At 62.2% G+C, this 56,309-nt stretch carries 51 protein-coding genes (1 of these 51 running past the window's edge); 27 read left to right on the plus strand and 24 right to left on the minus strand.

Annotated elements, in window-relative coordinates; translation table 11 throughout:
• Positions 1 to 113 precede the first annotated feature (113 nt).
• Positions 114 to 734, plus strand: coding sequence for a TetR/AcrR family transcriptional regulator (locus tag LQ215_RS13625; RefSeq protein ID WP_230150481.1), 621 nt, complete (start codon positions 114 to 116; stop codon positions 732 to 734).
• A gap of 144 nt (positions 735 to 878) precedes the next feature.
• On the opposite strand, the gene preA is transcribed toward LQ215_RS13625, so the two are convergent.
• The 3 genes from preA to hydA all read right to left on the minus strand — a co-directional run bounded on the left by preA (position 879) and on the right by hydA (position 5,143).
• A complete protein-coding gene (gene preA / locus LQ215_RS13630) occupies positions 879 to 2,153 on the minus strand; it encodes an NAD-dependent dihydropyrimidine dehydrogenase subunit PreA (protein ID WP_003202911.1) in 1,275 nt (424 codons plus the stop codon).
• A complete protein-coding gene (locus tag LQ215_RS13635) occupies positions 2,154 to 3,521 on the minus strand; it encodes an NAD(P)-dependent oxidoreductase (RefSeq protein WP_230150483.1) in 1,368 nt (455 codons plus the stop codon).
• A 182-nt stretch (positions 3,522 to 3,703) separates the two neighbouring features.
• On the minus strand, positions 3,704 to 5,143 hold the full coding sequence (hydA, locus tag LQ215_RS13640) for a dihydropyrimidinase (RefSeq protein WP_230150485.1): 1,440 nt from the start codon (positions 5,141 to 5,143) through the stop codon (positions 3,704 to 3,706).
• Between the two features lie 606 nt (positions 5,144 to 5,749).
• On the opposite strand from hydA, the gene LQ215_RS13645 reads away from it, so the two are divergent.
• The 4 genes from LQ215_RS13645 (at position 5,750) to LQ215_RS13660 (ending at position 10,701) form a co-directional block, all read left to right on the plus strand.
• Complete coding sequence (locus LQ215_RS13645; protein ID WP_230150487.1) at positions 5,750 to 7,228, plus strand: NCS1 family nucleobase:cation symporter-1; 1,479 nt, start codon at positions 5,750 to 5,752, stop codon at positions 7,226 to 7,228.
• A gap of 133 nt (positions 7,229 to 7,361) precedes the next feature.
• Positions 7,362 to 8,645, plus strand: a complete 1,284-nt coding sequence (locus LQ215_RS13650; protein WP_230150489.1) for a Zn-dependent hydrolase — start codon at positions 7,362 to 7,364, stop codon at positions 8,643 to 8,645.
• Between the two features lie 84 nt (positions 8,646 to 8,729).
• On the plus strand, positions 8,730 to 10,214 hold the full coding sequence (locus tag LQ215_RS13655; RefSeq protein WP_230150492.1) for a helix-turn-helix transcriptional regulator: 1,485 nt from the start codon (positions 8,730 to 8,732) through the stop codon (positions 10,212 to 10,214).
• Positions 10,215 to 10,452: 238 nt separating this feature from the next.
• Complete coding sequence (locus LQ215_RS13660) at positions 10,453 to 10,701, plus strand: DUF1652 domain-containing protein (protein ID WP_003202901.1); 249 nt, start codon at positions 10,453 to 10,455, stop codon at positions 10,699 to 10,701.
• Positions 10,702 to 10,903: 202 nt separating this feature from the next.
• Here the strand turns inward: LQ215_RS13660 and LQ215_RS13665 are convergent, their stop codons facing one another.
• Together LQ215_RS13665 and LQ215_RS13670 are read right to left on the minus strand one after the other, a co-directional pair.
• Positions 10,904 to 12,289 carry a sensor histidine kinase gene (locus LQ215_RS13665; protein WP_230150494.1) on the minus strand — a complete coding sequence of 462 codons (1,386 nt, stop codon included), beginning with the start codon at positions 12,287 to 12,289 and terminating at the stop codon, positions 10,904 to 10,906.
• Entirely contained in the window at positions 12,267 to 12,950 is a 684-nt protein-coding gene (locus LQ215_RS13670; protein WP_230150496.1) for a response regulator transcription factor, read from the minus strand. Before LQ215_RS13670 ends, LQ215_RS13665 begins: the two co-directional genes overlap by 23 nt.
• Before the next feature lie 279 nt (positions 12,951 to 13,229).
• On the opposite strand from LQ215_RS13670, the gene hcnA reads away from it, so the two are divergent.
• Genes hcnA through hcnC form a run of 3 tightly spaced genes read left to right on the plus strand, consistent with a single transcriptional unit; the run spans position 13,230 to position 16,211 of the window.
• Complete coding sequence (gene hcnA / locus LQ215_RS13675) at positions 13,230 to 13,553, plus strand: cyanide-forming glycine dehydrogenase subunit HcnA (protein ID WP_230150498.1); 324 nt, start codon at positions 13,230 to 13,232, stop codon at positions 13,551 to 13,553.
• Complete coding sequence (hcnB, locus tag LQ215_RS13680) at positions 13,550 to 14,959, plus strand: cyanide-forming glycine dehydrogenase subunit HcnB (protein ID WP_230150500.1); 1,410 nt, start codon at positions 13,550 to 13,552, stop codon at positions 14,957 to 14,959. Before hcnA ends, hcnB begins: the two co-directional genes overlap by 4 nt.
• Positions 14,952 to 16,211 (plus strand): cyanide-forming glycine dehydrogenase subunit HcnC, encoded by a 1,260-nt coding sequence (gene hcnC / locus LQ215_RS13685; RefSeq protein WP_230150502.1) that lies wholly within the window; start codon positions 14,952 to 14,954, stop codon positions 16,209 to 16,211. The genes hcnB and hcnC overlap by 8 nt, the downstream gene beginning before the upstream one ends.
• Positions 16,212 to 16,733: 522 nt before the next feature.
• On the opposite strand, the gene LQ215_RS13695 is transcribed toward hcnC, so the two are convergent.
• Together LQ215_RS13695 and LQ215_RS13700 are read right to left on the minus strand one after the other, a co-directional pair.
• The gene (locus LQ215_RS13695) at positions 16,734 to 17,345 is read right to left on the minus strand and encodes a glutathione S-transferase family protein (protein ID WP_230150504.1); all 612 of its coding nucleotides are present in this window, start codon (positions 17,343 to 17,345) and stop codon (positions 16,734 to 16,736) included.
• 29 nt (positions 17,346 to 17,374) lie between these two features.
• The gene (locus tag LQ215_RS13700) at positions 17,375 to 18,298 is read right to left on the minus strand and encodes a MurR/RpiR family transcriptional regulator (RefSeq protein ID WP_014337867.1); all 924 of its coding nucleotides are present in this window, start codon (positions 18,296 to 18,298) and stop codon (positions 17,375 to 17,377) included.
• 313 nt (positions 18,299 to 18,611) lie between these two features.
• On the opposite strand from LQ215_RS13700, the gene LQ215_RS13705 reads away from it, so the two are divergent.
• The 13 genes from LQ215_RS13705 (at position 18,612) to LQ215_RS13765 (ending at position 35,753) form a co-directional block, all read left to right on the plus strand.
• A complete protein-coding gene (locus LQ215_RS13705) occupies positions 18,612 to 20,549 on the plus strand; it encodes a bifunctional 5-dehydro-2-deoxygluconokinase/5-dehydro-2-deoxyphosphogluconate aldolase (protein ID WP_230150506.1) in 1,938 nt (645 codons plus the stop codon).
• Between the two features lie 188 nt (positions 20,550 to 20,737).
• Positions 20,738 to 21,631, plus strand: a complete 894-nt coding sequence (iolE, locus tag LQ215_RS13710; protein WP_230150508.1) for a myo-inosose-2 dehydratase — start codon at positions 20,738 to 20,740, stop codon at positions 21,629 to 21,631.
• Complete coding sequence (gene iolB, locus LQ215_RS13715; protein WP_013693594.1) at positions 21,628 to 22,437, plus strand: 5-deoxy-glucuronate isomerase; 810 nt, start codon at positions 21,628 to 21,630, stop codon at positions 22,435 to 22,437. The genes iolE and iolB overlap by 4 nt, the downstream gene beginning before the upstream one ends.
• 29 nt (positions 22,438 to 22,466) lie before the next feature.
• The gene (locus LQ215_RS13720; RefSeq protein WP_230150510.1) at positions 22,467 to 23,969 is read left to right on the plus strand and encodes a CoA-acylating methylmalonate-semialdehyde dehydrogenase; all 1,503 of its coding nucleotides are present in this window, start codon (positions 22,467 to 22,469) and stop codon (positions 23,967 to 23,969) included.
• 35 nt (positions 23,970 to 24,004) lie between these two features.
• Entirely contained in the window at positions 24,005 to 24,826 is an 822-nt protein-coding gene (locus tag LQ215_RS13725) for a TIM barrel protein (protein WP_230150512.1), read from the plus strand.
• Between the two features lie 151 nt (positions 24,827 to 24,977).
• On the plus strand, positions 24,978 to 26,909 hold the full coding sequence (iolD, locus tag LQ215_RS13730) for a 3D-(3,5/4)-trihydroxycyclohexane-1,2-dione acylhydrolase (decyclizing) (protein ID WP_230150513.1): 1,932 nt from the start codon (positions 24,978 to 24,980) through the stop codon (positions 26,907 to 26,909).
• A 29-nt stretch (positions 26,910 to 26,938) separates the two neighbouring features.
• Complete coding sequence (locus LQ215_RS13735) at positions 26,939 to 27,949, plus strand: Gfo/Idh/MocA family protein (protein ID WP_230150515.1); 1,011 nt, start codon at positions 26,939 to 26,941, stop codon at positions 27,947 to 27,949.
• A gap of 276 nt (positions 27,950 to 28,225) precedes the next feature.
• Positions 28,226 to 29,278: a Gfo/Idh/MocA family protein gene (locus LQ215_RS13740; protein ID WP_230150517.1), complete on the plus strand. Its 1,053-nt coding sequence runs from the start codon at positions 28,226 to 28,228 to the stop codon at positions 29,276 to 29,278.
• Positions 29,279 to 29,624: 346 nt separating this feature from the next.
• Positions 29,625 to 30,551 (plus strand): sugar ABC transporter substrate-binding protein, encoded by a 927-nt coding sequence (locus tag LQ215_RS13745; protein WP_230150519.1) that lies wholly within the window; start codon positions 29,625 to 29,627, stop codon positions 30,549 to 30,551.
• 77 nt (positions 30,552 to 30,628) lie between these two features.
• Entirely contained in the window at positions 30,629 to 32,182 is a 1,554-nt protein-coding gene (locus LQ215_RS13750; RefSeq protein ID WP_230150521.1) for a sugar ABC transporter ATP-binding protein, read from the plus strand.
• Between the two features lie 34 nt (positions 32,183 to 32,216).
• Positions 32,217 to 33,239 (plus strand): ABC transporter permease, encoded by a 1,023-nt coding sequence (locus LQ215_RS13755; RefSeq protein ID WP_057451073.1) that lies wholly within the window; start codon positions 32,217 to 32,219, stop codon positions 33,237 to 33,239.
• A gap of 326 nt (positions 33,240 to 33,565) precedes the next feature.
• Positions 33,566 to 33,970, plus strand: coding sequence for a TraR/DksA family transcriptional regulator (locus LQ215_RS13760; RefSeq protein ID WP_003202859.1), 405 nt, complete (start codon positions 33,566 to 33,568; stop codon positions 33,968 to 33,970).
• A gap of 559 nt (positions 33,971 to 34,529) precedes the next feature.
• Positions 34,530 to 35,753, plus strand: a complete 1,224-nt coding sequence (locus tag LQ215_RS13765; protein ID WP_436839574.1) for a methyl-accepting chemotaxis protein — start codon at positions 34,530 to 34,532, stop codon at positions 35,751 to 35,753.
• Positions 35,754 to 35,943: 190 nt separating this feature from the next.
• Here the strand turns inward: LQ215_RS13765 and LQ215_RS13770 are convergent, their stop codons facing one another.
• The 3 genes from LQ215_RS13770 to LQ215_RS13780 all read right to left on the minus strand — a co-directional run bounded on the left by LQ215_RS13770 (position 35,944) and on the right by LQ215_RS13780 (position 36,866).
• Positions 35,944 to 36,180, minus strand: coding sequence for a DUF2789 family protein (locus tag LQ215_RS13770; RefSeq protein ID WP_003202855.1), 237 nt, complete (start codon positions 36,178 to 36,180; stop codon positions 35,944 to 35,946).
• An 87-nt stretch (positions 36,181 to 36,267) separates the two neighbouring features.
• On the minus strand, positions 36,268 to 36,498 hold the full coding sequence (locus LQ215_RS13775) for a hypothetical protein (protein WP_003202853.1): 231 nt from the start codon (positions 36,496 to 36,498) through the stop codon (positions 36,268 to 36,270).
• Between the two features lie 131 nt (positions 36,499 to 36,629).
• Positions 36,630 to 36,866, minus strand: a complete 237-nt coding sequence (locus tag LQ215_RS13780) for a hypothetical protein (RefSeq protein ID WP_230150525.1) — start codon at positions 36,864 to 36,866, stop codon at positions 36,630 to 36,632.
• Between the two features lie 427 nt (positions 36,867 to 37,293).
• On the opposite strand from LQ215_RS13780, the gene LQ215_RS13785 reads away from it, so the two are divergent.
• From LQ215_RS13785 to LQ215_RS13795, 3 genes are all read left to right on the plus strand, one after another.
• Positions 37,294 to 37,743 carry a hypothetical protein gene (locus LQ215_RS13785; protein WP_003202850.1) on the plus strand — a complete coding sequence of 150 codons (450 nt, stop codon included), beginning with the start codon at positions 37,294 to 37,296 and terminating at the stop codon, positions 37,741 to 37,743.
• Between the two features lie 185 nt (positions 37,744 to 37,928).
• Positions 37,929 to 38,939, plus strand: coding sequence for an ABC transporter substrate-binding protein (locus LQ215_RS13790; RefSeq protein WP_058543314.1), 1,011 nt, complete (start codon positions 37,929 to 37,931; stop codon positions 38,937 to 38,939).
• A 136-nt stretch (positions 38,940 to 39,075) separates the two neighbouring features.
• Positions 39,076 to 39,513, plus strand: a complete 438-nt coding sequence (locus LQ215_RS13795; RefSeq protein ID WP_230150527.1) for a DUF3995 domain-containing protein — start codon at positions 39,076 to 39,078, stop codon at positions 39,511 to 39,513.
• Positions 39,514 to 39,621: 108 nt separating this feature from the next.
• Here LQ215_RS13795 and LQ215_RS13800 read toward each other — a convergent pair whose 3' ends face one another.
• The 9 genes from LQ215_RS13800 to LQ215_RS13840 all read right to left on the minus strand — a co-directional run bounded on the left by LQ215_RS13800 (position 39,622) and on the right by LQ215_RS13840 (position 48,162).
• Complete coding sequence (locus LQ215_RS13800; RefSeq protein WP_230150529.1) at positions 39,622 to 40,026, minus strand: hypothetical protein; 405 nt, start codon at positions 40,024 to 40,026, stop codon at positions 39,622 to 39,624.
• A gap of 18 nt (positions 40,027 to 40,044) precedes the next feature.
• Positions 40,045 to 40,452 (minus strand): hypothetical protein, encoded by a 408-nt coding sequence (locus LQ215_RS13805; RefSeq protein WP_230150531.1) that lies wholly within the window; start codon positions 40,450 to 40,452, stop codon positions 40,045 to 40,047.
• Between the two features lie 311 nt (positions 40,453 to 40,763).
• The gene (locus LQ215_RS13810) at positions 40,764 to 41,117 is read right to left on the minus strand and encodes a Na+/H+ antiporter subunit G (RefSeq protein WP_230150533.1); all 354 of its coding nucleotides are present in this window, start codon (positions 41,115 to 41,117) and stop codon (positions 40,764 to 40,766) included.
• Positions 41,114 to 41,392: a K+/H+ antiporter subunit F gene (locus LQ215_RS13815; RefSeq protein ID WP_230150535.1), complete on the minus strand. Its 279-nt coding sequence runs from the start codon at positions 41,390 to 41,392 to the stop codon at positions 41,114 to 41,116. Before LQ215_RS13815 ends, LQ215_RS13810 begins: the two co-directional genes overlap by 4 nt.
• Positions 41,389 to 41,877: a Na+/H+ antiporter subunit E gene (locus tag LQ215_RS13820; RefSeq protein WP_230150537.1), complete on the minus strand. Its 489-nt coding sequence runs from the start codon at positions 41,875 to 41,877 to the stop codon at positions 41,389 to 41,391. The genes LQ215_RS13815 and LQ215_RS13820 overlap by 4 nt, the downstream gene beginning before the upstream one ends.
• Positions 41,874 to 43,559 (minus strand): monovalent cation/H+ antiporter subunit D, encoded by a 1,686-nt coding sequence (locus LQ215_RS13825; RefSeq protein ID WP_230150538.1) that lies wholly within the window; start codon positions 43,557 to 43,559, stop codon positions 41,874 to 41,876. Before LQ215_RS13825 ends, LQ215_RS13820 begins: the two co-directional genes overlap by 4 nt.
• Complete coding sequence (locus tag LQ215_RS13830; RefSeq protein ID WP_003202835.1) at positions 43,556 to 43,900, minus strand: Na+/H+ antiporter subunit C; 345 nt, start codon at positions 43,898 to 43,900, stop codon at positions 43,556 to 43,558. Before LQ215_RS13830 ends, LQ215_RS13825 begins: the two co-directional genes overlap by 4 nt.
• Positions 43,900 to 46,824, minus strand: a complete 2,925-nt coding sequence (locus LQ215_RS13835; RefSeq protein ID WP_230150540.1) for a monovalent cation/H+ antiporter subunit A — start codon at positions 46,822 to 46,824, stop codon at positions 43,900 to 43,902. Before LQ215_RS13835 ends, LQ215_RS13830 begins: the two co-directional genes overlap by 1 nt.
• A 333-nt stretch (positions 46,825 to 47,157) precedes the next feature.
• Complete coding sequence (locus LQ215_RS13840; RefSeq protein WP_230150581.1) at positions 47,158 to 48,162, minus strand: DMT family transporter; 1,005 nt, start codon at positions 48,160 to 48,162, stop codon at positions 47,158 to 47,160.
• Between the two features lie 12 nt (positions 48,163 to 48,174).
• Here LQ215_RS13840 and LQ215_RS13845 point away from each other — a divergent pair, with 12 nt between their 5' ends.
• Together LQ215_RS13845 and LQ215_RS13850 are read left to right on the plus strand one after the other, a co-directional pair.
• Complete coding sequence (locus tag LQ215_RS13845; RefSeq protein WP_230150542.1) at positions 48,175 to 48,738, plus strand: helix-turn-helix domain-containing protein; 564 nt, start codon at positions 48,175 to 48,177, stop codon at positions 48,736 to 48,738.
• 17 nt (positions 48,739 to 48,755) lie between these two features.
• On the plus strand, positions 48,756 to 50,198 hold the full coding sequence (locus LQ215_RS13850; protein WP_230150544.1) for an FAD/NAD(P)-binding protein: 1,443 nt from the start codon (positions 48,756 to 48,758) through the stop codon (positions 50,196 to 50,198).
• Positions 50,199 to 50,381: 183 nt separating this feature from the next.
• Here the strand turns inward: LQ215_RS13850 and LQ215_RS13855 are convergent, their stop codons facing one another.
• From LQ215_RS13855 to LQ215_RS13865, 3 genes are all read right to left on the minus strand, one after another.
• Positions 50,382 to 51,497 carry a Gfo/Idh/MocA family protein gene (locus tag LQ215_RS13855; protein WP_230150546.1) on the minus strand — a complete coding sequence of 372 codons (1,116 nt, stop codon included), beginning with the start codon at positions 51,495 to 51,497 and terminating at the stop codon, positions 50,382 to 50,384.
• Between the two features lie 233 nt (positions 51,498 to 51,730).
• Entirely contained in the window at positions 51,731 to 52,498 is a 768-nt protein-coding gene (locus LQ215_RS13860) for an SDR family oxidoreductase (RefSeq protein WP_018612731.1), read from the minus strand.
• Between the two features lie 24 nt (positions 52,499 to 52,522).
• Positions 52,523 to 53,590, minus strand: a complete 1,068-nt coding sequence (locus tag LQ215_RS13865; RefSeq protein ID WP_230150548.1) for a phosphotransferase family protein — start codon at positions 53,588 to 53,590, stop codon at positions 52,523 to 52,525.
• 185 nt (positions 53,591 to 53,775) lie between these two features.
• Here LQ215_RS13865 and LQ215_RS13870 point away from each other — a divergent pair, with 185 nt between their 5' ends.
• Positions 53,776 to 54,171 (plus strand): DUF4280 domain-containing protein, encoded by a 396-nt coding sequence (locus LQ215_RS13870; protein WP_230150549.1) that lies wholly within the window; start codon positions 53,776 to 53,778, stop codon positions 54,169 to 54,171.
• Between the two features lie 136 nt (positions 54,172 to 54,307).
• Here LQ215_RS13870 and LQ215_RS13875 read toward each other — a convergent pair whose 3' ends face one another.
• Complete coding sequence (locus LQ215_RS13875; RefSeq protein ID WP_230150551.1) at positions 54,308 to 54,850, minus strand: toxin-antitoxin system YwqK family antitoxin; 543 nt, start codon at positions 54,848 to 54,850, stop codon at positions 54,308 to 54,310.
• Between the two features lie 13 nt (positions 54,851 to 54,863).
• On the minus strand, positions 54,864 to 56,309 hold the 3' portion of the coding sequence (gene tssI, locus LQ215_RS13880; RefSeq protein WP_230150557.1) for a type VI secretion system tip protein VgrG. Its footprint extends 564 nt past the window's final position; 1,446 of the gene's 2,010 nt are visible here — the last part of the coding sequence; its start codon lies beyond the right edge, outside the window; it ends in the stop codon at positions 54,864 to 54,866.

Consider the following 56,309-nt stretch of genomic DNA (forward strand, 5'->3'; position numbering starts at 1 on the left):
CAACGTAACTGACCTACCGCTATCGCGAGCAAGCTCGCTCCCACAGGGATACCCAGTGTTTTCAGAAGTGGGTGAATGCTAGTCTTGATCAACGCTGTTGCCAGGGAGCCCTCATGGGCAATCACAAGATCGAGATTCGTCGCAGTAACGTCGAGAAAATCCTGTTGGCCGCCGAGAAGGTCTTTGCCGAAAAAGGCTTCGGCAGCACCGCCATGGCCGACATCGCCGCCGAAGTGCAATTGCCCCGTTCCAACCTGCATTACTACTTCAGCACCAAGAGCGAACTGTACAGCGCCGTGCTGTTCGACCTGCTGGAGGTGTGGAAGCAGGACGCCTTGTGCTTCGAAATGTTCGACGACCCGCGGGTGGTGCTCAGCAGCTACATCCGCGCCAAGATGAACCACTCCCGCAGCCGGCCCTACGGCTCGAAGGTCTGGGCCAACGAAATCATCCACGGCGCCCCGACGCTGGGCCAGGCGCTGGACACCAGCCTCTATGACTGGGCCAAGATGAAGGAAGCGAAAATCCGCCAGTGGGTGGAGGACAAACGCATCTTGCCGGTGGAGCCTTCAAGCCTGCTCTACATGATCTGGGCCTCGACCCAGCACTACGCCGACTTCGACCATCAGATCAATATCCTCAATGATCACCAGCCGCTGTCGGACATGCAGTTCGAGCGGGCGGTGCAGACGGTGACCAGTGTGATTTTGCGGGGGATTGGGTTGGAGCCTTGAGGTTTTGTGGTGACGAGGATGGCCTCATCGCGAGCAAGCTCGCTCCCACGTTGGATTTGCGGTGAACACAAATTTTGTGTTCACAACCGGTCCCCTGTGGGAGCGAGCTTGCTCGCGATGGCGCCAGTCCAGGCACCCTAACCCTCAGACAGTGACATGATAGGGATTACGCGGATCATGGTTCCAATCCAGGAACGGCTTGCCGGTGTCCACCGTCACCATCTCGATGCAGTCCTGCACCGGGCAGGTGATCTGGCACAGGTTGCAGCCCACGCACTCTTCATCGATCACTTCATATTTATGCGTGCCGTCAGCCTGCTTGAGGCTAGCGATGGCCTGGTGTGAGGTGTCTTCGCAGGCGATGTGGCAGCGGCCGCACCCGATGCAGGCCTGCTGATCGATCTTGGCGATGACCTGGTAGTTGATGTCCAGGTACTTCCAGTCGGTGGTGTTGCCCACCGCGCGACCGGAAAATGCCTGGAGGTTGGCGTGGCCCTGGCTGTCCATCCAGCGCGACAGGCCGTCCTTCATCTCTTCGACGATGCGAAAACCATGCAGCATCGCCGCCGTGCAGACCTGCACCGCGCCGCTGCCCAGGGCGATGAATTCGGCGGCATCGCGCCAACTGCCGATGCCACCGATGCCGCAGATCGGCAGGCCTTGGGTCTGCGGGTCGCGGGCGATTTCGGCGACCATGTTCAATGCGATGGGCTTGACCGCCGAGCCACAGTATCCGCCATGGGTGCTCTGGCTGCCGACGCTGGGCAGGGCGACCATGCGGTCCAGGTCGACGCTGGTGATGGAGTTGATGGTGTTGATCAACGACACCGCATCCGCACCACCGCGATGGGCCGCCCGGGCGGCAACGCGGATGTCGGTGATGTTCGGCGTGAGCTTGACGATCACCGGCAGCGAACAATAGGTCTTGCACCAGCGGGTCACTTGCTCGACGTACTCCGGCACCTGGCCGACCGCCGCGCCCATGCCGCGTTCCGGCATGCCGTGGGGGCAGCCGAAGTTCAGCTCGATGCCGTCGGCGCCGGTGGCTTCCACCAAGGGCAGGATGCGTTTCCAGGATTCTTCGACGCAGGGCACCATCAGCGACACGATCAACGCCCGGTCTGGCCAGTCCTTCTTCACCTGGGTGATTTCCCGCAGGTTGATCTCCAGGGAACGGTCGGTGATCAGCTCGATGTTATTGATGCCCAGCACTTCGCGATTGGCACCGTAGTGGGCCGAATACCGCGAGGACACGTTCACGGCTGCTGGGTCCTCACCGAGGGTTTTCCAGACCACGCCACCCCAGCCGGCCTCGAAGGCGCGGACCACGTTGTAGGCCTTGTCGGTGGGCGGCGCGGAGGCCAACCAGAACGGATTGGGCGCTTTGATACCGGCGAAGACAATCGACAGATCGGCCATTTACGCAGCCTCCACGTTAAGCATCAATTGAGCGTTGATCGCCTCGGCGGCGAGCTTGCCGTGCTGCACGGCCTGCACGGTGAGGTCCTGGTCCAGGCTGGTGCAGTCGCCGCCGGCGTAGACACCAGGAATGCTGGTGCGCAGGTGTTCGTCCACCAGGATCCGTCCGTCCTGGCGCTTGAGTTCACGGGCCAGCGGATCCACCAGCGCGTTGTCGTCGAAGGCTTGGCCGATGGCTTTGAAAATGGCGTCGGCGGGCAGGTCGAAGGTGTCGGTGCCGATGACCAGCCGGCCGTTCTCCAGATGCGTGCGAGAGAAGCGCATGCCGCGCACATGCCCGGCGTCATCGAGCAACACCTGTTGCGGTTGGGCCCAGGTCAGCAGGCGCACCTGATTGGCCTTGGCGATGTCTTGCTCGTGCAAGGTGGCCCCCATGTCCTCAAGGCCGCGACGGTAGACCAGGCTGACGTCCCGGGCACCGAGGCGCGCCATTTGCACGGCCATGTCGATGGCGGTGTTGCCGGCACCGAGCACGATGCAACGGTCGGCCAGGGGCAGCTGGCTGAGGTCGTCGGCCTGGCGCAGTTCGCGAATGTAGTCGGTGGCGGCCAACAGCCCTGGCGCTTGTTCGTCGCCCAGGCCCAGTTGTTTGCTGGCGGCCAGGCCGAGGCCGAGAAACACCGCGTCGAACTGCTGGTGCAGGTCGCTCAGGCTCAGGTTCTCGCCGAGTGTCTGGCCAAGGCGGATTTCGATGCCGCCGATGCCCAGCAGGAAATCCAGCTCACGTTGGGCGTAATCGTCCACCAGTTTGTACTTGGCGATGCCGTATTCATTGAGGCCACCGGCTTTTTCCCGGGCTTCGAAGATCACCACCTCATGGCCGTGCATGGCGCTGCGATGGGCACACGACAAGCCCGCCGGCCCGGCCCCGACCACGGCGATGCGCTTGCCGGTGGCCGCGGCCCGTTGGAACGGGTGTTCGCTGAAGTGGGCGTTGTCCACCGCGTAGCGCTGCAGCGAGCCGATCAACACCGGCGCGCATTCCTGGGCGTTGTTGCGCACGCAGGCTTGTTGGCAAAGGACCTCGGTGGGGCAGACCCGGGCGCAACTGCCGCCGAGGATGTTGGCCGACAGAATCGTCTGCGCCGCGCCTTGGACGTTGTCCTGGTGGATGTTGCGAATGAATGAAGGAATGTCGATTTCGCTGGGACAGGCGTTCACACACGGCGCGTCGTAGCAGTACAGGCAGCGGGACGCTTCCAGGTGCGCCTGGCGCGCGTTGAGCGGCGGCGCCAGGTCGCTGAAGCGAGCGGCGAGGGTGGCCGGGTCTTCCTGGGAATGGGGGAGGTGGCTCAAGGGCTGGATCATGGAGGGGGCCTCACGGTGTTTGAGGTGCTGCCTCTGGGGGGCAGTGGTTTTTCGGTGTCCGGGCTGGTCTCATCGCGAGCAAGCTCGCTCCCACAGGGGATCTGCTGTGCACATGGATTTTGCGTTCATCCAAAACCCAGTGTGGGAGCGAGCTTGCTCGCGATAGGCCGAAGGCCTCGATTTCAGCGTTTCACAGCAGTGGGTTTATTCAACTCAGCCCGCTTGCTCAGCAAATCGAACACCGCCGGATACGCCGGTCGTTCGATGTAGCGCCCCGCGCCGCGTTCGGCCCGCAGGTCGCCGTCGGCCCAGACCAGCCGGCCCTGGCTGATGGTGTGGCTGGGCACGCCGCGCACGGTCTTGCCTTCGAAGATGTTGAAGTCCACTTGCTGGTGGTGGGTCTTGGCTGAGATCGTGCGGCTGCCTTGCGGGTCCCAGAGCACCAGGTCGGCATCGGCACCGACGCGGATCGTCCCTTTGCGTGGGTAGAGGTTGAAGATTTTTGCGGTGTTGGTGGAGGTGAGGGCGACGAAGTCCTGCATCGACAATTTGCCGCTGTTGACCCCTTCGTCCCAAAGCACCGCCATGCGGTCTTCGATGCCGGCGGTGCCGTTGGGGATCTTGCTGAAGTCGTCACGGCCGGCGGCTTTCTGTTCGGCGCAGAAACAGCAGTGGTCGGTGGCGGTGGTGTGCAAGTTGCCGGATTGCAAGCCGTGCCAGAGTGCCTCTTGATGCCCGCGTGGGCGGAAGGGTGGGCTCATCACGTAGCCGGCGGCGGTCTGCCAGTCCGGGTCGCGATAGACGCTGTCGTCCAGCAGCAGGTGGCCGGCCAGTACTTCACCGTAGACCGGTTGGCCCTTACTGCGGGCGTAGGTGATTTCGTCGAGGGCTTCCTGGGTGGACACGTGCACCAGGTACAGCGGCGTGCCCAGGGTTTCGGCGATGCGGATGGCGCGGCTCGCGGCTTCGCCTTCCACTTGCGAAGGGCGCGACAACGGATGGGCTTCGGGCCCGGTGATGCCCTGGGCCAGCAGTTTGCGTTGCAGGTGATAGACCAGTTCGCCGTTCTCCGCGTGCACGGTGGGCACCGCGCCCAGTTCCAGGCAGCGTTCGAAGCTCGCCACCAAGGTGTCGTCGGCGGCCATGATTGCGTTCTTGTAGGCCATGAAATGCTTGAAGCTGTTCACGCCATGATGGTTGACCAGCTCGGCCATTTCTTCGCGGACCTGCTCGCTCCACCAAGTGATAGCCACGTGAAAACCGTAGTCGCTGGCGCTTTTCTCGGCCCAGCCACGCCATTGGTGAAAGGCTTCCATCAGCGATTGTTGGGGGTTGGGAATCACGAAGTCGATGATCGACGTGGTGCCCCCGGCCAGGCCCGCCGCCGTGCCGCTGAAGAAGTCTTCACTGGCGACCGTGCCCATGAACGGCAACTGCATATGCGTATGGGGGTCGATGCCGCCGGGCAGCAAGTATTGGCCACTGCCATCGAGCACTTCGACGCCAGCCGGAACATCCAGGTTTTCACCAATGGCCTTGATCACGCCGTCGGCACACAACACATCGGCGCGATAACTTTCATCATGGGTAATAACGGTGGCACCACGGATCAACAGAGACATTCCGAGTTCCTCGAAGGCATGACCGACTGTTGCCGGTTCTTTATGTTTTTGGTTGTTAAGTGACGACGTCGTGCAGATTTGTATTCTTGTCACGACTGTCAGGATTTGACGCTAGCTGGAGTTATTGAAATGAGCAAGATTATTTTTTATAAGCTTATGCGCTTATTAACTATCTGATATTTAAGGATTAAATATAAAAATCACCAAATTGGTGAGCCTGCTCACCAATTTGACGCACTTGACAGGATCGTTATTTGAGCGAGATTTGTCATGGTAAATCAGCGGCTTGAAAGCGCTTGAAGTGCGTTCCAGACACCTCGCCTCGATTCGGGGTGCACCACTTTGAACCTCGAGCTCGACAGGACGTGCAGGTCATCTAGCCTCAAGTCGATGAGCACAAAGTGAATCAGGTCGCTTTAATTGGCTTTAAATCTTTAGATATCAAATGTTTGAGACGGTTATATCGATCGCCCGGTCAGCTCGACGCTTTATTCGGCACGGTTATTGAGTGCCGTCGTGATCTGGCGGGGTGGTCGGTAGCACGCGTGCAAGTACTCCGGCCATCGCCAGTCGATGAGCAAAAATAATGAAAACAGTGGAGCGGACATGACCAGATCAACAGTGACTGAGCGCGACGGGTTGTACGAGCTTGAAGCCGGCAGCGACGTCCTCGACAGCCCCCGTTATAACCACGACATCGCGCCGACCCAGGTGCACGAACGAACCTGGAACAAATGGCACATCACCGCATTGTGGGTGGGCATGGCGATCTGCGTGCCGACCTACACCTTGGGCGGTGTGCTCACCGCCTATTTCGGCTTGACGGTGGGCGAGGCGCTGCTGGCGATTCTGTTTGCCAACATCATCGTGCTGATCCCCCTGACCCTCAATGCCTTTGCCGGGACCAAGTACGGCATCCCGTTTCCGGTGCTGTTGCGCTCATCCTTCGGCGTGATTGGCTCCAACGTGCCGTGCCTGATTCGCGCCCTGGTGGCGTGTGGCTGGTTCGGCATCCAGACGATGTTCGGCGGGCTGGCGATCCACCTGTTTCTCGGCTCGGTGTTCGAAGGCTGGAAAAGCCTGGGTGGCACCGGCGAAGTGATCGGCTTCATGCTGTTCTGGGTCATCAACCTGTGGGTGGTGCTACGCGGTGCCGAGTCGATCAAGTGGCTGGAAACCTTGTCGGCGCCACTGTTGGTGTTGGTGGGGGCGGGGCTGCTGGTGTGGGCGTTGCCCAATGTCTCGTTGACTGAACTGATGGCGGTTCCGGCCAAACGCCCGGAAGGCGCCGGGGTGACCAGTTATTTCCTGGCCGGGCTGACGGCCATGGTCGGTTTCTGGGCCACGCTGTCGTTGAACATTCCTGACTTCAGCCGTTATGCCAAGAGCCAGAAAGACCAGATCGTCGGGCAGATCATCGGCCTGCCATTGACCATGTTCCTGTTTGCCTCCCTCGGCGTGGTCATGACCGCCGCCTCGGAAAAACTGGTGGGGGTGACCGTCTCCGACCCGGTGACCTTGATCGGGCACATCCAGAGCCCGGTGTGGGTGGCCCTGGCGATGGTGCTGATCATTGTCGCCACGCTTTCGACCAACACCGCCGCCAACATCGTTTCGCCCACCAACGACTTCCAGAACCTGGCGCCGAAATTGATCGGCCGCACTAAAGCCGTGATGTTGACCGGGCTGGTGGGGTTGGCGCTGATGGCCCACGAGCTGCTGAAAAAACTTGGCCTGATCGTCTCCGAGGTCAGCCTGGAGTCGGTCTATTCCAACTGGCTGCTGGGTTATTCGAGCCTGCTGGGGCCGATTGCCGGGATCATGGTGGTGGATTACTTCCTGATCAAGAAACAGCAACTGGACCTGGCCGGGCTGTACCGCGACGACGTTTACCCGGCGTGGAACTGGAACGGCTTCATCGCCTTCGGCGTGCCGGTGGTGCTGACGCTGCTGTCCCTGGGCAGCGATGCGTTCAGTTGGTTCTACAGCTACGGCTGGTTCACCGGCTCGGCGCTGGGCGGGGTGATTTATTACGGGTTGTGCAGTATGCGAGCAAGCCCGTCCGTTGCCAAAACAGCGGTGTGAAGGAGGGCCTCATCGCGAGCAGGCTCGCTCCCACACTGGATTTGGGTGGATGCAGATCCAATGTGGGAGCGAGCTTGCTCGCGATGGCGGCCTCAAGTACACCAAAAACATGCCTGAAAAAATGGAGATCCCCATGAACGCAGCCATCGACGTTCTGCAATCCACCCATCAGCACATCAACCGCGATCGCCTGTGGCAATCGCTCATGGACCTGGCCCAGCTCGGTGCCACGGTCAAGGGCGGAGTATGCCGGCTGGCCCTGACCGACCTCGACCGTCAGGCCCGCGACCTGTTCGTGCAATGGACCCAGGCGGCGGGCTGCACCGTCAGCATCGATGCGGTGGGCAATATTTTCGCCCGTCGCCCGGGGCGCAATCCGAACCTGCCGCCGGTGATGACCGGCAGCCACATCGACACCCAGCCCACCGGTGGCAAGTTCGACGGCTGCTTTGGCGTGCTGTCCGGGCTGGAGGTGCTGCGCACCCTCAATGACCTGAACATCGAAACCGAAGCACCGCTGGAAGTGGTGGTCTGGACCAACGAAGAAGGCTCGCGTTTCGCCCCGTGCATGATGGGCTCCGGTGTGTTCGCGGAAAAATTCACCCTCGAAGAAACCCTCGCCAAGGTCGACGCCGAAGGCATCACCGTGGGCCAGGCGCTCAATGCCATCGGCTATGCCGGTTCGCGCCCGGTCAGTGGGCATCCGGTGGGGGCGTATTTCGAGGCGCACATCGAACAGGGGCCGATCCTCGAAGACGAAGGCAAGACCATCGGCGTGGTGATGGGCGCCCTGGGGCAGAAGTGGTTCGACCTGACGTTGCGGGGCGTCGAAGCCCACGCCGGCCCGACCCCGATGCACCTGCGCAAGGACGCCCTGGTGGGCGCCTCGATCATCGTCGGCGCCGTCAACCGCGCCGCCCTCGGTCATCAACCCCATGCCTGCGGCACGGTCGGTTGCCTGCAAGCCTATCCGGGGTCGCGCAATGTCATCCCCGGCGAAGTACGCATGACCCTGGATTTCCGTCACCTGGAACCGGCGCGGCTGGATTCGATGATCGCCGAGGTCAAGCAAGTGATCGAAGACACCTGCCAGCAACACGGCCTGACCTTCGATTTGAAACCCACCGCCGACTTCCCGCCGCTGTATTTCGACAAAGGCTGCGTCGACGCCGTACGCAGTGCGGCCCAAGGGCTGGGCCTGTCCCACCTGGACATCGTCAGCGGCGCCGGTCACGACGCGATCTTCCTCGCCGAACTGGGCCCGGCCGGGATGATCTTCGTGCCCTGCGAAGGCGGCATCAGCCACAACGAAATCGAAAACGCCGCCCCGGACGACCTCGCCGCCGGCTGTGCGGTGTTGCTGCGAGCGATGCTGGCCGCCTCCCAGGCGATTGCCGAGGGGCGCATGGCGGCTTGAAGGGCCGATGCACTATTGCAACCCCATGTGGTCGTAACCTTCAACGCATCCATGCTTGAAACCTACTGACCACATGGAGACCCAATGAATCAGCAAGTCCCGACCACCGATACTAACCGTCGTCAATTGCTGCAGATCATTGCCGGGCTGTCCGACGGGGTGATGTTGATCGAGGTCGACCAGACCATTGCCTGGGCCAACGCGGCGGCCTTGACCATGCACGGGGTCAAGGAGCTCAGTGAGCTGGGCACCACGGCCAAGCAATATGCCCAGCGGTTCAATTTGCGTTACCGCAACAACCATCCGCTGAGCGAAGACAATTATCCCATCGCCCGGGTTGCCCGTGGCGATGAGTTCAGCGATGTGCTGGTGGAAGTCACGCCCCAGGCCGACCCGGATCGCACCTGGGTGCATCGGATCCGCAGCATGGTCCTGGCCGACCGCAACGGCGAACCGGAACTGCTCGTGCTGATCTTAAGCGATGCCACCGAGTGGGCCAGCGCCGAACAGCGCTTCGAGAAAACCTTCGGGGCCAACCCGGCGCCGGCGGTGATCTGCCGTCTCAGCGACCTGCGCTACATCAAGGTCAATCCGGGGTTCCTGGAGATGACCGGCTACAGCCGCGAGCAGGTGATCGGGCGTTCGGTGTATGAATTGGATGTGCTCGAAGCCGCCGAAAAACGCGACCTGGCCATCGAGCGCCTGGGGCAGGGCGCGACCATTCCGCAAATGCAGGCCGAGTTGAAATTGCCCGACGGCACCACCAAACAGGTGATCGTCGCCGGCCAGCCGCTGGACCTGCACGATGAAGACTGCATGCTGTTTTCCTTCATGGACATGGAGCCGCGACGCAAGGCAGAAACCGCGCTGCGCCAGAGCGAGGAGCGCTTTGCCAAGTCGTTCCGACTGTCGCCCGTGCCTACCCTGGTGTGCAGCGCCGAACTACAGTTGTTGGAAATCAACGAGGCGTTTCTCCAGACCACCGGTTACGCCAGCGAAGAGCTGTTGGGCAAGACCGTGGAGGAAATCGGCTTTCTCGACAAAGACGCCAGCGCCGCGCTGTTTGCCCGGTTGGAAAAGACTGCCGCTGTCTCAAGCATCGACGTCAAGGTGCACAAGAAGGGCGGCGAACTCATCGACTGTGAGGTTGCCGCCGATACCGTGCTCATCCAGGACAAGCCTTGCTACCTGCTGGTGCTGATGAACATCACCGAGCGCAAACGCTCGGAACTGGAGCTGGTGGCGGCCATTGAAGAGGTGATGAAAGACGCTTCCTGGTTCAGCCGGACCCTGATCGAAAAATTAGCTAACGTGAAGAGCATCAACGCCCAGGTGCCCAGTGTGTCATTCACCGAGCTGACGGCCCGCGAGCGAGACGTGCTGGGGCTGATTTGCGAAGGCCTGGCAGACAAGGAAATCGCCGCGCGCTTGAAACTGGCGCCCAACACCGTGCGCAATCACGTGGCTACGCTGTATTCGAAACTGGATGTCCATAGCCGCAGCGAGGCGATTGTCTGGGCCCGGGAGCGGGGGTTGTTTGCCAATGAGTGGCGAATGAAGGCACCATGATAGCCAGTGCAAATGCACCGGGCATGCTGGTGCAAATTCAGGTTTTGCAGGGAGGGGCGGTTCCTTAGGCTGTCAGGGTGCGACATCGTCTGTGATGTCGCGTCCCCACGAAACAGTAAGGAATACGCCACAATGTGCAGCAAGCGAACCCAGTATGAGAGCGGCAGGATGTTCATGCGAACCAGGAGGTCGGCACTGTCCACCGTTCATTTGCGCCCCCGGGGCTGAGGTGCATCGCATGACCCATCTGGCTCCGTTGCGCGCCCGCCTCGAAGAAAGTTTTACGCCGCTGGCCTGCGAATGCAGCCTCAATGGCGACGGCACCCTCACCGTGCGCTTGTATCACCGTGAAAGCGGTGAGGTGGACCTGGTGGTCAGTGGCATGAGTGTCGACAGCGTGCGCTCGGAAGAGAGCATCGCCAAGTTGATCGACGAGCTGCGCTATGAGCTGGAAAACATCCCGCTGCATCGCGGTGACCCGGCATAAATAAAGACCAGGCACCTCACCCTACCCTGTGGCGAGGGAGCTTGCTCCCGCTGGGTCGCGCAGCGACCCCAAAACCTGCCGGACGCGTGCGCCCTGTCTACGACTGCTTCGCAGCCGAGCGGGAGCAAGCTCCCTCGCCACAGGTGCAGTTCTTTACAGCAGTACAGGTGTTGTTCCCAGCAGCAACACAGGTGCGATTTCCCTACAACAACGTCCCCCGGCAATCGAGCACCAGGCGCGCGCCGCCGTGTTCGCTGCTGCCCACCTCCAGCGTGAACCCATGCAGATTGACGATCGCCGCGACGATCGACAGGCCCAGGCCGAATCCGCCGTGCTGGCTGCTGCCCTCGGCGCGGTAGAAACGGCGGAACACGGCCTTGCGCTCTGCCTCGGGGATGCCCGGGCCCGAATCGAGCACTTCGATGCGGGTGCTGTCGCCCTGATCGACGCCACGCAGGATCACCGTGCCTCCCGGCGGGGTGAACTTGATGGAATTGCTCAACAGGTTCGACACGGCCTCGAACAGCAAGGCCCTATCGCCGTTGAGCAGGGGCAGCGCGTCAGGCACCTCGAGGATGAAGGTCAGTTCGCCTTCCTCGGCCAGCGGCAGGTAAAAGTCATGCAACTCCTGCAATAACTGCAACGGGTCGAGGCGCACGAAGCCCGAGCGCCGCTGCTGGTCTTCCAGCTCGGAAATCCGCAGCAACCCCCGAAACCGCGCCATCAGGGTGTCGGTTTCGGCGATTACCTGGTCCATTTGCATGGCCTCGGGCGAGCCGTCCGGTGCTTGCTGCTGAATGCGATAAAGTTGGGCACGCAGACGCGTCAATGGGGTGCGCAGGTCATGGGCGATGTTATCGCACACGCCCTTGACCTCATTCATCAAGCGTTCGATTCGCTCGAGCATGGCATTGACGATCGCCGCCAGCATGTCCAATTCATCACGCCGGCTCGACAGCGGCAGGCGATGGGTCAGGTCGCCGGCAACGATGGCTTCGGCACTGGCCTGCAGTTTGCGAATCCGCTGCAACGGTCGGCGGCGCAGCAGGTGCCAGCCGGCGGTACCCGGCAGGATCGTCAGCGATACACCCCAGAACAGCGCATGCAAGATGATGCGGGTCACGGCGAACAGCGAGCCATTGTCCCGGGCCAGTACCAGCCTGCGGCCGTCCTGGGTCCGGGTCGCCACCGCGTCACAGCTGTCGGAGGGCACGCTCGGGTCGTCGGAGTCGACGCAACCGCCGAGCATGTGGATCTTGCCGTCCAGTGGCAGGTCGGCGGGCACGCGCATGATCGGCCCGCTCAAGTGGCGCAGTTGCGGATCGAACAACCCGTAGGCGTCAACGCCGCGCTCGTCCAGCGTCAGGCTGGCCATGAGCGCGTCTTCCAGTTGATCGCCATGAATCCGGGCGAACAGGTGCTGGCGTTGCATCAGGGAGTGCTTGGCCAGGCTGTCGAGGTAGCCGAACACTTCGTAATACATCACCCCCATCAGGATCGCGCTCCAGATCACGAACAGCGAACTGTACAGCGCCAGCAGGCGGCTGCTGGAGGAGCGCCAGCCTTTAGCAGGGTTCAGCAATGACATAGCCGGAACCCCGTACCGTGCGAATCAGCGGTTCCAGGCCCGGCGGGTCGATTTTCTTGCGCAGGCGGCCGATGTGGACATCGATCAGGTTGGTGCCTGGGTCGAAGTGATAGCCCCAGACTTCCTCGAAAATCATCATGCGCGAAAGGATCTGCCCGCTGTTGCGCATCAGGAATTCGAGCAGCTTGTATTCGGTGGGCAGCAGGCTCAGCAGTTGCCCGTTGCGGCTGGCTTCGCGGCTGATCAGGTTCAGCTCCAGGTTGGCCACCCGCAGCACCGTTTCCGGCTCGCGGGTGCCATTGTTGCGCCGCAGCAGCACTTCGACCCGGGCGGCCATTTCGTCGGTGGCGAACGGCTTGGTCAGGTAATCGTCGCCGCCGGCCCGCAGGCCCCGGACCCGCTCGTCCACGTCGGAGAGGGCGCTGATCATCAGGATCGGCGTGGCCACGCCCATGGTGCGCAGCGTGGTGACGATCACCAGGCCGTCGAGCTCGGGCAGCATGCGGTCGAGGGTGATCAGGTCGTAGTCGCCGCTCACCGCCCGTTCCAGGCCTTCGCGGCCGTTGTCGACCCAATCGACGTCCAGGCCGTTGCGGGTCAGCTCGGCGACGATTTCACGGGCGGTCACGGCGTCGTCTTCGATGGTCAGGATGCGGTTCATGGGCGGTACCGTGTGGGGAAGTTGGTGCTATTGCGCAGCATTCTGCCAAAGAATACCTGTCGGCTTTCTGAAAAAAAGTTCATGAGCCGGCGGGCGGTTTCGCTGGCCTGGATCAACACTTGGTCACAAATAATCCCTAACATAAATTTCGTGCGCACTATCATGTCGCGTCTGTAGCCCTGTTTTGGCGCGCTGCCGCTGCAGGGTACTGATGCGAACCGGTGATGGTGTGCCGCAAGGAGCCGAGCCCCCACAGAATCTTCAAGGAAGAGCAGTATCATGCAACCTTCAGACCTTCTACGCCGAAAATTCGATATCCAGCCGCTGGCACAGGCCGACATGACGGTGCGCCTGGACGGGCAGACTGTCAGCGCTGCCCACGGTGAAACCGTCCTTACCGTCATCCAGGCCCTGGGGCAACGCCAGGTGGCCCGCAACGATCACGACCAGATCAGCGGCGCGTACTGCGGCATGGGCGTGTGCCAATGCTGCCTGGTCAAGATTGACGGTCGCCACAAGCGCCGCGCCTGCCAGACCCTGGTACGCCCCGGCATGCAGATCGAAACCCGGATCAACCGCATCATCGAAACGGAGGCACCATGAACCTCGCTCCGGTGATTGTCGGCGGTGGGCCGGCGGGCATGGCCGCGGCCATTGAACTGGCCTCCCACGGCGTGCGCTGCACCTTGCTCGAAGAAGCGCCGCGCCTGGGTGGCGTGGTGTATCGCGGGCCGCTGCGCGATGGCGTGCGCCTGGATTACCTGGGCCCGCGCTACAGCGAAGCTTTGGAGAAGCTCCACGGTGAATTCCAGCAACACGCCGGCCTGATCGACGTGCGATTGAGCAGCCGGGTCATCGGCGCCGAGGGCTTCCGGGCGCTGATGCTGCTCGATGCCGACGAGCGCCTGGGCGAGGTCGCCTATTCCCATCTGGTCCTGGCGGCCGGTTGTCATGAACGCAGCGTGCCGTTTCCTGGCTGGACCCTGCCGGGCGTGATGATGCTTGGCGGCCTGCAATTGCAGATCAAGAGCGGTGTGGTCAAGCCGCCCAGCCCGGTGGTGATCGCTGGCACCGGTCCGTTGTTGCCTCTGGTGGCTTGCCAGCTGCACGCATCGGGAGTGGCGGTGGCGGGTGTGTATGAGGCCTGTGCGTTCGGCCGGATCGCCAAGGAAAGCCTGGCGTTGCTGAACAAGCCGCAACTGTTTCTCGACGGCTTGAGCATGTTGGCTTACCTCAAGCTCAATCGCATTCCCGTGCGCTATGGCTGGGGCGTGGTGCAGGCTGACGGCGCAGGTGAATTGAGCCATGTGACCGTCGCGCCGTATTCCAGTACCTGGGAGCCCGACCTCAAACGCGCTGAACAGATTCCAGCCCAGACGCTGGCGGTCGGCTACGGGTTTATCCCGCGGACTCAACTGAGCCAGCAGATGGGCCTGGAACACGGCTTCAGCGACGACGGCTATTTGCGGGCCGTGTCCGATGCCTGGCAACAGAGCAGCGAAGCGCACATTCACCTGGCCGGCGACATGGGCGGGATTCGCGGCGGTGAAGCCGCCATGCTGAGTGGACGCATCGCGGCGCTGTCGATCCTGATGCAAGGCAACGTGCTGGATCCGTCCACGGCCCTGGCGCATCGGGAACGCTACCAGGCACAACTGGACCGGATCATTCGCTTTCGCGCCGCCGTGGATCGCTACACCCGGCGTGGCGCCGGGCAAACCGCCTTGCCGGCCGCCGATACGGTGATCTGCCGCTGCGAGCACGCCACCCGCGCCGATATCGACCGGGCGCTGGAGCAAGGCGTGCAGGACATGGCCAGCCTGAAGATGCGCACCCGCGTAAGCATGGGCGATTGCCAGGGGCGGATGTGCGTCGGCTACTGCAGCGACCGCTTGCGCGAGGCCACCGGGCGTGCCGACGTGGGCTGGCTGCGGCCGCGTTTCCCCATCGATCCAATTCCGTTTTCAGCGTTTCAGAACGTCGGCATGGAGGCTATTTCCCATGATTAAGGACTATGACGTGGTCATCGCCGGTGGCGGTGTGATCGGGGCCTCGTGCGCCTATCAACTGTCCAAGCGCAAACACCTGAAGATCGCCCTGATCGACGCCAAGCGCCCTGGCAACGCGACCCGCGCCTCGGCCGGTGGCCTGTGGGCCATCGGCGAGTCGGTAGGCCTGGGCTGCGGGGTGATCTTCTTTCGCATGATGTCGGCCAACCGCAAGCGCCAGACCCAGGGCGCCGCGGTGGCGGTGGACGCCAGCACGCCGCACATACTGCCCCAGTCGTTCTTTGATTTCGCCTTGCAGTCCAACGCGATGTACCCGCAGTTGCACCGCGAGCTGATCGACAACCATGGCATGGATTTCAAGTTCGAGGAGACCGGGCTCAAGTTCGTGATCTACGACGATGAAGACCGTTTGTATGCCGAGCACATCGTCGCCTGCATTCCTCACTTGGCGGACCAGGTGCGCTGGCTTGACCAGGCAGCCCTGCGTGAGGCGGAGCCGAATGTCAGCCATGAAGCCCTCGGCGCGCTGGAGTTTCTCTGCGATCACCAGGTCAGTCCGTTCCGCCTGGCCGACGCCTACACCGAAGGCGCCCGGCAGAACGGCGTCGACCTGTTCTTCAACACCAGCGTGACCGAGGTGTTGCGCAGCGGCACGCGAGTGACAGGCGTGGAAACCGCCGAGGCGGGGACGTTCAACTGCCGGACCCTGATCAACGCGGCCGGTGCCTGGGCGGCGGACCTTAGCGAACAGGCCACCGGCGTGCGGATTCCGGTCAAGCCAGTCAAGGGCCAGATCCTGTTGACCGAGCGCATGCCCAAGATCCTCAACGGCTGCCTGACCACCAGCGACTGCTACGTGGCGCAGAAAGACAACGGTGAGATCCTCATTGGCAGCACCACCGAAGACAAAGGCTTCGACGTGACCACGACCTATCCGGAGATCGAAGGGTTGGTGCAAGGCGCGGTGCGCTGTATCCCGCAGTTGGTCGACATCAACCTCAAGCGGACCTGGGCCGGCCTGCGCCCGGGGTCTCCTGATGAATTGCCGATCCTGGGGCCGATGCGCGGGGTGGAAGGCTATCTCAATGCCTGCGGGCATTTCCGCACCGGCATCCTGACCTCGGCCATCACCGGGGTGCTACTGGATAAACTGGTGAACAACGAACCGTTGCCGCTGGACATCACGCCGTTCCTGGAAGATCGCTTCGAGGTGGCGCCGACAGTAAAACCCCAGGAAATCGAACTGGCCTGAGCAAATCCTGTGGGAGCGAGCTTGCTCGCGAAAACGTCAGGTCAGCCAGCATCAATGTTCACTGATACACCGCTATCGCGAGCAAGCTCGCTCCCACAAGGGATTTGTGGTGAGCGAATATCCTGCAGTCACCCAGGAACAAACTGTGGGAGCGAGCTTGCTCGCGAAGGCGTCGGGTCAGCCAGCATCAATGTTCACTGATACACCGCTATCGCGAGCAAGCTCGCTCCCACAAGGGATTTGTGGTGAGCGAATATCCTGCAGTCACCCAGGAACAAACTATGGGAGCGAGCCTGCTCGCGAAAACGTCAGGTCAGCCGGCATCAATGTTCACTGATACACCGCTATCGCGAGCAAGCTCGCTCCCACAAGGGATTTGTGGTGAGTGCCTATCCCGCAGTCACCCAGGAACAAACTGTGGGAGCGAGCTTGCTCGCGAAGCGTCAGCTCAGCCAGCAGCAATGTTGACTGGTACACCGCTATCGCGAGCAGGCTCGCTCCCACAGAAACCCCACTCGACCGTTATTCCATCGGCGTACCGACAAACGCCTCCAACCCTTCGGCATAGGCGGTGAATGCGCTGATCAACGGGAAAGCCTTGCCCTGCACCTGGTCCGGCACCACCAGGTTGGTGAAGCTCCAGGCCACTGCTACGGTGATGCCGGCTTGGTCAATCGAACCGTCGGTGCCCAACGGCTGTTTCCCCAGCTCCTGCTCCAGCATTCCATAGGCCGCTGCCAGTTGGCCTTCCACGCGTTCAACCCAGGGCGCGTGCTGGATCTCCGTTGGCCGCAGGTTGCGCTCGTAGTAGATCTGCACCGATTTCTCGCACGCCGCCAGGGCCAAGCCAATCAGGCGCAGTGAGCGCAGGCGTTGCCCAAGGTCGGCCGGCATCAAGCTTTTCCCCGGTGCCGCCAAGGCCTCCAGGTAGTCGATGATCAATGTGGAGTCCATCAGCACGGTGCCATCGTCCAGCACCAGGGTCGGGGCCTTGACCACCGGGTTGATGCGCTGGAATTGTTCGAAATGCCTGAACACCGAAACGGACTCGTGCTCCAGGGCAACCCCCAGGCACTTGGCGGAAATGGCGACGCGTCGCACATAGGGCGAGTCCAGCATGCCGATCAGTTTCATCACTTCTCCTTTAGAAAATCTTGCGGGTGTTAATCCTCGAACCCGACCTGTTCATGGATTTCATCGACCTTGAGTTCCAGTCGGTACGCCACGGCGATGAACAACGCCTGGCACAGGCACAACGTGGCACTCAGCGAACGGAAGGCGAACGAACTGCCTTCGTTGACCAGCAACACCGCGTTGGCCCGTTTGGCCAGGGGCGACAGGTTGCTGTCGGTGATGATCAGGGTCTTGGCCTGGTGATGCTGGGCAATGCGCAGGCAGTGCTGGGTTTCCTTGCCGTAGGGCGTGAAGCTGATGGCGATGACAAGGTCGTTGGCGCGCACGCTGCGCATCTGCTCGCGGTAACTGCCCCCCAGGCCGGACACCAGGTGAATGCGTTTATTGGTGTGTTGCAGGTTGTAGACCAGGTAATCGGCGACCGCGAACGAACGGCGCACACCGACCACGTAGATGTTGTCGGCGTTGACCACCAGGTCCACGGCCTTTTCGAACGCCTGGTCGTCCAGCTCCAACCCCAGGCGCTCGATGCCCGACAGGGTCGCGTTGACGCACTCGCGGGCCAGGTCGCCGCCGCTGGCCTTCTGCGACTTGTTGGCGATCATGCTGCGGATGCGCTGCTGGTAGTTCTGCACCGGGGTGGTCTTGTGGGTGTAGGCCTCGCGGAACAACGCCTGCATTTCGCTGAACCCGCTGAAGCCAAAGCGCTGGGAAAACCTGACGATGGCCGAGGGGTGCACTTCGCATTCCCGGGCGATGTCGCTGATGCGGTCGACCATGATCCGGTCGCTCTGCTGGCTCATGTAGCTGGCGATGCGTTTGAGCTGGCGCGGCAGGCTTTCGTACTCATCGGTGATCAGTTGCAACAGGCGCTCGGCATTGATCGGTGGGCTCGAGAGGGCGGGTTCGGACGCGCTCTCGGACGGCGCCGGCAGATCATCGGGGCGGGTCATAGAAAATCCTTCTGGCTTGTTCTTTTAGGGCGGCCCGAAAACAGGTCGGCCCTCGACAATAGGTTGGCTGGTCGCAGTCTACAGCGTAGGCGCAGGGAAAATCATGGGCGGACAAATGTTGCAGCATCTGCTGAAACGATGCACTGCGGCTGGCTCGCTCTGGTCTTGGTGTATTGGAAAAAATATTCCACATAAAAAATTTATAGAATAATTATTGATTGTTGCGCGCTGCTCGTTTTAGTCTGCATCCACCAACAGCGTTGGCACCGGTGTCGGCGCCAAGCGCAGGCTGATAAAAATAACAGGAGCCAGCATGGGCCAGACTCGTTTTGCCAGTGGGCGTCAATTGGATGTGATCTGCCTGGGACGCCTGGGTGTCGACCTTTACGCGCAGCAAGTCGGCGCGCGCCTGGAAGATGTTTCGAGCTTCGCCAAGTACCTGGGCGGTTCCTCTGCCAATATCGCTTTCGGCACGGCGCGATTGGGGCTCAAGTCGGCGATGCTGAGCCGGGTAGGGGACGACCACATGGGCCGCTTCCTGGTGGAGTCCTTGGCGCGCGAGGGTTGCGACGTCAGCGGCATCAAGGTCGATCCCGAGCGCCTGACGGCCATGGTCCTGCTGGGTATCAAGGACCGGGAAACCTTTCCCCTGGTGTTCTACCGGGAAAACTGCGCCGACATGGCGTTGCGCGCCGAAGACATCGACGAAAGCTTCATTGCCTTCAGCAAGGCGCTGCTGATCACCGGCACCCATTTCTCTACCGATGGCGTCTACAAGGCCAGTATCCAGGCGCTGGATTACGCACAGAAGCACAACGTCAAATGCGTGTTGGACATCGATTATCGGCCGGTGCTCTGGGGCTTGGCGGGCAAGGCCGATGGGCAAACCCGTTTTGTGGCCGACCAGAAGGTCAGCCAGCATGTGCAAGGCATCCTGCCGCGTTTCGACCTCATCGTTGGCACTGAAGAAGAATTCCTCATCGCCGGCGGCAGCGAAGACCTGCTGGGCGCCTTGCGCACCGTGCGCTCGCTGACGGCGGCGACCCTGGTGGTCAAGCTTGGCCCGCAAGGTTGCACGGTGATTCATGGCGCCATCCCGGCCCGCCTTGAAGATGGCGCCCTTTACCCAGGTGTCCGGGTCGAGGTCTTGAATGTACTGGGCGCCGGTGATGCATTCATGTCGGGGTTCCTCGCCGGTTGGCTGGAGGACGCCAGCGATGAGCGCTGCTGTCAGTTGGCCAATGCCTGCGGCGGCCTGGTGGTGTCGCGCCATGCCTGTGCCCCGGCGATGCCGACCCGGGCCGAGCTCGACTATCTATTCCAGAGCCCGGTGCCGATTACCCGCCCGGACCAGGACGCCGTGCTGCAGCGGCTGCACCAGGTCAGCGTGCCCCGCAAGACCTGGAAACAACTGTTCATCTTTGCGTTCGACCATCGCTGGCAACTGGTGGAGCTGGCCCAGAAGGGCGGCCGCGACCTGAGCAGCATCGGCGAACTCAAGCAATTGTTCATCCAGGCGGTGGAGCGGGTCGAAGCCGACCTGCAACGCCAAGGCGTCGAGGCCGACGTCGGTCTGCTGGCCGACCAGCGCTTCGGCCAGGACTCGCTGAACGCTGCCACCGGACGTGGCTGGTGGGTGGCGCGGCCGGTGGAGGTACAGAATTCGCGGCCGCTGGCGTTCGAGCATGGGCGCTCCATTGGCAGCAACCTGATCGCCTGGCCCCAGGAACAGATCATCAAGTGCCTGGTGCAATTTCACCCTGATGACGAGCCACTGCTGCGCCTGGAGCAGGAGGCGCAATTGATGGGGTTGTACAAGGCGTCCCAGGTCAGCGGCCATGAATTGCTGCTGGAAGTCATTCCGCCCAAGGATCATCCATCGCCGCACCCGGACGTGCTCTATCGCGCCCTCAAGCGCCTCTACAACCTGGGTATATATCCGGCGTGGTGGAAGATCGAAGCCCAGGGCGCGCAGGAGTGGAAACAGCTCGATGAGCTGATCCAGCAACGCGACCCGTATTGCCGTGGCGTGGTCCTGCTGGGCCTCAACGCCCCGGCCGCCGCCCTCGCCGAAGGCTTCCGCCAGGCCAGCCAGAGCACCACCTGCCGCGGTTTTGCCGTGGGCCGCACGATCTTCCAGGAACCGAGCCGGGCCTGGCTGGCCGGGGAAATCGATGACGAATCGCTGATCCGGCAGGTGCAGGGCAGGTTTGTGGAGTTGATCGAGGCGTGGCGCAGTGCCCGTGCTTGATGTACAGGGCTTTTGTGGCGAGGGAGCTTGCTCCCGCTGGACTGCGAAGCAGTCCCAAGTCAGCCACCCCGATTCGACAGGTAAACGGCATCCATAGGTTTTGCGACTGCTTCGCAGCCGAGCGGGAGCAAGCTCCCTCGCCACAGGTGATCGGTTGAACATTAGAGACAACAATAAAAGGTGCAGCCATGCCCGCTATTCGAATTGGCATCAACCCGATTTCCTGGAGCAACGACGACTTGCCATCGTTGGGCGGCGAGACGCCGTTGAGCACGGCGCTGAGCGAGGGCAAGGACATCGGTTACGAAGGTTTTGAACTCAATGGCAAATTCCCCAAGGACGCCAAGGGCGTCGGCGATGTGCTGCGGCCCTATGACCTGGCGCTGGTCTCGGGTTGGTACTCCAGCCGCCTGGCCCGGCGTTCGGCGGCTGAGGAAATCGACGCCATCGCCAGCCACGTCGAGCTGCTGGCGCAGAACGGCGCGACGGTGCTGGTGTACGGGGAAGTCGCCGATTCCATCCAGGGCCAGCGGATTGCGCTGGTCGAGCGGCCGCGTTTCCACACGGATCAAGCCTGGCAAGCCTACGCCGACAAGCTCACCGAACTGGCGCGCTTCACCTTGTCCCAAGGCGTGCGCCTGGCCTATCACCACCACATGGGCGCCTACGTTGAGTCGCCCTCGGACATCGACAAGCTGATGGCCCTGACCGGCAGCGAAGTGGGCCTGCTGTTCGACTCGGGCCACTGCTACATGGGCGGTGGCGAACCGTTGCAGGTGCTGCGCAAACACATCGAGCGGGTCTGCCATGTGCACTTCAAGGACGTGCGCAAACCGGTGGTGCAACTGGCGCGCAATAATCTGTGGAGCTTCCCCGACTGCATCATCAACGGCACCTTCACCGTGCCGGGGGACGGTGACATCGACTTCGCCGCGTTGCTCGACGTGCTGCTGGCCGCCGATTACCAAGGCTGGCTGGTGGTGGAAGCCGAGCAGGACCCGGCCGTAGCACCGAGTTATGCCTACGCCAAGAAGGGCTACGACACGCTGCGTGCCTTGCTGCAAGAAAGGAGTCCGTCATGAGCCTGTTGATCAAGAGCCATTCCAGTGGCCGGACCATGGTCCAGTTGCCGGCTGGTGAGTTGGAATACGTCGGGTTCGCCGCCTACCGCCTGAGCCTGGGCGAAACCCTGCCGGTGGCCGCCGGCGACAAGGAACTGTGCCTGGTGCTGCTCAGCGGGCGCATCAGCCTCAAGGGCGAAGCGCCGGGGCAGGGGGCCTTCGATTGGGACAACCTCGGTGATCGCCAGTCGGTGTTCGAGGACAAGTCACCCTATGCCGCTTACCTGCCGCCCGGCAGCCAGGCCCAGGTCACCGCGTTGAGCGATGTACAGATTGCCGTGTGCGCCGCGCCGGGGGCTGCGCAGAACAGTCATGGCCCACGGCTGATCCGGCCGGATAGCATGAAGCGCAGCGTGCGCGGCAAAGGCGCCAACACCCGTTATGTCTGCGACATCCTGCCCGACAGCGAGCCGGCCCATTCGCTGCTGGTGGTGGAAGTGCGCACGCCGTCGGGGCATTCCTCGAGCTACCCGCCGCACAAGCACGACACCGACGACCTGCCGCACCAGAGCTTCCTGGAGGAAACCTATTACCACCAGGTCAACCCGTCCCAAGGCTTCGTGTTCCAGCGCGTCTACACCGACGATCGCAGCATCGACCAGGCCATGGCCGTGGAGAACAGCGACCTGGTGGTGGTGCCCAAGGGGTATCACCCGGTCAGCGTGCCCTACGGGTACGAGTCGTACTACCTGAACGTCATGGCCGGCCCGAAGCGGGTCTGGCAGTTCCATAACGATCCGCAGCACAGCTGGCTGCTGGACCTCTGACTTCAACATTCCCATGGAGAACAAGAACAATGAGTGACGCCCCGGTAGTCGGCCATTACCTCAACGGTCACGTGCAGGACCGCGACAGCACGCGGTTCAGCAATGTCTTCAACCCGGCCACCGGCGCGGTGCAGGCCCGGGTGGCCCTCGCTGAACCAAGTACCGTCGACGCGGCGGTGGCCTCGGCGCTGGCGGCGTTCCCGGCCTGGTCCGAGCAATCGTCATTGCGTCGTTCGCGGGTGATGTTCAAGTTCAAGGAGCTGCTGGACCGGCACCACGACGAGCTGGCGCAGATCATCAGCCGTGAACACGGCAAGGTGCTGTCCGACGCCCACGGCGAAGTCACCCGCGGCATCGAGATCGTCGAGTACGCCTGCGGTGCGCCGAACCTGCTCAAGACCGATTTCAGCGACAACATCGGCGGCGGAATCGACAACTGGAACCTACGCCAACCCTTGGGCGTTTGCGCCGGGGTCACGCCGTTCAACTTCCCGGTGATGGTGCCGTTGTGGATGATTCCCCTGGCGCTGGTCGCCGGCAACTGCTTCATCCTCAAGCCTTCGGAGCGCGACCCGTCCGCCAGTTTGCTGATGGCCCGTTTGCTGACCGAAGCCGGCTTGCCGGACGGCGTGTTCAACGTGGTCCAGGGCGACAAGGTGGCGGTGGATGCACTGTTGCAGCACCCGGACATCGAAGCGATTTCCTTTGTCGGCTCCACGCCGATTGCCGAGTACATCCACCAGCAAGGCACGGCGCACGGCAAACGTGTGCAGGCCCTGGGTGGGGCCAAGAATCACATGATCGTCATGCCCGATGCCGACCTCGACCAGGCGGCAGATGCCTTGATCGGCGCCGCCTACGGCTCGGCCGGTGAGCGCTGCATGGCGATTTCCATCGCCGTGGCAGTGGGTGATGTGGGCGATGAATTGATTGCCAGACTGTTGCCGCGCATAGACCAACTGAAGATCGGCAACGGCCAGCAGCCCGGCATCGACATGGGGCCGCTGGTCACCGCCGAGCACAAGGCCAAGGTCGAAGGTTTCATCGATGCCGGCGTGGCCGAGGGCGCTCGGCTGATCGTCGATGGCCGTGGTTTCAAGGTGCCTGGGGCCGAGCAGGGCTTCTTTGTCGGCGCGACGCTGTTCGACCAGGTCACCGCCCAGATGAGCATCTACCAGCAGGAAATTTTCGGCCCGGTGCTGGGGATCGTTCGCGTACCGGATTTCGCCACGGCGGTGGCGCTGATCAACGCCCATGAGTTCGGTAACGGCGTGTCCTGTTTCACCCGTGACGGCGGCATTGCCCGGGCGTTTGCCCGCAGCATCAAGGTCGGCATGGTGGGTATCAACGTGCCGATTCCGGTGCCCATGGCCTGGCACTCCTTTGGCGGTTGGAAGCGTTCGCTGTTCGGCGATCACCACGCCTACGGCGAAGAAGGCCTGCGTTTCTACAGCCGCTACAAAAGCGTGATGCAACGCTGGCCCGACAGCATTGCCAAGGGGCCTGAATTCAGCATGCCGACTGCTCAATAACGCGTTTTTGAATGACTGCCGGAGGGAGAACAACAATGAACAAGCCCCTGCGTTTTGCCTTGAACCGAATGGTTGCGCCACGCCTGTCACTGCCCGCTTTCATCGACCTGGCCCTGGCGTTGAAAACCGATGCCATCGAGATCCGCAACGATCTGGAGGGCGTCGAGATCGAAGACGGCATGCCGCCGGCCCGGGTGCGTGAGTTGTGCGAGGCGCGCGACATCAAGGTGCTGTCGATCAACGCCCTGTACCCCTTTGACGTGTGGAACGAAGAGCGCCGTGCCCAGGCCGTGCGGCTGGCCGATTACGCCCGTGAGTGCGGCGCCGAGGGGCTGGTGATGTGCCCGCTCAACGACCGCGCCGACCCGCGCAGCGAGGCTGAACGCGCGGCGGGGCTGCGTACGGCCCTCAGTGAACTGGCGCCGATCCTGCGCGCCTTCGGCATCTACGGGTTCATTGAACCCCTGGGTTTCGAAGAGTGCTCGCTGCGCCGCAAGGGCACGGCGGTGGAAGCGATCAAGAGCATCGGCGGGCTGGATGTGTTCCGCTTGGTGCATGACACCTTTCACCATCATTTGGCCGGTGAACAGGAGTTCTTCCCCGAGCTGACCGGGCTGGTGCACATCTCCGGCGTCGAGGATGCCCAGGCGCCGCTGGCGACGATCCGTGACGGCCACCGGGTGCTGGTGGGCGCGGCCGACATCCTCGGCAATGCCTTGCAGATCGAGGCGCTGCGGGCCGGTGGCTACGAGGGCTACCTGTCCTTCGAGCCGTTCGCCGAGAGCGTCCATGACCTGGCCGACATTCGCCAGGCGTTGGGGGCGAGCATGAACCATCTGCAGAACCCACAGGCCTGACCCGATTCCCTGAACGCTGGAGAACCCCCTGTGGGAGCGAGCTTGCTCGCGATGACGGCGGCACACTCAACATCTGAGCTGCCTGACACACCGCTATCGCGAGCAAGCTCGCTCCCACACTTGACCGAGTTGCGTTTGAAAAGGTGCAAGCATGACCACAACACGACTGACCATGGCCCAGGCCCTGGTGAAATTCCTCGATAACCAGTACATCGAGGTCGATGGCGTCCAGAGCAAGTTCGTCGCCGGGGTCTTTACCATTTTCGGCCACGGCAACGTGCTGGGCCTGGGCCAGGCGCTGGAGCAGGACAGCGGCGACCTGGTGGTCCATCAGGGCCGTAACGAGCAAGGCATGGCCCACGCGGCCATCGGTTTTGCCAAGCAGCACCTGCGGCGCAAGATCTACGCCTGCAGCTCCTCGGTGGGCCCCGGCGCGGCGAACATGCTGACCGCCGCTGCTACCGCGACAGCCAACCGTATCCCATTGCTGCTGTTGCCCGGCGATGTCTACGCCAGTCGCCAGCCAGACCCGGTGTTGCAGCAGATCGAGCAGTTTCACGACCTGAGCATCAGCACCAACGATGCCTTCAAGGCCGTGAGCAAATACTGGGACCGCATCAACCGCCCAGAGCAATTGATGACTGCGGCGATCCATGCGATGCGCGTGCTGACCGACCCGGCCGAAACCGGCGCGGTGACCCTGGCCTTGCCCCAGGACGTGCAGGCCGAAGCCTACGATTACCCGGATTACTTCCTGCAAAAGCGGGTTCATCGCATTGAGCGTCGCCCGGCCACCGAAGCGATGCTCGGCGATGCCCTGGCGCTGCTCAAGGGCAAGCGCCAGCCGTTGATTATTTGCGGTGGCGGCGTGCGCTATGCCGGTGCCAACGCCGCGTTGCAGGCCTTCGCCGAGCGTTTCGACATCCCGTTCGCCGAGACCCAGGCCGGCAAGAGCGCGGTGGTGTCCAGTCACCCGCTTAACGTCGGTGGTATCGGTGAAACCGGTTGCCTGGCGGCAAACCTGCTGGCCAAGAAAGCCGACCTGATCATCGGTATTGGCACGCGCTACAGCGATTTCACCACCGCGTCGAAATGGTTGTTCCAGCACCCGGAGGTGCAGTTCCTCAATCTCAACATCAGCCCGTGCGATGCGTTGAAACTCGATGGCGTGCAACTGCTGGCGGACGCCCGTTCGGGGCTGGAGGCATTGTCCGCCGCGATGGGCGACTATCGCGCCGAATGGGGCGGGCAGATCGCCGATGCCAAGGCCCAGCTCGACGCGGAAGTGGACCGGATCTATCAAGCGGACTTCCAGGCCGAGGATTTTGTCCCGGAAATCAACGACCACATGGACCCGGCGGTGTTTCGCGAATTCATCGAACTCACCGGTTCTTGCCTGACCCAAAGCCGCGTACTTGGCACCCTCAACCAGACTCTGGCGGATGACGCGATCATTGTCGCCGCCGCTGGCAGCCTGCCCGGCGACTTGCAGCGCAGTTGGCGCAGCAAGGGCGTGAACACCTATCACGTCGAGTACGGTTATTCGTGCATGGGCTACGAGGTGAATGCGGCGCTGGGGGTGAAACTCGCCGAGCCCGACAAAGAGGTCTACGCGTTGGTGGGCGATGGCTCCTACATGATGCTGCACTCGGAGCTGGCGACCTCAATCCAGGAACGTCGCAAGATCAATGTGGTGCTGCTGGACAACATGACCTTCGGTTGCATCAACAACCTGCAAATGGAACACGGCATGGACAGCTTCGGCACCGAGTTCCGCTTTCGCAACCCCGAGACGGGCAAGCTCGACGGCGGTTTCGTGCCGGTGGATTTTGCCATGAGTGCCGCGGCCTATGGCTGCAAGACCTACAAGGTCAAGACCCTCGACGAACTGCACACGGCCCTGGCCGATGCGCGGCGCCAGAGCGTCTCGACGCTGATCGACATCAAGGTCCTGCCCAAGACCATGATCCACAAATACCTGTCGTGGTGGCGGGTCGGCGTGGCGCAAGTGTCCACCAGCGCCCGCACCGATGCGGTCGCCAAGACCCTCAACGAACGACTGGCCAAGGCCCGTCAATACTGATTGCCCCAACCCTACGAAAGGAGTTTTTCATGTCTTTGAAGCTGGGCGTCATCGGCACCGGGGCCATTGGCCAGGACCATATCCGTCGTTGCAGCCAGACCTTGCTCAACAGCCAGGTGGTGGCGGTGACCGACATCAACTTGCAACAAGCGGCCAAGGTCGTTGCCGATCTCAAGCTGACCGCCGAGGTCTACCCCGACGGTCACGCCTTGATCAAGGCGCCGGAAGTGGAGGCGATCCTCGTCACCTCCTGGGGCCCGAGCCATGAAGCGTTCGTGCTGGCGGCGATTGCGGCGGGCAAGCCGGTGTTTTGTGAAAAACCCCTGGCGGTCACGGCCGCAGGTTGCCGCAAGATCGTCGAGGCCGAAATCGCCCACGGCAAGCGCCTGGTGCAGGTCGGTTTCATGCGTCCGTACGATGAAGGTTATCGGGCACTGAAAGCGGTGATCGACAGTGGCCAGATCGGCGAACCGCTGATGCTGCACTGCGCCCACCGCAACCCGAGCGTGGGCGAAAACTACAAGACTGACATGGCGATCACCGACACCTTGATCCATGAGCTGGATGTGTTGCGCTGGCTGCTGGCCGATGACTACGTGTCGGTGCAGGTGGTGTTCCCACGCAAGACCAGCAAGGCCCTGGCCCATCTGCGCGACCCGCAGATCGTCCTGCTGGAAACCGCCCGGGGCACGCGCATCGACGTCGAAGTGTTCGTCAACTGCCAATACGGCTACGACATCCAGTGCGAAGTGGTGGGGGAGACCGGCATCGCCAAGCTGCCGGAGCCGTCCCAGGTGCAATTGCGCAGTGGCGCGAAACTGTCGAATGCGATCCTGATGGACTGGAAGGACCGCTTCATCGCGGCGTACGACGTCGAATTGCAGGCCTTCATCGACGGCGTGCGCGCCGGGCAAGTGGGTGGGCCGTCGGCCTGGGATGGTTTTGCCGCTGCCGTGGCGGCGGATGCCTGTGTCCAAGCGCAAGAGAGTGGGCAGATCGTCAAGGTCGAATTGCCCGAGCGCCCGCGTTTCTACGGTTAAATGCATTCCCCCTGTGGGAGCGAGCCTGCTCGCGATGGCGGTGGGTCAGTCGACATCAATGCTGGAGGGGCCGACGCTATCGCGAGCAGGCTCGCTCCCACAGGGGATCTGTGGTGCGCAGAGTTCCCGCAGTCACCCTAGAACAAACTGTGGGAGCCGAGCTTGCTCGCGATAGCGGTGGGTCAGTCGACATGATACTGGCAGGCCCGCCGTCTTCGCGAGCAAGCTCGGCTCCCACAGGGATTGCATTCATTCAGTGACAAACAAGGAGCTTTCATGCGAATCGGACTAGTGGGCTACGGCAAGGGCGGGCGGTTTTTTCATGCGCCGTTGATCAGCAGTCTGCCCGGGGCGACGTTCGTCGGCGTGGTGACCCGGTCTGCCGAGCGACGCCAGCAACTGGCGAGTGATTATCCCCACGTCCAAGCCTTCGACTCCCTCGAACAACTGGTCGCAACGGGCGTTGACGCGGTGGTGGTGTCCACGCCGCTGGACGGTCGCCCGGCGGTGGTGATGCAAGCCATCGACCTCGGCGTGGCGGTGGTCAGCGACAAGCCTTTTGCCTGGGATGCCGCACAGGCCGAGGCGATGGTGATGGCCGCCGAACAACACAACGTGCCGTTGAGCGTGTACCAGAACCGTCGCTGGGATTCGGATTTCCTGACCCTGCGCAAGCTGCTGGCGTCCGGCGCCCTGGGGCAGGTCATTCGTTTTGAATCCAGCGTCGAGCGCTATTCGCCGACTTCGGTCGGCAAAGGCAGCGGTGGCGGGTTCCTGCGCGACTTGGGCAGCCACCTGGTGGACCAGGCGCTGCAACTGTTCGGACCGGTGGAGCGGGTCTACGCCGAACTGGACTACCGCCAGCCCGACCAGGTGTTCGACAACGGCTTCTTCATGTCCTTGACCCATGCCGGCGGCGTGGTTTCCCACTTGAGCGGCAACTGTGTGCAAAACGCAGCGCGTCCGCGCTTTCGGGTCAGCGGCACCCAGGGTTGCTACACCGTCGAAGGCTTGGATGGACAGGAGGCCCAGGCGTTGGCCGGGTTGAGCCCGGCGACCGAGGGTGAACGCTGGGGGGCAGAAGAGCATCGGCGCTGGGGCTGGTTCGAACACGGCACCGAGCGCGAGCGGGTGACCTCGGAGCGCGGCTGCTGGCTGGCATTCTACCAACACCTGCAAACCGCGTTGCAGGGCACTGGCCCGCTGCCGGTGGCGGCCCGTGACGCACTGGCGACCACGCGCATCCTTGATGCTGCCAGGCAGAGTGCCGAGCGGGGCGAAGTGGTGGTTTTGGCCGCGCCTATCGGCCATGGAATAAAAAACGATTAAAATTCTAAAATGAGTTGATATGGAAAATATTTTCCAATAAAGTCGATTCCAGGTTACCGACAATCCTGTCTGTCTCCCGCCAAGCCAGCCTTGAACGGATGCCGGACGAAACAAAAACAAGAAACACAGCTAGGTACCGTCGATGAAAACCTTCAGCCGCTCTGCGTTTCACTTGCCACATCTGCTGCGCCTGTCCGCAGTCCTCCCCCTGTTCGAATCCCTGTGTATCCAGCGTAAGGGCGCCGTGGTGTGTTGCATGCCCGGCGCGCCCATCGTGCCCTTGCCCCGTTCCTGATCCGTCACGCCTTATCCATAAAACCAACAAAAAAGTGGAGAAAGACCGTTCATGAAGACCAAGACCCGTATTGCTTCGCTGGCCCTGTCGTTGATGCTCACCAGCGGCGCAGCCCTGGCGGACCTGAAGATCGGCGTCAGCATGTCCCAGTTCGATGACACCTGGTTGACTTACCTGCGCGAATCCATGGACAAGAAAGCCAAGTCCCTGCCAGACGGCGTCACGCTGCAGTTCGAAGACGCGCGCAGTGATGTGGTCAAGCAACTGAGCCAGGTGGAAAGCTTCATCAGCCAGAAGGTCGACGCGCTCATCGTCAACCCGGTGGACACCGCCGCGACCCAGCGCATCACCAAGGCCGCCGTGGCCGCCGGTATCCCACTGGTGTACGTCAACCGCCGTCCGGATGATCCGAAGTTGCCAGCAGGTGTGGTCACCGTGGCCTCCGATGACCTGGAAGCCGGGCGCATGCAGATGCAATACCTGGCCGACAAGATGGGCGGCAAAGGCGACATCGTGATCCTGCTGGGTGACCTGGCCAACAACTCCACTACCAACCGCACCAAGGGCGTCAAGGAAGTGCTGGCCAAATACCCTGACATCAAGATCGAGCAGGAGCAGACGGGCACTTGGTCCCGGGACAAGGGCATGACCCTGGTCAACGACTGGCTGACCCAGGGCCGCGATTTCAATGCCGTGGTGTCCAACAACGACGAGATGGCCATCGGCGCCGCCATGGCCCTCAAGCAAGCGGGCACCAAGAAGGGCAGCGTATTGATTGCCGGGGTCGATGGCACACCGGACGGCTTGAACGCCATCAAGAAAGGCGACATGGCCGTCTCGGTATTCCAGGACGCCAAGGGCCAGGCCGATGGCTCGATCGACACGGCCGTGAAAATGGTCAAGAAACAAACGGTCGAACAGTCCGTCTGGGTGCCTTACCGCCTGATCACGCCGGAAAATGTCGATCAGTTCAAATGACGTTTGACGCACCGGTCCCACCACAACAATAAACAGGCAAGGTTGCAACGCCGACCTTGCCGAGGGAGTACCTGATCATGTTCGCTTCAGCGACTGCTTCGAGCGCCCCGGCGATGGCTTTCCGGCCGGACGTAATACCTGATGAACCGTATCTGCTGGAAGTCGTCAATGTCAGCAAAGGCTTTCCCGGCGTGGTGGCCCTGTCCGATGTACAACTGCGGGTACGCCCCGGTTCCGTGCTGGCCCTGATGGGCGAGAATGGCGCGGGCAAATCCACCTTGATGAAAATCATCGCCGGCATCTACCAGCCGGACGCTGGCGAACTGCGCCTGCGCGGCAAGCCGGTGACGTTCGACACGCCGCTGGCGGCCTTGCAGGCCGGCATCGCGATGATCCATCAGGAACTGAACCTGATGCCCCACATGAGCATCGCCGAAAACATCTGGATCGGCCGCGAACAGCTCAACGGCCTGCACATGGTCGACCATGGCGAGATGCATCGCTGCACCGCCCGGCTGCTGGAGCGCCTGCGCATCAAGCTTGACCCCGAGGAGCAGGTGGGCAACCTGAGCATCGCCGAGCGGCAGATGGTGGAGATTGCCAAGGCCGTATCCTACGACTCCGACATCCTGATCATGGACGAGCCGACCTCGGCCATCACCGAGACCGAAGTCGCCCACCTGTTCTCGATCATTGCCGACCTCAAGTCCCAAGGGAAAGGCATCATCTACATCACCCACAAAATGAACGAGGTGTTTGCCATCGCCGATGAAGTGGCGGTGTTTCGCGACGGCGCCTACATCGGCCTGCAACGGGCCGACAGCCTGGACGGTGACAGCCTGATTTCGATGATGGTCGGGCGCGAACTGAGCCAGTTGTTCCCGGTGCGGGAGCAACCTATCGGCGATTTGGTGCTGTCGGTGCGCGACCTGAGCCTGGACGGCATCTTCAAAGGCGTGTCCTTCGACCTGCATGCCGGGGAAATCCTGGGCATCGCCGGGCTGATGGGCTCGGGTCGGACCAACGTCGCCGAGGCGATTTTCGGCGTGACCCCCAGTACCGGCGGCGAAATCCGGCTGGATGGCCAACCGGTGCGCATCAGCGACCCGCACATGGCCATCGAGAAAGGCTTCGCGCTGTTGACCGAGGACCGCAAGCTCAGTGGCCTGTTCCCGTGCCTGTCGGTGCTGGAAAACATGGAGATGGCCGTGCTGCCCCATTACGTGGGCAACGGCTTCATCCAGCAGAAAGCCCTGCGCGCGCTGTGTGAGGACATGTGCAAGAAGCTGCGGGTCAAGACCCCGTCGCTGGAACAGTGCATCGACACCTTGTCCGGTGGTAACCAGCAAAAAGCACTGTTGGCGCGCTGGCTGATGACCAACCCGCGCATCCTGATCCTCGACGAGCCGACCCGTGGCATCGATGTCGGTGCCAAGGCCGAGATCTACCGGCTGATTGCCTACCTCGCCAGCGAAGGCATGGCAGTGATCATGATTTCCTCGGAACTGCCGGAAGTCCTGGGCATGAGCGACCGGGTCATGGTGATGCACGAAGGCGACCTGATGGGAATCCTCGACCGCAGCGAAGCGACCCAGGAACGAGTCATGCAATTGGCCTCGGGCCTGTCCTGATGCCCGTCAGCCCAGATAAACAAGGTGAACGGTTATGAACGCGATACTGGAAAACAAACCCGCGGCCGCACCGGCCCGGGCGCGCCGGCGACTGCCGACGGAACTGAGTATATTCCTGGTGCTGATCGGCATCGGCCTGGTCTTCGAGATGTTCGGCTGGATCATGCGCGACCAGAGTTTCCTGATGAACTCCCAGCGCCTGGTGCTGATGATCCTGCAAGTGTCGATCATCGGCCTGCTGGCCATCGGCGTGACCCAAGTGATCATCACCACGGGTATCGACCTGTCGTCCGGCTCGGTGCTGGCGCTGTCGGCGATGATTGCCGCCAGCCTGGCCCAGACGTCTGATTTCGCCCGGGCGGTGTTTCCCTCCTTGACGGACTTGCCGGTGTGGATCCCGGTGGTAGCGGGGCTCGGCGTAGGGCTGCTGGCCGGGGCGATCAACGGCAGCATCATTGCCATCACCGGCATCCCTCCCTTTATTGCCACCCTTGGCATGATGGTGTCGGCCCGTGGCCTGGCACGCTACTACACCGAAGGTCAGCCGGTGAGCATGTTGTCCGATTCCTACACCGCCATCGGCCATGGCGCGATGCCGGTGATCATCTTCCTGGTGGTGGCGGTGATCTTCCACATCGCCCTGCGCTACACCAAGTACGGCAAGTACACCTACGCCATCGGCGGCAACATGCAGGCGGCGCGCACCTCAGGCATCAACGTCAAGCGCCACCTGGTGATCGTCTACAGCATCGCCGGGTTGCTGGCCGGGTTGGCCGGCGTGGTGGCCTCGGCGCGGGCGGCGACGGGGCAGGCGGGCATGGGCATGTCCTATGAGCTGGACGCGATTGCCGCGGCCGTGATCGGCGGCACCAGCCTGGCGGGCGGGGTGGGGCGCATCACCGGCACCGTGATCGGGGCGCTGATCCTTGGGGTGATGGCCAGCGGCTTCACCTTTGTCGGGGTCGATGCCTACATCCAGGACATCATCAAAGGGCTGATCATCGTGGTGGCGGTGGTCATCGACCAGTATCGCAACAAGCGCAAACTCAAGCGCTGAGCCCCGGAAGTTGCGACAAAGCGCCACGCCTGACCCGCGTGGCGTTGCCATTTGTCTTCTTAATACAGCTATTGCACCGAATTTCTTGTTATAAACGCACTCCGATGACTGCCAAAAGCCTGTCAGAGAACATTTGAAGGGGTTGTCGGACATTTTCCCTATGTTTTCAGTTGCTGAGGCCTCGACTCGGCCTTAGACTGCCGCCCCTCGTAAATTGAGTGCCGGGTGGCGCTTGGAATCGACGGCGCCTTCCTGATGAGCGCGGCAGCTGCGCTGCGGGACGCTCCATAATTCGCCTTAATGCACGTTTTTTTATAGAGATATCAATGACAAAGGAAAAGTTGCTGGCCATGCCGGCGGATGACTACATGAATGCCGAGCAGCTGGCTTTCTTCACCAAGCTGTTGCAGAACATGAAAGTCGAAACCCACGAGCGCATCGAACAGAACCGAATCGCCATTGAGAGCCTGGACACCCCGGCAGACCCGGCGGACGCTGCTTCCGTAGAAGAAGAGCGTACCTGGCTGGTCAACGCCATCGATCGCGACCAGCGCATGCTGCCTCAGTTGGAGCAGGCCCTGGACCGCATCAACGACGACAGCTTCGGCTGGTGCGACGACAGCGGCGAGCCGATCGGCCTCAAGCGCCTGCTGATCAGCCCGACCACCAAGTACTGCATCGAAGCCCAGGAACGTCACGAACAGATCGACAAGCACCAGCGTCAGGCCTGATTCGGGTTTTCCAAAAAAGATCGCGACCTTTTGACGAAGGCCGCGATCTTTTGCTTTCGCCCGTGCTCGTTCGTCTACTCCCGTTGATCTGCTGCAAGAACGCGACTAATGGACCATGGATAATGGCTCTGTAGTGGCGTTTAATGCGGTTATAACAACGAGAATGTGGGTGACGAACATGGCGACAGACGGAACGCTGACGGGTGCGGTGCCGGCCTCGGTACCTCAGACAAAAAGCACGGCGCGCTGGCTGACGCCGACCTTGCAGAGTCTCGCCCTGGCATTGCTGTTGTGCGGCATGGCCCTGGGCGGCTGGTCGTTGTACCTGGGCCTGCCGCTGGTCATGCTCATCGTCTGGTTGCCGCGCCTGCGTTCGCGCGTGGCCGCGGCGCCCACGCCCGCGACCGACACGCTGGCCGAACTGACCCGCGACCTGTCCTACACCACCAGCCATAACGCGCTGTCAGCGGCCGGTGTCGCCTATTCGGTCAAGCAACTGGCCGGCAAGGTCCAGTCCCAACTCGACGCGGCGGCGCAGATCGTCAGCAATGCCGAATCGATGATCGCCACCGAGCAAGCCACTTCGCAACTCAGCCAGCAAGCCCTGGGCGCCGCCAGCGAGGCCCATCGCAGCAGCCTGGCCGGGCGCAGCGAACTGGTGGAGTCCATCAGCCGCATGCACCAGCTCAGCCAGCGCGCAAACGACAGCCGTGAGTTGATCGAGGCCTTGAGTGTGCGCAGCGATGAAATCCAGCGGGTCAGCCTGGTGATCCAGTCGATCGCCAGCCAGACCAACCTGCTGGCGCTGAACGCGGCCATCGAGGCGGCCCGGGCCGGTGAGCATGGCCGTGGGTTCGCAGTGGTGGCCGATGAGGTACGAGGCCTGGCCGGGCGCACGGCTGCGGCGACCGGCGAGGTCGGGGTGATGGTGGCCGACATCCAGCAGCGCACCGCCCAGGTGGTGGAGCAGATCCGGCAACTGGCCGCTGACCTGGACATTGGCGTGCAGCAGGTCGAGCACACCGGCCAGCATCTGGAAAACATCGCCCGGCTCGCCGCCGGCGTCGAAACCCAGGTCAGCGCCATCGCCCAAGGCACCGACACCAATCGCGAACAACTCGACAGCCTGTTCCACGCCATCGAGCAGATGCGCGGCGACCTATCCATCAGCGACCAGCAGACCCAGCGGCTGGCCGAGGCGGCGGTGCAAATGGAAGGCCAGGCCGAAACCATCAGCGAACGCCTGGCCGAGGTGGGCCTCGACGATTATCACCAACGGGTCTACGACCTGGCCCGGGAAGGGGCGAGCCAGATCGCTGCGCAGTTCGAAGCCGATATCGACCAAGGCCGCGTCAGCCTGGAGGACCTGTTCGATCGTAACTACCAGCCCATCCCCAATACCCAGCCAGCCAAATTCCAGACCCGCTTCGACCGCTACACCGACCAGGTACTGCCGGCGATCCAGGAGCCCTTGCTTGCCCGGCATGAGGGCCTGGTGTTTGCGATTGCCTGCACCCAGCAGGGCTACGTGCCGACCCATAACAAGGTCTTCAGCCAGCCGCTGACGGGCGATCCCCAGGTGGACACGCTGAATAACCGCACCAAGCGCAAATTCTCCGACCGCACCGGGATTCGCTGCGGCAGCCACCAGCAGCCGGTGCTGCTCCAGACCTACACCCGCGACACGGGGGAGTTGATGCACGATCTCTCGGTTCCGATCATGCTCAAGGGACGTCATTGGGGTGGTTTGCGCTTGGGCTACAAACCCGAGAAGGCGCGGTAGGCATCAACGCCACGGATGTGGCAAGGGCGCTTTTGTGGCGAGGGAGCTTGCTCCCGCTGGGCTGCGCAGCAGCCCCAAAAGGCTGAACCCCATCAACCTGCCCCACCAAGGTGACAGGTCTCAGGGCTGCTTCGCACCCCAGCGGGAGCAAGCTCCCTCGCCACAAAAACGATGGTGTATTCAGTCCATTCTATTTGCCGTCGTGCAGACGCACGTTCAGTTGATCCACCAGCACCGCCTCTTCGCCATCGGCGAGCAGCCATTCCCGAAGCAGGTCTTTCTGCTGGTCCGACCAGAAATCGGCCTCCACCAGCTTGATCTCCGGGGCCAGCGGGTGGGCGATGATGAAATCGTCAATGGCCTTGTCGTCGGAGGGCAGGCCCAGTTGGTCGAACAGGGTCTTGAGTTCGTGGGAAGGTTGTTCCATGAAAGTCTCCTTTGAGTGGGGCGCCGTCGTGGCGCCTCGGTGCTTACCTTTATCTGAGGCAAGCGCTCGTCAGGAGTTCGATCGGGCTCAGGCTTTCAAGGCTCCTTCGTCCACGGCGGCCTTCAAGGCCTTGGCCGCTTCCCTGGCAGCCTCGGCCGCGATCTCCGCAGTCTTGAACCAGCGATCCTTCTCCACCTGATGGCAACTGACGGTGGTCAAGGGTGGCTTGGCACGCATCACGATGACGGCTTGGAACTCGCCTTCGACTTCTCTGGCTTCACCCCGGATAAAAAACTCGCCAATATCAAATTCCGTCACGTCGCGCCTTCTCCTCGAAACCATTATGGGTGCGCGATCCGCCGATTTACGGCGGTCTTCGCTGGGCGGGCAGTATGGCAGCAGTTGCCCGTCGGCGGCTGAGTTAAGTCATGGACGGGCATATATGCGCTTCAGACGCTGTTTTCGAGGCGTCTGGCCAGGTAGCAGGCCTCGTTATGGTCGGTGCGGAATCCTCTTACACGTCCAGTCGATGTTTCTTCAATGTGAAAAAAACACTTGCCGGCCAAGACCACCCGATAACGCGGTTGAATCAACGAAATTGGCAGGCAATCGGCTCCGTCAAGGCTGTTGGCTGGTTCAACGATACTAGGCGCGGCGGGGAGGGCTTGGGTGGTGAAAGTGGCCATTGTGAATTCCTTTTCATGGTTTACCGACGAATTGTCGGGGACTTCGAGTAGTCTCCACGCCTTCAGCTGCTCTAGAATCGGCAGTGTCGTGTGGACGGTTGCGCCTATCTAAAGCAATTTTTTTTGGGCTCGATGTCAGAAAAATGCTTTTTTAAGTGAGAAATTTCCCTAAAGTTAGTAGTCCCATCTTTTCCGATGCTCCAAGTGGCTTTTTCCTTCAGCCTCTGGCGATCTCCTGGAAAAGACGGCGAGAGCGGCAACCTTTAGTCTGCTCTCGGCCCGGGACAGGGCGCGCCGTTCACTTCGAATTTCAGTTACAGGTCCATTACGACGCTACAGTCGGCACGGGTTCTCGTGGTCCGTCCTTTGTGCAGGGCGGGCCTTTTTCAAAGATGGGGATGTTTCCTTGGCAGTAAGTAATCTCGACATGCATGCGTTATTCGTACTTGGTGACCTGCGGGCAAAACTGGTCAAACTCTTCCAGTCACGTTTCGTCTACATCACCGAGCAGACCGCCGAAGGTATTTATGTCGCCGAAATCGACACCGAGTCGGCGCTGGTGGTCGATGACAAGCCCAGGCTCGAACTCAAGGTTGGCGATCATTTTCGCGCAGCGGTGTTGCCCAGCCGTGAAGGTGGCAAGTTTGAAATCCGCTTTCGCGAAATCAAGCTGACGGTCTATGGCCTGGGCGATTACGCCTTCGTCACGACCCCCGGTGGTCAGGCAATCCTGTTCAAGGAAGGCCACAGTGTGGTGACCGTGTTTGCGGCCAACGAACAACTGCAAGAAGGCTTGACCAAGACCCTGAAGGCGGTCACCGCCAAGGCCGCCAAGTGGCGCAAGGGCGAGCTGGTGACCTTCAAGGCCAGTGAGTGACCGTTTCGGGGCCGCTGAAGAGCACGTAGGCATCGGGCTTGTGAGGCTGTGCGCCCAAACCGCTGACAGTTTTGCAGGATCTCGCTGGAACCTCGGCTACAGTCAATTGACTGAACTATTCAGGGCTTGCGTTCGGTTACGCAGGGCCGTTCAGCTATTGCTGTATCTGGCATGAGGTGCAAAGCATGAAACGAGTTCGACAGTGGCTGGCTGCCTGGGCCACCTTCGCTGTGTTGGTTTCACCCCTACCGGCGTCGGCTGCCACAGCGCCGATCCACTTTGCCGACTTGAACTGGGAAAGTGGCAGCCTGATCACCGATATCCTGCGGATCATCGTCGAAAAAGGCTACGGGTTGCAGACTGACACATTACCGGGCACCACCATTACCCTGGAAACCGCCCTGGCCAATAACGACATCCAGGTGATCGGCGAGGAATGGGCCGGCCGCAGCCCGGTGTGGGTCAAGGCCGAGGCCGAAGGCAAGGTGATCGCCTTGGGTGATACGGTCAAAGGCGCGACGGAAGGTTGGTGGGTGCCCGAATACGTCATCAAGGGCGACCCGGCCAAGGGCATCAAGCCCCTGGCGCCGGACCTGCGCAGTGTCGAAGACCTGGCGCGCTACAAGCATGTGTTCAAGGACCCGGAGAGCCCCGACAAGGGCCGGTTCCTCAACAGCCCCATTGGCTGGACTTCCGAGGTGGTCAACAAACAGAAGCTCAAAGCGTACGGCTTGTCTGACAGCTACGTGAATTTTCGCAGCGGTTCGGGCGCGGCGCTGGATGCGGAAATCAGCTCGACGATCCGCCGGGGCAAGCCGATCCTGTTTTACTACTGGTCGCCCACGCCCCTGCTCGGGCGCTTCAAGCTGGTGCAGTTGCAAGAGCCGCCGTTCGATGCCGAGGCCTGGAAAACCCTGACCGACGCCGATAACCCCAACCCGAAGCCGACCCGTTCACTGGCCTCGAAACTCTCGATTGGCGTATCCGCGCCGTTCCAGAAGCAACACCCGGACATCGCCGAGTTCTTCAGCAAGGTGGATTTGCCCATCGAACCGTTGAACAAGGCTCTGGCCGACATGAGCGAGAAGCGCACGCCACCCCGTGAAGCCGCCGAGGCGTTCCTCAAGGCGCATCCGCAGGTTTGGCAGGCCTGGCTGCCCAAGGAGGTGGCGGACAAGGTGTCTGCCGGTCTCTAGGCCTCGCGTGCCGGCAGGTTGAACTCTTGATCCTGAGCAATGAGTCATTCGCTGGAAACTGGCAACCTGCACCCATCCAGCGAAATGCCAAATTCGAGCTAGGATGAGTGTTCAACCTTTTTCAGGAGGCTGGCGAATGACGCTTTTATTGGCTCGGTCGCTGGTCGCAGTGTTTGCGACCATCAGCTTGATTCATATGTATTGGGCCCTGGGTGGGCGGTGGGCGACCAAGGCGGTGGTGCCTCAGGTGGCGGTGAAGCAGGGAGAGGCGCTGCGACCGGCATTCAACCCCTCGGGCTGGCTGACCTTGCTGGTGGCCGTTGCACTGCTGATGGTGGCGCTGCTGGTGTGCCTGCGGGTCGGCCTGCTGGCGCAGCCGGTCACCCATCGGGCGTTGCAGTGGCTGATCAGCGCGATCGCCTTGCTGATGTTCGCCCGGGCCATTGGCGAGTCGGAGCTGGTGGGTTTCTTCAAGGAGGTCAAGGGCTCCACATTCGCCAGGCTCGACACCTGGGTCTATTCGCCGCTGTGCGTGGTGCTCGGGGCCGGGTTGCTGACGGTGGCGTGGGCCTGAGTTTCCAACTCACCCTGGCTAATAACTAGCCCACCGCAATCCTTGTGGCGAGGGAGCTTGCTCCCGCTGGGCTGCGTAGCAGCCCCAAAAGGTTGAATACACGTCTGCCTATCCGCCGTAACAGTTCTCGAAAATGGCCCTGGCTTGCCACTGGTCCGTATCAGTAAATTCATACAGCATCGCAAAATGCCCCACCATTAGATCGTTGCAAACAAAAACTTTTTCTGTGGCTTGGTCATGTTGGTAGGTGCAAATGCTGCCAAAACTATGGTTTGCACTTGCAACCCCAACAGGGAAGTCATAGATGTCAGAGCAGTCTTTTATAGCGCCTGCATAGCCTTTGTGTTCCAAGCTTTTATTGAATGCCTCTGTGCGCTCGCTGATTACTTTTTGATCTTCTATGGTCCTCACAACCGACTCATTCTCCTTCCACTCGATTTCGCGAGAAAAAACGCCAGTGGGAAACCCTGGAAGCATCAAGAATGCGACCCAAAAGAGTAATTTTTTATTCATTGCTCTTCCTCTGAGAAACTATCTGGCTAGGCAGTTTTCCATGCTGCGCCTGAAGTGCGTTGCACCCTTTTTGGCCCCGAGATCCATGTAGTAGGGGCCGCTGCCTTTAATGTCCACTGTCAGTTGATGTGCTTCGGGCTGGAAAGTGACACGGGCTCTTAATCCGGTTGCATTAGGGTTTGGATAGTCGCCTGTTTCGAATGTCCCGCCGCGAATGTCCAGTCGAGTCACAGTCGTTTCCCATTTGAGGTTCTTAACTGATAAAGCTTGAATGGTTTTTTGCGCGCACGACATAACTTCTTGGGTCGACACCCGCGAATCTGTTTCCCAGCTTGTTCGTGAGTGTGGCTCGAGTAGGCTGCAACCGCTCAGCGCCAATCCATATGTCAGCCAAACAATCATCCTTGGTAAAAAAGAAGTTTTCATTGACGGACCTGTTTTTGCCCGAGTGCTCCAGCTCCGCCTGATGGATATTGACCTGAGCTGATGTGTACTCGGCACACATGTTCGCCGCCCCAATATTAAGTCGCTTGTTGTTACCGTTTCAGGTGTTGTCGCCGACTCAATCCTTATAAGTAACGGAGGTTCTCGCGGTCAGCTATCGACTAAACCCCGGCAACCCAGAACTGCTGAGCACAATCAGCCCGACACACCGAGGTGACAGGTCTTAGGCTGCTGCGCACCCCAGCGGGAGCAAGCTCCCTCGCCACACAAGCTGTTCCGGCTCGAGATATCGGTCAGTCGGTTCGGCGACTGCTCACTTCCGCCGGTACATCATCCCCAGCCATGCGCTTGCGGAACAACGCCGCCCGGGCCAGCAGCAGGGTGGTCACCGGGACGGTGATCGACAGCAGGATCGGGATCAGCCAGGCGTGCAACACCGGCCCGGACTTGAGCGCCGAAAAATACACGATCGAGGCCAGCGCCACGCACCAGGCCCCCAATGTGGATGCCAAGGCCGGCGGGTGCATGCGCTGGAAATAATCCTTCAAACGCACCAGGCCGATCGCTCCAGCGAGGGCGAAGAGGCTGCCGAGCACCAGCAGGATCGCCACCGGGATTTCCACCCACATCGACAGTTCGCCGGTCATTCGATCACCTCGCCACGCAGCAGGAATTTGGCCAGGGCAAAGGAGCCGACAAAGCCGAACAGGGCGATCAGCAGCGCCGCCTCGAAATAGGTGTCACTGGCATAACGGATGCCCAGCACCAACATCATCAGCATCGCCACGATGTACAGGTAGTCCAGGGCCAATACCCGATCCTGGGCCGAAGGGCCCTTGAACAGCCGCCACAGGGTCAACACCATCGCCAGGGAGAACAGGAACAGGCTCGACAGGATCGCATGGGACAGCAACGGGCTCATTCGAAAATCTCCATCAAGGGGTGCTCGTAGGTGGCCTTGAAATGCGCGATGAATGACGCCTCGTCTGCCAGGTCGAATACGTGTATCAACAGGACGCTGCGATCCAGGGCCAGTTCCGACCAGACGGTCCCGGGAATCACCGAGGTGATCATCGACAGCGCGGCCAGGCCATTGGCATCGCGCAGGTCTAGCGGCACCTTGATGAACCGCGAGCGAGGCGGGCGGCGTCCGGCGTTCAGCACCTCCCAGGCCACCGCCAGGTTGGACACCAGCACATCACGGCCCACGCGCAGGAACAGGCGCAATACCACCCACGGCCGGCGAATACGGATGGGCCGGGGTCGCAATGGGCGCATCATCAACGGGGCGAGAAAGCCCAGTGCCGCGCCCAGTAGCAGATGGCCGGCGCTGACGGACATGTTCAACACCAGCCACAGCAACCACAGCGCCAGGGACAACCACGGGGCGGGAAACAGGCGCTTCATGGCTGCACCTCTCGCAATGCAGTGCGAGCTTCGGGGTTGGGCACGGCGCGGGTAGCGAGTACCGACATCACGTAATGTTCCGGGGTGTTCAGCGCGTCGGCGGCGGATTGGGTATAGCGCAGCAACGGCTCGGCCTTGAAGGTCAGGGCGATGCCCAGGCCCAGCAGCACGATGATCGGCAGGCATTCGAACGGCCGCAGCAACGGCGGTGGTCGCTCTTGCGGCGTCCAGAAGCGCTGGATGCCCAGGCGCGAGAACGCGATCAACGAGGCCAGCCCCGACAGGATCAGCAACGCCAACAGGCCCCACGCCTGGTTCGACACCGGTGCCCCGGCGCTGGCTCCGAACCCTTGGGGATTGAGCAAGGCGCTCAGCAGGCTCAACTTGCCGATGAACCCCGAGAGCGGTGGCATGCCGATAATTAACAGCGCACAAAAGATAAAGCTCAAGCCCAGGAAGGCCATGGTCCAGGGAATCACTTGCCCGACCACGGCTTTTTGCTCGTCATCGAGGTTGATGCCCTTGGGCGGCTGCAAGGATTCCAGTGGCCGCGGCAAGGTGTCGAAGTCGTCGTCCAGGGCCAGCTCATTGGCCGAGCGCGAACGCTCGATCAGCTCGGCCAGCAAGAACAGCGCGCAGAGCGCCAGGGTCGAACTCACCAGGTAAAACAGCGCTGCGCCCACCAGGTTCGGTTGGGCGAAGCCGATGGCCGACAACAGGATCCCGGCCGAGACCAGAATGCTCAGGCTCGCCATGCGCTCCAGGCGTTGGGCCGCGAGAATGGCGATGGCGGCGCAGACGATGGTCGCCATGCCACCGTAGACCAGCCAGTCGGCGCCGAAATACGCCGAGGCGCCGGCCTGGCCGGAGAACAGCAACGTCCACAGGCGCAGGATCGTGTAGACGCCAACCTTGGTCATGATCGCAAACAGCGCCGCCACCGGTGCGCTGGCGGCGCTATAGGCCGGCACCAGCCAGAAGTTCAACGGCCACATGCCAGCCTTGGCCAGGAACGCCACCGCGAGGATACCGGCCCCGGCGTGCAGCAAGCCGCGGTCGGCCTCCGGTACCAGCGGGATTTTCAGGGCCAGGTCAGCCATGTTCAACGTGCCGGTGACGCCATAGATCAGCGCCGCGCCGATCAGGAACAACGAGGAGGCTAGCAGGTTGATGGAAATGTAATGCAGGCCCGACGACACCCGCGCCCGGCCCGAACCGTGCAGCATCAAGCCGTAGGAGGCCGCCAGCAAGACCTCGAAGAACACGAACAGGTTGAACAGGTCCGCCGTCAGGAAGGCGCCGTAGAGGCCCATCAGCTGGATCTGGAACAGTGCGTGGAAGCTCGAACCGGCACCGTGCCAGCGGGCCATGGCGAAGAGCAGGGCGCAGACGCCGATGATCCCGGTCAACACCAGCATCAGCGCCGACAGGCGATCGACCACCAGCACAATGCCGAACGGCGCCTGCCAGTTGCCCGGCAGGTACACGCCGATGGACGCGGGCAGGGCCTGGTCCTGGGTCCAGTACAGCAACAGCACGGCGATGCCCAGGCCCAGCAGGCTGGAAAGCAGATTGATCCGTGCCTTGAGCGGACGGTGTTTCTCGCCCAGCATCAGCATCAACGCGGCGGTCAGCAGCGGCAGCAGGATGGGCGCCGCGATCAGATGAGGCGTCAACATCATTCCTTGGGCTCCCGACCGTCCACGTGGTCGGTGCCGGTCAGGCCCCGGGACGCCAGCAGCACCACCAGGAACAACGCGGTCATGGCGAAGCTGATCACGATGGCCGTCAGCACCAATGCCTGGGGCAACGGGTCGGTGTAGTGCAGCAGGTCCTGGGGCACGCCGTCCTTGATGATCGGTTCCTTGCCGATGAACAGGCTGCCCATGCTGAAGATGAACAGGTTGACACCGTAGGACAGCAGGCACAGGCCCATGACCACCTGGAAGGTCCGTGGCCGCAGCACCAGCCAGACACCGGAGGCGGCCAGTACGCCGATTGCGATTGCGATGACTTCTTCCATCAGGCGGTGGCTCCTTTGACGGGGGCGACGGGTTTGGCGTGCAGGCTCGGTTTATGGGCCCGTACCGATTGGTGCGCCAGGGCGGTGAGGATCAACAGTGTGGAGCCGACCACCACGGCGTACACGCCGATGTCGAAGAACAGCGCACTGGCCACATGGAGATCACCCAGCAGCGGCAATTCGAAATGCCAGGTGTGGGTGGTCAGGAACGGATAACCCACGGCCATCGCCCCCAGGCCCGTGGCGGTGGCGCACAACAGTCCGGTGCCCATCCAGCGCAGCGGTCGCAGGCTCATTTGCGCCTCGACCCACTGGGTGCCGGCAACCATGTATTGCAGGATGAACGCCACCGACATCACCAACCCGGCCACGAAGCCGCCACCGGGTTGGTTGTGGCCGCGCATGAACAGGTAGAACGACACCACCAGGGCGATCGGCAGCAGCAAGCGCACCAGCACCGACGGCACCATCATGAAGCCCAATGCGGTGTCGCTGGCATGGCGCGGGTTGACCAGGTCGGTGACCACATCCGGTGCCAGCAGGCGCTGTTGCGCCGGCAGCTGCATGCTTTCCTTCGGTGGGCGGAAACGTCGTAGCAGGGCGAACACCGCCAGGGCCACCGCCACCAGCACGGTGATTTCCCCGAGGGTGTCGAAGCCGCGAAAGTCCACCAGCATCACGTTCACCACATTGGTGCCACCGCCTTCGGGCAGGGCGCGGCTCAAGTAGAACGACGAGATGTCGTTGGGTGTCTGGCGCGTGAGCATCGCATAGGACAACAGCGCCATGCCGCCGCCGACGGCGATGGACAGCAGCAAGTCGCGCAGGCGGCGGATACGCGCGCGGCGCTCGCTGTTGGGCCGGGGCGAGGCGTCCTCGATCCGCCGTGGCAGCCAGCGCAAACCCAGCAGGATCAGCACGGTGGTGACCACCTCCACCACCAGTTGCGTCAAGGCCAGGTCGGGCGCGGAGAACCAGACGAAGGTCACACAGGTCATCAGGCCGCAGACGCTGACCATGGTCAGGGCCGCGAGCCGGTGGTACTTGGCCTGCCAGGCCGCGCCCAGGGCACAGGCGATCGCCAGCAGCCACAGGGTGACGAAGACGATGGAGCCGGGGATCTTCGGCCGGTCGCCCCAGACCAGCGTGCTGTGCAGCATCGGGATCAGCCCGGCCAATACCGCCGCCAGCACCAGGAAAAACAGTTGGGCTTGCAGGCGCCGTGTACTGATCTTGCGCTCCAATCGCCGGCCCTGGCGCATCATCAGCACCAGGCAACGTTCGAACAGGCGCTTGCCGCTGAGTCGGCCAATGAGCGGCGGGTGCTTGATGTGCCCTTGCCGGAACTGATTGCGCAGCAGCAGGTACAGGACGATGCCGCCGGACATGGCCACCAGGCTCATGATCATCGGTGCATTCAGGCCGTGCCAGATCGCCAGGCTGTAGTCGGGCAGCGTGCCGCCCACCACCGGCAACGCGGCGGCCGCGAGCAGCGAGCCGACCACCTGGGCGGGAAAAATCCCCACCACCAGGCAGGTGAACACCAGCAACTCCACCGGCGCGCGCATCCAGCGCGGTGGTTCGTGAGGGGTATGGGGCAGGTCGGTGGCGGTGGGGCCGAAGAACACATCCACGGTGAACCGCAAGGAGTAGGCGACGCTGAAGGTCCCGGCGATGGTGGCGATGATCGGCAACGCCAGTTCGACCCAGGCCGTGGCGGAAATAAATACGGTCTCGGCGAAGAACATTTCCTTGGACAGGAACCCGTTGAGCAACGGCACCCCTGCCATCGCCGCGCTGGCGACCATGGCCAGGGTCGCGGTGAACGGAATCAGCCGCACCAGGCCGCTGAGCTTGCGAATGTCGCGGGTGCCGCTTTCGTGGTCGATGATCCCGGCGGCCATGAACAGCGAGGCCTTGAAGGTGGCGTGATTGAGGATATGAAACACCGCCGCCACCGCCGCCAGTGGACTGTTCAGGCCCAGCAGCAGGGTGATCAGCCCGAGGTGGCTGATGGTGGAGTAGGCCAGCAGGCCCTTGAGGTCGTTCTGGAACATCGCGCAGTAGGCGCCCAGCAGCAACGTACAGGCCCCCGCGCCGCCGACGATGTAGAACCATTCTTCGCTGCCCGACAGCGACGGCCATAACCGCGCCAACAGGAACACCCCGGCCTTGACCATGGTCGCCGAGTGCAGATACGCCGACACCGGCGTGGGGGCGGCCATGGCATGGGGCAGCCAGAAGTGGAACGGAAACTGAGCGCTTTTGCTCAAGGCGCCGATCAGGATCAGCGGCAACAGGATGGGGTAGAGGGCATGGGCACGGATCAGGTCGCCGGCGGCCAGGACCTTGTCCAGCTCATAGCTGCCCACCACATGGCCGAGCAGCATCACCCCGGCCAACAGGCAAAGTCCGCCGGCTCCGGTCACCATCAACGCCATGTAGGCACCGCGTCGAGCGTCGGCACGGTGGTGCCAGTAACCGATCAGCAGGAACGAGAACAGGCTGGTCAGTTCCCAGAAAAACACCATCTGGATCAGGTTGCCGGAGATCACCAGCCCGAGCATGGCGCCCATGAACGCCAGGAAAAACGCGAAGAAGCGCGGCACCGGATCGTCCGGCGACATGTAGTAGCGAGCGTAGAGCGACACCAGTGTGCCGATGCCCAGCACCAGCAACGAAAACAGCCAGGCGAACCCGTCCAGGCGCAATACGAAATCCAGGCCCAGGCTGGGCAACCAGGCGTAGTGCTCGCGGATCACGCCGCCGTCGGCGATCTGCGGGTACAGCAAGGCCACCTGAACCGTGCCGGCCAGGGCGATGAGGCCGGCCAGCAGTGATTCGGCGTTACGGGCGTTATGCGGCAGCAGCGCCGCGACACAACTGCCGATGAAGGGCAAAAGCAATAGAACTATCAGTGACATAGGCTTCTATTCGGCGGGTGGGTAGCAGGGATCATACGTGGCGTATTCCCGATCACCAACCGCGAGGGTGTCGCAGAATCCTACAAGGGAGGTGGAGTTTTCTTACTTTTGCACCCCACACATCACCTGTGGCGAGGGGATTTATCCCCGCTGGGTCGCGTAGCGGCCCCGAAACCTGCCGACGTGGTGTGTCAGCTAAACGGAGTCGCCTGCTTTGGGTCCGCTGCGCAGACCAGCGGGGATAAATCCCCTCGCCACAGGATTCTTTGCTCGCCCATATTTCGCTGGTTGACCGGCATTTCTTGCTTGTAACCGGTAAAAGCTACGAACGCCTCACTGCTCGCGTTCAAGCACCTCATCCACCTCGACGCTACCTTTGCCCCGGGTCTTCAGCTCACTGACGATCACCGCCGCCACGATCAGTGCTGCGCCGAACAAGGCAATCGCTGGCAGCCGCTCGCCCGCCAGGCGCCCGGCGATGCCGGCCCACACCGGCTCACCGGCATAGATCAGCGTGGCGCGGGTCGGCGAGACGCTTTTCTGGGCCCAGTTCATCGCCACCTGGATCGCTGCGCTGGCGGCGCCCAGGCCCACGGCGCTGACCAGCAGCAACCAGGAAAAATCCGGAATTTTTTCCTGGGTCGGCACCACCATCAAGAAGGCCAGTACCGCCGTGCTTGCCAGCTGCACCACGGTCACCCGGCGCACATCGACCTGGCCGGCATAGGCGCTGATCAGGATGATCTCGGCGGCGATTGCGATGGCGCTGATCAACGTGGCGATCTCACCGGGGCTGAAGTTCAGCGAAGCCCCGGCCGGGCCCGACACCAGCATCAACCCGGTGAACGCCAGCATGATGCCGAGGCTTGGCATCAAGCCAGGCCGGCGGCCCAGCACCAGCCATTGCAGCAAGGGCACGAACGGCACGTAGAGCGCGGTGATGAACGCTGACTGGCTGCTGGGGATGGTTTGCAGGCCGACGGTCTGCAAGCCATAGCCGAGCATGATTGCTACACCGATGAAGGACCCGGCCTTGAATTCGAACAAGGTCAGCTCCCGCAGATGCCGCCAGGAGAACAGCGCGACAAACCCCGCGGCGGCGGCAAAGCGCAAGCCGACAAAGAACATCGGTCCGCTGACGGTCATGGCGTGCTGCACCAACAAGAAGGTCCCACCCCAGATCATGGTGATCAGCACCAGCACGCATTCGGCCTTGCTGAACCGGGAGAAACGGGGGGAAGCTTGCGGGGAGTTCACCGATGCCATGACCTTGCGCGCCACTTGAGGCGGACGCACAATGCGTCCGAAGTTGGGCAGTATAATGCGCAACCCAGCCATGTGAGCAATATAGTGCACAAAGAACCCGGCCAGCGGGCGTCCGTCCTGCAACACGTCAGCCAGAACGTCCGTCGTCTGCGGCATGCCGCCGAGCTCAGCCAGACGGCGTTGGCCGAGCTGTCGGGGGTCAGCCGGCGGATGCTGGTGGCCATCGAGGCCGGGGAAAAGAACGTCAGCCTGACCACCCTGGACCGCGTCGCCGAGGCCCTGGACGTGGCCTTCAGCGACTTGATCCAGGCCCCCGATGCCCGCGACACGAGCCGCATCAACGAGCTGGTCTGGGCCGGTGTGATCCCGGGCAGCAAAGCTGTGTTGCTCGCCAAGGCCACCGCCAGCCGTGAGGTAGAACTCTGGGAATGGCGGCTGGAGCCGGGCGAGCATTACCATTCCGAGTGCGACGCAGAGGGATGGAGCGAACAACTTTATGTATTCGAAGGCTGCCTGACGTTGCTGCTGGGCAGCGAAGAGCGCCGCATAGGCGTCGGTGAGTTCTTCATGTTCGCCAGCAACCAGCCCCATGCCTATCGCAACGATGGCTCGGTGGCGGCGAGATTCGTACGCAACGTGGTGATTTGATGCCTGGGGAGAGCGGTATGGACACAGGGCTGGAGCGACAGGGCAGCGGCCTCATCCGCGAAGCCGACATCCTGATCATCGGTGGCGGCCTGAGCGGTGCCATGCTGGCCGCGCAGTTGCTGCGCCTGCCGGGCCGGCGCGAGGTACTGATCGTCGAGCCGCGCAGTGAATTGGGCCGGGGCGAAGCCTACAGTGCCGTGGAACTGGGGCACACCTTGAACGGCAACGCGGCGCGCATGAGCGTCGACCCGGACAACGCCGATGACCTGACCCAATGGCTCACCGCGTTCATCGAGGCCGGCGGCTGGCCCGAGTCGGATCAGCAACACGTGCCGATCAGCGAGCTGTTCCCACCCCGGGGGATGTTTGGCCTCTATGTACAGCAACGGCTGGCCGAGGCCCGCGAGTTGGGTGCACAACACGGCTCGACCGCCGAGCACGTGCGCGGGGAGGCCGTGGACCTACAGCTTGCCGACGATGCCGTAATGCTGACGCTGGATGAAGGCCAGGTCTTGCGCGGACGTTTCGCGGTACTGGCCACTGGCATGTTCCCGGCGGCGCGCACCCCGCAAACCCAATCCAGCGGCTTGAATGCCGCGGCCCTGGACCCTTGGGATGTGGCTGCGATGCGCCAGCTCGATCCGCAGTCCACGGTGCTGATCATCGGCTCGGGACTGACCATGGTCGACGCCGTGGTGTCGTTGGACCGGGCCGGGCATCGCGGGCCGATCGAGGTGTTTTCCCGCCACGGCCTGCTGCCCCATGTGCGCCGTCAACCGCCCGCCTGGGTGGATTTCCTTGCTGAAGATCACAGCCTGCGTTCGCCCCGCCAGTTGATGCGGGCCCTGCGCGAGCAATGCCGCCTGGCCCAAGCCCAAGGGATCGATTGGCAAGCGCCGCTGGATACGGTGCGCGCGCACATCGGACGCTTGTGGAACCAGGCCAGCGATGTGCAGCGCCGGCAGTTCGTGCGCCATGTACGGCCATGGTGGGAGAGCCATCATCATCGTTCGCCACCGCTGAGCGCCGAACTGGTGGCGCGTCTGCACGAAGAAGGGCGGTTGCGGATTCACGCGGCGTCGTTCAAAGGGCTGGCCGCGTCTGCCGATGGATTAGTGGCCATTAGCGTTCGCCGACGGGGCGAGGCTGAACTGGACGTGGTGCAGGGCGCCGCGCTGATCAACTCCAGCGGCATTGAATATGATTGGCGGCGTGTTGCGCGACCATTGCCGCGGCAGTTGCTGGCCCGAGGGCTGATCCAGCCGGGGCCACTGGCCTTGGGTATTGCCGCGTGTGCTGACGGCGCGGTATTGGATGCTCGGGGTGAGCCCGCCAGCCGCCTGTTCGCCATGGGCCCGCCACTGCGGGGGATGTGGTGGGAGAGTACTGCTGTGACTGATGTGGCGAGTCAGGCCAAGGCGCTGGCGGGGCGGCTGGCTGAACTGCAAACCCTTCTCTAGGTTGAACACACTCCCTTTGTGGCGAGGGAGCTTGCTCCCGCTGGGCTACGAAGTAGCCCCAAAACCATTCATCCCGGTGTGTCAGATTGATTGCATTCAGCCTCTCTGGGGTTGCTGCGCAACCCAGCGGGAGCAAGCTCCCTCGCCACAAGAGCCGTTCACATGAGCGGTTTGCTCAGCAAGTTATTGCTCGCTCACCTTGACCCAACGCTCCTCCCGCGCCGCGACACGAATCGCCGCCGCCAGCCGCTCCACTTCCCAGGCCTCTTCAAAGTCCGTCCCGCTGCCGCCTTCGCCTGCAAGCGTCATCACCAGTTCATGCACTTCCAAGGTCTTCAATTCGTTGTATCCCAACTGGTGCCCGGCCGCCGGGCTGAACGCGGCATAGCCCGGTAAATCGGGACCGGCCAGCAGGCGCTGGAAACCTGCCTGGCCGACGCGACACAAGCGCAGTTCATTCAGTCGTTCCTGATCGAACGCCAGGGTGCCGAGGGTGCCGCTGATCTCGAAGCTCAGGTGGTTCTTGTAGCCGTGCTTGAGCCAGCTGCTGCTCACCGTGCCCCGGGCGCCATTGGCGAAACGCAGCAGCCCGTGGACCTGGTCATCCACCGCGATGGCGCGTTGTTCGGCATGGCCCGCGCTGGCAGGGCGTTGGTGGTGCACGGTCTGGCTGTCGGCGCACACCGCCTCGACATCGCCCAACAAGTGCCGGGCCATGGCCAGCAAGTGGCTGCCCAGGTCCGCCAGTGCGCCGCCGGCATGGGCCGCTTCGCAGCGCCATGACCACGGCGAGGCGGGGTCGGCCATGAAGTCTTCGCTGAATTCGCCCTGGAAACTGATGATCCGCCCCAGTTCGCCGCGCTGGATCATGTCCCGCGCCCGTTGAATGATCGGATTGTGTTGGTAGTTGTAGCCGACCCGCGTCACCACCCCGGCCGCCTTGGCCGCCTGGCGCATCTGCTCGGCCTGCACGAGGGAAACCGCCAGGGGCTTTTCACAATAGACCGGCTTGCCCGCCGCCAGCGCCGCCATGGCCATGGGGAAGTGCAGGTGGTTGGGTGTGGTGATGGCGATCAGGTTGACCTTCGGGTCGTCGATCAGTTGTTGCCAATCGCTGTGGGCCGTCTCGAACCCCCAACTGTGGGCGCATTGCCGGGCACGCTGCGGATCGGTGTCGGCCAGGGCCGCCAGTTTCACGTTCAGAGGGAGGTCGAACACTGCCTTGGCATTGTGGAACGCCAAGGCATGGGCACGGCCCATGAAGCCGGTGCCAATCAGACCGATGCCGAGTTCACGCATGAGGAAGATCCCTTTGAATTGTTATTTTCAGGAGGGCTCTTTATGGAATAAATATTCGCTAATTGCAAATGTTGGAATAAATATTCATTTCTCTGGCTGCATAGGATCCTCTTGTGGGAGCGAGCTTGCTCGCGATAGCGGTGCGTTAGTCAGTACATGTATGCCTGATACAACGCTATCGCGAGCAAGCTCGCTCCCACAGGGTTTCCCACAGGTCTGTCATGGGCTCACTGTCAGGACAGGAACCCACCATCCACATTCAACGCCACACCCGTGGTGTAGCTCGACGCATCGCTGGCCAGGTACAACACCGCGCCCGCCATTTCGCTTGGGTCGGCCACGCGCTTGAGGGGGATCTGCGCCAGGGCGGTTTTCAGGATCGCGTCGTTCTTGACCAGTGCCGAGGCGAACTTGGTATCGGTCAGGCCCGGCAACAGGGCGTTACAACGGATGCCGAACTGCGCGCATTCCTTGGCAAACACCTTGGTCATGTTGATCACCGCGGCCTTGGTCACCGAGTAGATGCCTTGGAAGATTCCCGGCGAGATGCCGTTGATCGATGCCACGTTGATGATGCTGCCGCCGCCGTTCTCGCGCATCAGCTTGCCGGCTTCCACCGACATGAAGAAATAGCCGCGAATGTTCACGTCCACGGTTTTCTGGAACGCACCCAGGTCGGTGTCCAGCACGTTGCAGAATTGCGGGTTGGTGGCGGCGTTGTTGACCAGGATGTCCAGGCGCCCGAATTGTTCGCGGATACCGGCGAACACCTGGCTGATCTGTTCCATTTCACCGATGTGGCAGGCGACGGCGGTGGCCTTGCCGCCAGCGGCGATGATGGCGTCGGCCACGTGCTGGCAACCGTCGAGCTTGCGGCTGGAAACGATCACATGGGCACCTTGCTGGGCCAACAGTTTGGCGATGGCCTCGCCGATGCCGCGGCTGGCGCCGGAAACGAAAGCGATTTTACCGTCGAGGTCGAACAACTGGGTCTTGGACATGCTGTTTCCTTGTTATAGGTGCGCTCAGAGCGTGGATTTGCTGATGACCTGCAGGCTCATCTGCTCCAGCAGTTTGTTCATCGAAACGAACTGCGCGAAGCGTTTGTCCTGGGTCTGGCCGTGGAAGAAGCGGTAGTAGATCTGCTGGACGATGCCGGCCAGGCGGAACAGGCCGTAGGTGTAATAGAAGTCGAAGTTGTCGATGCGGATCCCGGCGCGCTCGGCGTAGTAATCGACGAACTCGCGACGGGTCAGCATGCCGGGGGCATGGCTTGGCTGGCGGCGCATCAGTTGGACGGGGGCCGGGTCTGCGGCTTCGATCCAGTAGGCGAGGCTGTTGCCCAGATCCATCAACGGATCGCCGATCGTAGTCAGTTCCCAGTCCAGCACGCCGATGATCTGCATCGGGTTCTGCGGGTCGAGGATCACGTTGTCGAAGCGGTAGTCGTTGTGCACGATGCTCGACGTGGGGTGGTCGGCCGGCATCTTGTCGTTGAGCCAGGCCTTGACCGCTTCCCACTTAGGCGCATCGGGGGTCAGGGCTTTTTCGTAGCGGTCGCTCCAGCCGCGGATCTGCCGGGCCACGTAGCCTTCGGGCTTGCCCAGGTCGGCCAGGCCGCAAGCGTTGTAGTCGACACGGTGCAGCTCGACGAGCCGGTCGATGAAGCTCTTGCACAGCGCTTCGGTGCGGGCGGCGTCGAAACCCAGTTCCGGCGGCAGCTCGGAGCGCAGGATGATGCCCTTGACCCGTTCCATCACATAGAACTCGGCGCCCATCACTGACTCGTCGGTGCAGTGCACGTAGGCTTTGGGGCAGTACGGGAAACCTTCGCGCAATTGATTGAGGATGCGGAACTCACGGCCCATGTCGTGGGCGGACTTGGCCTTGTGGCCGAACGGCGGACGACGCAGGACGAATTCCTGCTCGGGGTATTCCAGCAGGTAGGTCAGGTTCGACGCGCCACCTGGAAACTGGCTGATCTGCGGCACGCCGGTCAGGCCGGGAATGTGGGCCTTGAGGTACGGGTCGATCAGGTTGGCATCGAGTTCTTCACCGTCGCGCACGCGGGTGGACTGATCAGTAAACGCCATGCTTATCCCTTCTGCTTATTTTGGAGGCCATCGATCATTGGCTAATCTAATGGCGCGCGGGAGGCGTCACAAGCACGCCAGGGTCTTATAGGTTAGCGTGTTGCAGGATAATCAGCGGGCTTGATGCATGGCGGCCATGGGCGAGCTATGGTTGTGAAGTCTGTCGCTTTCAGGGAGTCATCGCGATGGGATGCCCGCAAGTCTGTGGCACCGCGACCTTGCAATGCAGCTTCGGCGCCGCCCCGGCGGTGCTCAATGTGCTGCCGGTCAATCGCCTGCTGACCGGCGGGATGCCGGCGGCGAACATCATGGACCACATCCCGCTGGTGAACATCACCACGTTTGGCATGTGCCTGAGCCTGGCGAACCCGACCGTGGCGGCGGCGACCGCTGCGGCACTCGGTGTGCTGACTCCCATGCCCTGCATCCCGGCCACCGCGGCCCCATGGATCCCCGGCGGCGCACCGACCCTGCTGCTGGGCAACATGCCGGCCATCGATGCCAACAGCACCTTGATGTGCACCTGGGCCGGGGTGATCAAGATCGTTGTGCCAGGGCAGGTGCAGATGCTCATCCCCTGATTGGCAATCTTACAGGCATTGCACAGACCCTGTGAGAGCGAGCTTGCTCGCGATAGCGGTGGGTCAGTTGGTGGTGATGTTGGATGTGCCGGCGTCATCGCGAGCAAGCTCGCTCCCACAGGGGGGAAGACAATAGTCAGGCCTGCGCCGGATCATTCCAGCGCCTGAACCACCAGCGCACCCGGGAGATCGGCTTGCCTTCGGCGTCCAGTGGCCGGCCGTCTTCGGCGTAGCCCTGGGCCGGCTCCAGCAGTTGGCCGTTGAGGTAGCGGGCTTCGACCGCCGGGTTGCCGTTGGGGTGCAGGCGACGATAGCGGCCGTCGCGCACGCCGTCGCGATAGACCTCGGCTTCGGCCAGTTGCCCGTTGGGGAAATAGTTGTTCGCCTCACCGTGCAGCAACCCGCGGCGGTACGTGGCCTGCCGTTGCAACCCGCCTTCGGCCGCATAGAAACTCGCCACACCGTGCAACTTGCCCTTCACGAACGGCAGTACCGCAGAGACCTTGCCATTGGGGTGATACAGGGTGCTGCTGCCTTGCAGTTCACCCTGGCTGTAGTTGAGGGTTGCTTGCGGACGTTGCGCTTCTTGGATCTGCAGCGGGCCGTCGAGCTGGCCGTCGACCAGTTGCCCGCGCAGTTGGCTGTCGCCACGCTCCAGGTCGAGTTTTTTCGAGGCCATCGGTGAGCTCCTGTCAGTTGACCTTCACCAGGCCGCCCTTGATGGTCAGCATGCCGCCACCGTCCACGGTCTGTTCGGCCGCGGCTTTGTTCACCAGGCTGATGCCGGCATCGTTGGTCAGGGTGGTGCCGGCCTTGTTTTCCAGCGAGGTACCGGCCTGGTTGCTCAGGGCCGTGCCGGCTTTCTGGCTGATGGACGTGCTGGCCTGGGCGGCCAGGTCGGCGCCGCTCTTGATCGCGAAGCTGCCGCCGCTTTGCAGGGTCAGGGTGCCGCTGACCTTGATGGTCAGGTTGCCGTCCACCGTCAGGCTGTAATCGCCGGTGACCTTGTGCGCGTAGTTGCCGCCGGTGCTGTGGGTCTGGTCCGAGCCCACGGTGACGGTGCGGGTGTCCTTCACATCGAGGCTGTCGCTGCCGGTCTGGATGGTCACGCTGCGCTTGCCTTTCTCCAGGGTCACGGTTTCGTCGCCATCCTTCACCGTGCGGGTGCGGGCGTTCTGCACCGTGAGAGTTTCGTCGTGGCCGACGGTGGCGGTGGTGTCGTTGAGCACGTTGATGTTGAAGTCTTTCTGGGCCTGGAGAAACACCTCTTCGGCGTCCTTCTTGTCTTCGAAACGCAACTCGTTGAAACCGCCACCGCCCTTGGATGAATTGGTCTTGATCCCGGACTGGGTCTGGTTCGCCGGCAGTGCGTAGGGCAGGGCATTGTCGCCGTTGTAGACGCAGCCGGTCACCAGCGGACGGTCCGGGTCGCCGTCGATGAAGGTCACGATGACTTCCTGGCCGATTCGCGGCACGAACTGCATGCCAAAGCCTTTACCGCTCCAGGGCAGGACCACGCGCACCCAGCAGGATGACGTCTCGTCGTTCTTGCCGGTGCGGTCCCAGGGGAACTGCAACTTGATCCGGCCATATTCGTCGGTCCAGATTTCTTCGCCGGTCTTGCCCACCACCAGCGCGGTCTGGGTGTGCATGCGTGGTTTTGCCGTGAGTCGGGGCGGTCGATAGACCGTGGCCTTGGGGATCGCTTCGAAGCGGTTGCGATAGCTGTCGTGGCTGGCTTCGTGGCTGACCGAGGTCACGACCCAATCGATATTCAGCGTCGTGTCTTCATGGCCGGCGAGGGTGAACCAATACCCTGGCACCAGCCAGCGGCAGTCGCTTTCGCCGACAAAACGTTTCTCCTGGCTGCGCAGGCCGTCCACCCGCTGCTTGGTCAACGCATCGCCCTGGGCCTTGGCGGTGTAGCCGCCGGGATGTTCGTACATCGAGCTTGGCCCGGCCACGGCTTCGGCCTGGCTGTAGAGCGATGTCGTCGGCGTGGTGAATTCATAGTCGGTCGCCTGGTAAACCCCGGCCACCGCTTGCAGGCACACTTGCCCGGAGCGGATGCCATGCAGTTCCCGCTCGCCGATGTTCTGCCCGAGGTAGTTCACCGTCGGCCCGTTGGGAATCGGCAA

Source organism: Pseudomonas brassicacearum (assembly GCF_918698105.1).
GTDB lineage: Bacteria > Pseudomonadota > Gammaproteobacteria > Pseudomonadales > Pseudomonadaceae > Aquipseudomonas > Aquipseudomonas brassicacearum_F.

What these genes read in the sequence shown, in the direction of transcription:
- LQ215_RS13860 (WP_018612731.1), bottom strand. Translation starts at nt 52,498, where the DNA reads ATGTCCAAGACCCAGTTGTTCGACCTCGACGGTAAAATCGCTTTCGTT.
- LQ215_RS13835 (WP_230150540.1), bottom strand. Translation starts at nt 46,824, where the DNA reads ATGTCACTGATAGTTCTATTGCTTTTGCCCTTCATCGGCAGTTGTGTC.
- LQ215_RS13855 (WP_230150546.1), bottom strand. Translation starts at nt 51,497, where the DNA reads ATGCGTGAACTCGGCATCGGTCTGATTGGCACCGGCTTCATGGGCCGT.
- LQ215_RS13745 (WP_230150519.1), top strand. Translation starts at nt 29,625, where the DNA reads ATGAAGACCAAGACCCGTATTGCTTCGCTGGCCCTGTCGTTGATGCTC.
- hydA (WP_230150485.1), bottom strand. Translation starts at nt 5,143, where the DNA reads ATGTCTCTGTTGATCCGTGGTGCCACCGTTATTACCCATGATGAAAGT.
- LQ215_RS13865 (WP_230150548.1), bottom strand. Translation starts at nt 53,590, where the DNA reads ATGGCGTTTACTGATCAGTCCACCCGCGTGCGCGACGGTGAAGAACTC.
- LQ215_RS13805 (WP_230150531.1), bottom strand. Translation starts at nt 40,452, where the DNA reads ATGAAAACTTCTTTTTTACCAAGGATGATTGTTTGGCTGACATATGGA.
- LQ215_RS13700 (WP_014337867.1), bottom strand. Translation starts at nt 18,298, where the DNA reads ATGACCCGCCCCGATGATCTGCCGGCGCCGTCCGAGAGCGCGTCCGAA.
- hcnC (WP_230150502.1), top strand. Translation starts at nt 14,952, where the DNA reads ATGATTAAGGACTATGACGTGGTCATCGCCGGTGGCGGTGTGATCGGG.
- LQ215_RS13795 (WP_230150527.1), top strand. Translation starts at nt 39,076, where the DNA reads ATGACGCTTTTATTGGCTCGGTCGCTGGTCGCAGTGTTTGCGACCATC.
- LQ215_RS13665 (WP_230150494.1), bottom strand. Translation starts at nt 12,289, where the DNA reads ATGTCATTGCTGAACCCTGCTAAAGGCTGGCGCTCCTCCAGCAGCCGC.
- LQ215_RS13785 (WP_003202850.1), top strand. Translation starts at nt 37,294, where the DNA reads ATGCATGCGTTATTCGTACTTGGTGACCTGCGGGCAAAACTGGTCAAA.
- LQ215_RS13790 (WP_058543314.1), top strand. Translation starts at nt 37,929, where the DNA reads ATGAAACGAGTTCGACAGTGGCTGGCTGCCTGGGCCACCTTCGCTGTG.
- LQ215_RS13850 (WP_230150544.1), top strand. Translation starts at nt 48,756, where the DNA reads ATGGACACAGGGCTGGAGCGACAGGGCAGCGGCCTCATCCGCGAAGCC.
- LQ215_RS13810 (WP_230150533.1), bottom strand. Translation starts at nt 41,117, where the DNA reads ATGACCGGCGAACTGTCGATGTGGGTGGAAATCCCGGTGGCGATCCTG.
- LQ215_RS13875 (WP_230150551.1), bottom strand. Translation starts at nt 54,850, where the DNA reads ATGGCCTCGAAAAAACTCGACCTGGAGCGTGGCGACAGCCAACTGCGC.
- LQ215_RS13770 (WP_003202855.1), bottom strand. Translation starts at nt 36,180, where the DNA reads ATGGAACAACCTTCCCACGAACTCAAGACCCTGTTCGACCAACTGGGC.
- LQ215_RS13670 (WP_230150496.1), bottom strand. Translation starts at nt 12,950, where the DNA reads ATGAACCGCATCCTGACCATCGAAGACGACGCCGTGACCGCCCGTGAA.
- LQ215_RS13635 (WP_230150483.1), bottom strand. Translation starts at nt 3,521, where the DNA reads ATGATCCAGCCCTTGAGCCACCTCCCCCATTCCCAGGAAGACCCGGCC.
- LQ215_RS13840 (WP_230150581.1), bottom strand. Translation starts at nt 48,162, where the DNA reads ATGGCTGGGTTGCGCATTATACTGCCCAACTTCGGACGCATTGTGCGT.
- iolB (WP_013693594.1), top strand. Translation starts at nt 21,628, where the DNA reads ATGAGCCTGTTGATCAAGAGCCATTCCAGTGGCCGGACCATGGTCCAG.
- LQ215_RS13705 (WP_230150506.1), top strand. Translation starts at nt 18,612, where the DNA reads ATGGGCCAGACTCGTTTTGCCAGTGGGCGTCAATTGGATGTGATCTGC.
- LQ215_RS13740 (WP_230150517.1), top strand. Translation starts at nt 28,226, where the DNA reads ATGCGAATCGGACTAGTGGGCTACGGCAAGGGCGGGCGGTTTTTTCAT.
- preA (WP_003202911.1), bottom strand. Translation starts at nt 2,153, where the DNA reads ATGGCCGATCTGTCGATTGTCTTCGCCGGTATCAAAGCGCCCAATCCG.
- LQ215_RS13780 (WP_230150525.1), bottom strand. Translation starts at nt 36,866, where the DNA reads ATGGCCACTTTCACCACCCAAGCCCTCCCCGCCGCGCCTAGTATCGTT.
- hcnB (WP_230150500.1), top strand. Translation starts at nt 13,550, where the DNA reads ATGAACCTCGCTCCGGTGATTGTCGGCGGTGGGCCGGCGGGCATGGCC.
- LQ215_RS13625 (WP_230150481.1), top strand. Translation starts at nt 114, where the DNA reads ATGGGCAATCACAAGATCGAGATTCGTCGCAGTAACGTCGAGAAAATC.
- LQ215_RS13750 (WP_230150521.1), top strand. Translation starts at nt 30,629, where the DNA reads ATGTTCGCTTCAGCGACTGCTTCGAGCGCCCCGGCGATGGCTTTCCGG.
- LQ215_RS13830 (WP_003202835.1), bottom strand. Translation starts at nt 43,900, where the DNA reads ATGGAAGAAGTCATCGCAATCGCAATCGGCGTACTGGCCGCCTCCGGT.
- LQ215_RS13650 (WP_230150489.1), top strand. Translation starts at nt 7,362, where the DNA reads ATGAACGCAGCCATCGACGTTCTGCAATCCACCCATCAGCACATCAAC.
- iolE (WP_230150508.1), top strand. Translation starts at nt 20,738, where the DNA reads ATGCCCGCTATTCGAATTGGCATCAACCCGATTTCCTGGAGCAACGAC.
- LQ215_RS13870 (WP_230150549.1), top strand. Translation starts at nt 53,776, where the DNA reads ATGGGATGCCCGCAAGTCTGTGGCACCGCGACCTTGCAATGCAGCTTC.
- hcnA (WP_230150498.1), top strand. Translation starts at nt 13,230, where the DNA reads ATGCAACCTTCAGACCTTCTACGCCGAAAATTCGATATCCAGCCGCTG.
- LQ215_RS13660 (WP_003202901.1), top strand. Translation starts at nt 10,453, where the DNA reads ATGACCCATCTGGCTCCGTTGCGCGCCCGCCTCGAAGAAAGTTTTACG.
- LQ215_RS13800 (WP_230150529.1), bottom strand. Translation starts at nt 40,026, where the DNA reads ATGAATAAAAAATTACTCTTTTGGGTCGCATTCTTGATGCTTCCAGGG.
- LQ215_RS13645 (WP_230150487.1), top strand. Translation starts at nt 5,750, where the DNA reads ATGACCAGATCAACAGTGACTGAGCGCGACGGGTTGTACGAGCTTGAA.
- LQ215_RS13825 (WP_230150538.1), bottom strand. Translation starts at nt 43,559, where the DNA reads ATGATGTTGACGCCTCATCTGATCGCGGCGCCCATCCTGCTGCCGCTG.
- LQ215_RS13720 (WP_230150510.1), top strand. Translation starts at nt 22,467, where the DNA reads ATGAGTGACGCCCCGGTAGTCGGCCATTACCTCAACGGTCACGTGCAG.
- iolD (WP_230150513.1), top strand. Translation starts at nt 24,978, where the DNA reads ATGACCACAACACGACTGACCATGGCCCAGGCCCTGGTGAAATTCCTC.
- LQ215_RS13725 (WP_230150512.1), top strand. Translation starts at nt 24,005, where the DNA reads ATGAACAAGCCCCTGCGTTTTGCCTTGAACCGAATGGTTGCGCCACGC.
- LQ215_RS13755 (WP_057451073.1), top strand. Translation starts at nt 32,217, where the DNA reads ATGAACGCGATACTGGAAAACAAACCCGCGGCCGCACCGGCCCGGGCG.
- LQ215_RS13765 (WP_436839574.1), top strand. Translation starts at nt 34,530, where the DNA reads ATGATCGCCACCGAGCAAGCCACTTCGCAACTCAGCCAGCAAGCCCTG.
- LQ215_RS13820 (WP_230150537.1), bottom strand. Translation starts at nt 41,877, where the DNA reads ATGAAGCGCCTGTTTCCCGCCCCGTGGTTGTCCCTGGCGCTGTGGTTG.
- LQ215_RS13735 (WP_230150515.1), top strand. Translation starts at nt 26,939, where the DNA reads ATGTCTTTGAAGCTGGGCGTCATCGGCACCGGGGCCATTGGCCAGGAC.
- LQ215_RS13695 (WP_230150504.1), bottom strand. Translation starts at nt 17,345, where the DNA reads ATGAAACTGATCGGCATGCTGGACTCGCCCTATGTGCGACGCGTCGCC.
- LQ215_RS13655 (WP_230150492.1), top strand. Translation starts at nt 8,730, where the DNA reads ATGAATCAGCAAGTCCCGACCACCGATACTAACCGTCGTCAATTGCTG.
- LQ215_RS13815 (WP_230150535.1), bottom strand. Translation starts at nt 41,392, where the DNA reads ATGAGCCCGTTGCTGTCCCATGCGATCCTGTCGAGCCTGTTCCTGTTC.
- LQ215_RS13760 (WP_003202859.1), top strand. Translation starts at nt 33,566, where the DNA reads ATGACAAAGGAAAAGTTGCTGGCCATGCCGGCGGATGACTACATGAAT.